Source organism: Streptococcus marmotae, assembly GCF_001623565.1.
In the GTDB taxonomy this organism is placed as follows: Bacteria; Bacillota; Bacilli; order Lactobacillales; family Streptococcaceae; genus Streptococcus; species Streptococcus marmotae.
Genome location: NZ_CP015196.1, coordinates 1,829,556 through 1,887,226 on the forward strand (window position 1 = coordinate 1,829,556; position 57,671 = coordinate 1,887,226).

Sequence of the window (57,671 nt, forward strand, 5' to 3'; positions counted from 1 at the left end):
CAGAGAGTCAAAGTTAGGGATACGACTATAGAGGAAGCCTACCCCTTTTGGACCATGAAACTTATGGGCAGCAGCAGAGAGAAAATCGATTCCTAGTTGTTCCGGTGAAATGGCGACTTTTCCAATTGCTTGGACAGCATCTACATGAAAAATAGCTTGATGTTGAGAAAGGATTTCGCCGATTTCTTTGATCGGTAGCAACAGTCCAGTCTCATTGTTGGCATACATGGCACTAACTAAAATAGTGTCTGGGCGCAGAGCTTCCTGCACCTGCTGGGCGGAAATTCTTTGATTGATAGGCTGAATATAGGTTACCTCAAAGCCAAACCGCTCCTGCAAATACTCCATGGTATGAAGGACAGCATGGTGCTCGATAGCGGTTGTAATGAGGTGTTTTCCCTTATGCTGATTTGCCAGTGCATAACCTTGGATAGCTAGGGTATCAGCTTCTGACCCCCCTGAGGTAAAAATGATCTGTTCCGGTTTGGCGTCTAGGATGTGAGCAATATCTGTTCGAGCTTGGCGGAGGATTGCGTTTGCTTTTCGTCCTGCCCAATGAATACTAGAGGAGTTACCATAGTATTCTGTTGCAATATCCATGAAGGTTTGAAGGGCAACTTTCGACAAGGAAGTGGTCGCTGCATTGTCTAAATAAATCAAGGAAATCTCCTAGTTTTCAGTATTTGGATTTGTAAAATCGAAGAGAGGACTGACTGGACGTCGTTCGTGAATGCGGATAATGGCGTCTGCAATCAATTCACTAGCGGTAATAAAAGCAATATTTTTTGGTAATTGTTCTTTGCTTACAACAGAATCTGTGACGAGTACTTCCTTGATTGGGGCTTGATCTAAGAGTTCTGCTGCAGTACCTGCAAATAACCCGTGACTTGCAACTGCATAAATCTCCGTTGCTCCGCCTTCTTGTACAATTCGAGCTGCTTCTGAGAAGGTACGACCAGTGTTTAAGATATCATCAATCAAGATAGCTGCTTTTCCAGCAACATCTCCGATAATATACCCTTCTGAACGATCGGCATCGTCTTGGGCATAGTCGATAATAGCAATTGAAGAATTGAGGTATTCTGCTAAGCTGCGAGCACGCTTGATACCAGAATTTTTAGGACTCACAATCACAACATCTTCACCACACAGCCCTTTTTCCATATAATGCTCTGCAAATAGTGGGACAGTAAAGAGATTGTCGACTGGAATATCAAAGAAACCTTGTACCTGAACAGCATGTAAATCAAGTGACAAGACACGATCCACACCTGCTTTGACCAGCATATTCGCAACGAGTTTTGCTGTAATTGGTTCACGAGGAGCAGCTGTACGATCCTGACGAGCATAGCCAAAATAAGGCATAACGACTGTAACAGAATGAGCACTTGCACGCTTACATGCATCCACCATAATCAATAATTCCCAAAGATGATTATTGACAGGATAGCTAGTTGATTGGATGATATAAACATCCACCCCACGGACACTTTCTTCGATATTGACTTGAATTTCTCCGTCTGAGAATTGTCGAGTTGACATTTTCCCAAGTGGAATTCCGGATGCTTCAGCAATTTTTTCAGCAATTGCACGGTTGGAATTCAAAGAAAATAGTTTAATTTGTTTATCACCATACGGTTGAACCATGATCAGAAATACTCCTTTTATTCGATAGTTCTATTTTATCAGAAAATCCCAAAATTTTCAGTAAAGAAATAGATCAGCTTGAAGAAAAAGTCTTTTTATTGCCACCATCCTCATGTGCTTTCGGACATCAGCGACTTCCTTCGGAGTAAAATAATCCAGTGGATTATTTTAGTCCGAGCCCAGAAACAAAGGAGCGAGGATAATCGATTTCAACGAAATCACGACTTTTGTCTCACTCCCACTTTTAGCACGGCGGAGGTGGCGGTATTGTGCTCGCTACGCTCGCAAATTTTCTAACCTTAAAACTACAGAAAATTAAATATTATTGTAATGTTTTTCTGAATTGTGAGGTTTGTCTACATTCTGATAGATTTCTTTTGAATTCGTTGGTTTATGAACTCAAGGCTTGCTCATCAGACAGGCAGCTGTCCGAGCAACCTTGCTTTTAGCGTATTTAAAGGCAATTTGTCGCTGTTTCAGATACTCCTCAAAAGCCATTTTCCCTTGACTAGCATCCTCTACCTCGACTTCTAATTCATAGTCTGTCTGCTCAGCATAGCTATTTTCATCAAGAGCCATCAGCCCAATAGGAGTCACTTTTTCATAGCGTCTTGTCGTCAAATCTCCCCAAACAATCAACTCTTCAAGGGCAATTCCAGTTTGTGTGATGAGGTCCAAGATATCCCCTTCAGGTAGCTCTACCTTTTGAATCAGTTGATGAGCGTGTTCAAGTAGCAAGGCTTGGTTGTATTCCTGATTGCCGATGTCTTGTGGAATTTTAAGAGTCAATTCTGCTCGGTCTTCTAAGGTGCGAATTCGTAGGGAATAGTGGTGTTGACGTAGGCTAAAATCTGCTGTGTCAATATAATAGTTGGTTTGAAGGACAGGAGCAACATCTGTAAATTCTGTCTGTAATTGTTGAAATTCGGCTGCCGTCAGGAGCGTTTTGTATTCAATTTCTAAATGATTTTTTTTCATAGGATAAAACCTTTTCGTATGGTATAATAGTTCTTGTGTTATTCTATTACAAAAACTAGTATTTGACAAGAAAGGAGCAGGTATGGAAATGAATTGGGAAGCCTTCCTAGACCCTTATATTCAGGCGGTTGGGGAATTAAAAATTAAACTGCGCGGTGTTCGTAAACAATATAGAAAAGCAAATAAGCATTCACCGATTGAATTTGTGACAGGACGTGTGAAGCCGATTGAATCCATCAAGGAAAAGATGGCTCTACGCCATATTCAGCTTGAAAATTTGGCACAGGACATGCAAGACATCGCAGGATTACGAATCATGGTGCAATTTGTTGATGACGTAGAAGAAGTACTTGACATCCTACGGAAGCGAAAAGATATGCGAGTGGTCTATGAACGCGATTATATCAATAATATGAAATCATCAGGCTACCGTTCCTACCACGTGGTGATTGAGTATCCAGTTGATACGATAAATGGAAATGAAACAGTACTAGCTGAGATTCAAATTCGCACCTTGTCCATGAATTTTTGGGCAACGATTGAACATTCCTTAAACTATAAGTATAAGGGGAATTTTCCAGAAGAAATTAGGCAACGCTTGGAAATTACAGCTAAGATTGCTTATCAATTAGATGAGGAGATGCGCAAAATCCGCGATGACATTCAAGAAGCTCAGGCCTTATTTGACCCGGCCTACCGCAAGTTGAATGACGGAGTTGGAAACAGCGACGATACAGATGAAGAATACAGATAGAAAAAAAATCGCCCTGCTCAGCAGTAAAAACCCAAAGAGCCAAGCTGTGATGAATGAGTTGTGGACCAAATTAAAAGAAGCCCAATTTATTTTAACACCTAAAAATCCAGATATTGTTATTTCAATTGGGGGAGATGGGATGCTCTTATCTGCTTTTCATAAGTACGAGGCAATGATGGATCGTGTTCGCTTTGTCGGCATTCATACAGGGCACCTTGGTTTTTATACGGATTATCGCGATTTTGAAGTTGATAAACTGATTGATAATTTAAAATTAGACACAGGAGCTCGTGTTTCCTATCCGATTTTAACTGTACGAATTAAGCTGATGAATGGTCGAGATATTGTCATGCGGGCCTTGAATGAAGCGACTATTAAACGTTTATCAAAAACTATGGTTGCAGATGTTTTTATCAATAAAGTGCCTTTTGAGCGTTTCCGTGGTGATGGTATTTCGGTGTCAACTCCCACTGGTTCAACAGCCTACAATAAATCTTTAGGAGGAGCTATTTTGCACCCGACCATTGAAGCATTGCAGATTGCAGAAGTTGCCAGTCTGAACAATCGCGTCTATCGGACCTTGGGTTCTTCCATTGTTGTTCCTAAAAAGGACAAGATTATGATTGAGCCAAAACATGATGATCGCTATTCGGTATCGATTGACAATCGGACCTTTGTTTATGATAATATTGATCGGATTGAATACCAGATTGACAATAGCAAAATTCATTTTCTAGCTACTCCGAGCCACACTAGCTTTTGGAATCGTGTCAAAGATGCCTTTATTGGTGAGGTAGAGTAATGCGCTTTGAATTCATTGTGGATCAACATGTAAAAATTAAGACATTTTTGAAAAAACATGATGTTTCAAAAGGACTATTAGCTAAAATCAAGTTCGAGGGTGGCGCAATTATTGTTAATGGAAAACCGCAGAATGCGACCTATTTACTGGATATTGGTGATCATTTGAGTATCGATATTCCTAGCGAAGAAGATGTGACGGGAAGTTTGGAGCCAATTTCTCATCCCTTAGATATTGTCTATGAAGACGAGCATTTTATGGTTATCAATAAACCAGCCGGATTTGCATCTATCCCAAGTATTCTGCATTCGTCAACCATTGCCAATTTTGTCAAGGGATATTATTTAGAACAAGGATATGAAAATAAACAGGTGCATATCGTCACACGTCTCGACCGTGATACATCAGGTCTCATGCTCTTTGCTAAACACGGCTATGCACATGCAAGACTAGATAAACAATTACAGGAAAAATTGATTCAAAAGCGTTATTTTGCCTTGGTTTATGGTAGCGGTCCATTAGAAGAAAAAGGGGAGATTATCGCCCCTATTGGCCGCCCAGAAGATAGCATTATCACACGTTGTGTGATGCCGACTGGAAAGTATGCGCATACGTCCTATGAAGTCGTTCAGTCTTGGGGAGATATCCACTTAGTTGATATTCAGTTGCATACTGGAAGAACGCATCAGATCCGCGTTCATTTTGCGCATATTGGCTTTCCTTTATTGGGAGACGACCTGTATGGTGGCAGTATGGAGCATGGGATAGAGCGGCAAGCATTACACTGTCATCGCATCGGATTTTTTAATCCGTTTTCAGAAAAAGAATTAATTTGTGAAAGCGATTTGACAAATGACTTTAAAAGCGTTATCATGAATTTGCAAAATAAAAATTAGAAAGACACATAGCCTTTTGTTTGGATTTATTACTGGGTAACATGACGCAGGCATAACTAGAGTTAAGCAAGACGTGTTAATGATGTAATAAAGAAAATGAAAAGGGCTATAAAGGTTAAGAAAATGGGAATTCGTTCACTATTTGGTTGTTTGCGTGAAAAAATTGTTGGAAAGCAAGTTAAAATTGTTTTTCCAGAAGGAAATGATGAGCGCGTGGTACGTGCAGCTGCACGGTTGAAATTTGAAGGATTGGTAGAACCAATTATTCTTGGAAATCCCGAAGAGGTAAGCACTTTACTGGCTGATATCGGTTTTGCAGATCCTCAATGCACTGTTATCAATCCGGAAGAGTATGCAGATTTCGAAGCGATGAAAGAGGCATTTGTAGAAGTTCGTAAGGGCAAGGCTACACTAGAAGATGCAGATAAGTTGTTACGAGATGTCAATTACTTTGGTGTCATGCTGGTGAAAATGGGCTTGGCAGATGGAATGGTATCTGGTGCGATTCATTCAACTGCTGATACAGTACGTCCAGCACTTCAAATCATCAAAACAAAGCCAGGTATTTCTCGTACATCAGGTGTCTTCTTGATGAACCGTGAAAATACCAGTGAGCGTTATGTCTTTGCTGATTGTGCAATCAATATTGACCCAACTGCTCAGGAATTAGCAGAAATTGCTGTCAATACAGCAGAAACAGCAGCTATTTTCGATATTGATCCTAAGGTTGCTATGCTCAGCTTCTCTACAAAAGGTAGCGGTAAAGCTCCACAAGTGGATAAGGTGGTTGAAGCAACGCGCATTGCGAAAGAGTTAGCACCGGATTTGGCTCTGGATGGAGAATTGCAATTTGATGCAGCTTTTGTGCCAGCTACAGCAGCGATTAAAGCTCCAGATAGTGATGTAGCAGGTCAAGCAAATGTCTTTGTTTTCCCAGACTTACAAGCAGGAAATATTGGCTATAAAATTGCACAACGCTTGGGAATGTTTGATGCAATTGGTCCAATCTTGCAAGGTTTGAACATGCCAGTAAATGATTTGTCTCGCGGATCAAGTGCGGATGATATTTATAAATTGGCTATTATTACGGCTGCCCAGGCATTGGAAAATGAAAAGTAAGATGAAGCCATTTATGAAGTATGTAAGAGGCTATGTGAAGGAAGCAATTTTAGCTCCCTTGTTTAAGCTCTTAGAAGCCTGCTTTGAGTTAGCAGTTCCTCTTATTATTGCTTTTATTATTGATACAGTTATTCCTCATAGCAATCACAGTCAGTTGATTGCTATGATTTTGTTATTGGTCCTTTTAGCAGTTATCGGTGTGATTGTGGCTGTTATTGCCCAATATTATTCCGCTAAAGCAGCAGTAGGCTACACCAAGGAATTGACAGAGGATTTGTACAAGAAAGTTCTTTCTTTACCTAAAGCGAGTCGTGATTTGCTATCAAGTGATAGTTTACTTACACGATTATCGAGTGATACCTTACAGATTCAAACAGGAATCAATATCTTTTTACGCCTTTTCCTAAGAGCTCCAATTATTGTGTTTGGTTCCTTGATTATGGCTTTTTCTATCAGTCCGAGCTTGTCAGTTTATTTTCTGATGATGATTGCTCTCTTGTTCTTAATCGTATCGTTTGTTTCGGTTATGGCAAGCAAGTTTTATGCTTTAATGCGCAGTAGTTTGGATCAGTTGGTTGGGCAAGTTAGAGAGACACTTACGGGAATACGAGTAATTCGTGCTTTTGGACAAATCTTACGCGAAATCACCGTTTTTCAGCAGTTAAACCAGACCTATACTCGGGAACAGCTGACAGCCGGTTTTTGGTCGTCTTTTCTCTCACCAGCAACTTTTTTCGTTGTAAATGGAACCTTGCTTGTTTTGATTGTCCAAGGAAGGTTGGCAGTTGGTCAGGGATTGTTAAATCAAGGAAAATTTGTGGCCTTAATCAATTATTTATCACAAATTTTGGTGGAATTAGTCAAAATGGTCATGGTCATTTCAACGCTAAATCAGAGTTTTATTAGCGCTGACCGGATAAACGAGGTATTTGAACAAGAATCAGAGGATATTGAACAACCTTTTTCTTATTCGAGTATTTCAACAGATTGGATTCTTGTTGCCCAAGATTTATCCTTTGCCTATCCGAAAGCAGCAGAAAATGCCTTGACAGCCCTTTCTTTTCGTGCGAAAAAGGGAGAATTTTTGGGAATAATAGGGGGAACGGGTTCAGGAAAGTCTACTTTGGTTGATCTGTTGTTGCACCTCTACCCAGTTGAGCATCAGCATCTTTCTCTCTTTAAATCAGATGGGCACTCGCCAGTTAACTTGAAAGAATGGCGAGAACAGTTTGCTTTGGTAGGACAACAAGCCCAACTCTTTAGTGGAACCATTCGTTCGAATCTCTTGCTGGGCAAGCAGTCTGCCTCTGAGGATGACCTATGGAAGGTCTTAGAAATGGCACAGGCCAAGGAGTTTGTACTTGAAAAGGGTGGTTTGGAAGCAAGCGTCGAAGCATTTGGACGCAACTTTTCCGGAGGCCAACGCCAGCGTCTGACCATTGCGCGGGCTCTTCTTCAACAAGCTCCTATTTTGGTGTTAGATGATGCAACATCAGCCTTGGACTATTTGACAGAAAGAAGATTATTGGATGCCATCAGTCATTTACCGGACAGATTGCTGATTATGATTTCTCAGCGGACAAACAGCCTAGCACAGGCAGATCAGATTTTGGTCTTAGATCAGGGAAGACAGGTTGGTTTAGGTCGCCATGAGGACTTATTGGCAACTTGTGCCATCTATCAAGAAATCGACCAGTCTCAACATGGTCAGGAGGTGTCTCATGGGGTCTAATAGTAGTTTGAGACAACTTGTGTCTCGTATGTTACGGCAACCTCTTCATCTTTCGTTGATTGTACTTGGTAGTCTCGTTCAAGTAATCTTATCGGTCTACCTACCTGTTTTAATCGGTCAAGCTGTTGATGCTGTTTTCATCAAGGGGAATTCAGCTTTCTTTAGCGATTTGCTGTTTAGCATGATTTTTGTGATTCTAACCAATACGCTTGTTCAATTCTGTCTGCCACTTTTCATTAATCAATTGATTTTTCGTTTGATAAATGAATTGCGTCAAGAGGTGTATGAAAAAATGCATTCCCTGCCTTTAGCCTATCTTGATCGGCAGAGTATCGGAGATATGGTTGCTCGTATTTCGAGCGATAGTGAGCAATTAACCAATGGATTGACTATGATTTTCAGTCAATTTTTGCTTGGAATGATGACGATTTTCATGACGATTTTTAGTATGGCAAGGCTAGATCGAACCCTGATGATTCTGGTCGTTGTGCTGACTCCGTTGTCTCTATTTGTTGCTCGCTTTATTGCCCAAAAAAGCTATGGCTATTACCAGAAACAAACAGAGTCTCGTGGACAGCAGACCAAGTTGTTAGAAGAAAGCATTCGTCAGTTATCCTTGATTCAGTCCTTTAATGCCCAAGAGCAGTTTATGACACGGTTTGGGCATTCCAATCAGGCTTATGCCCGCTATTCGCAAGCAGCGATTTTTGCTTCTGCAACCAGTAATCCCACAACGCGTTTTATCAATGCTCTGATCTATGCTTTATTGGCTGGACTGGGTGCGCTTCGAATTATGACAGGAAATTTTACGGTAGGAGAGCTAACAACCTTTTTAAGTTACGCTAGTCAGTATACGAAGCCCTTTAATGATATTTCTTCTGTCTTATCCGAATTGCAGAGTGCCTTGGTCTGTGCGGAGCGACTCTTTGAGATTGTCAATCAAGAATCTCTACAGGATGAAAAGAAGCCCCCACTCCTAGAAGAAGCGGTAGCTGGTCAGATTCAATTTAAAGAGGTCGATTTTTCCTATCAGCCTGACCAGCCTTTGATTGAAGGCTTAAATATAACTGTCCCTGCTGGTGCTAGAGTTGCTATCGTAGGGCCTACTGGTGCAGGTAAGTCAACTGTCATCAATCTCTTGATGCGCTTCTATGAGGTGAATAAGGGGCAGATTTTATTGGATCAGGTGCCTATTTCACACTATAGCCGTGAAGAATTTAGACGGCAGATTGGCATGGTGTTGCAGGAAACGTGGATTAAGTCAGCAACGATTCATGAAAATATTGCCTATGGTTATCCCGAGGTGACACGTGATGAAGTAGTAGCAGCAGCTAAGGCTGCGAATGCGGATTTCTTTATTCGTCAGCTACCTCAAGGTTACGATACGGAATTAACTGACGGCGGAGCTTCCCTTTCCCAAGGACAGCGACAGCTGTTATCCATTGCTCGCGTCTTTGTTCACTTGCCTAAAATTTTGATTTTAGATGAAGCGACATCCTCTATCGATACGCGGACAGAAATTCTCGTGCAACAGGCCTTTGAACGCTTGATGCAGGGTAGAACGAGTTTTATCATTGCCCATCGCCTATCGACCATTCAGTCGGCTGACCTGATTCTCGTTATGGTAGCTGGAAAAATCGTAGAGCAAGGAAATCACAAGCAGCTCATGCAGGCCAAAGGATTTTACTATCATATGCAAATGAGTCAAGAAGAGGGGGAGAAAAATTTGTAGACTAATTTTAAAATTTAAGAGTCAGATAGACCGCTTAATCAATATAAGGAGTGAAATTCAGCCGTGAGGTTGAAAACTCCATTTTGTCAATGGCTAGGCTGTCAGTGCCTACTTTCTTGACGATTGATGTAAAAATAGAGGTTCATGAGGTTGGAGAGATGACTCCTACCTCATTTTTATAGACTTTGCTCATGTAGAGTAGGATACATCCATTTTCTCAAGCCTAGCTTTTGGAGAGAGTGGGAATGTTTGTGGTATACTGGTCTTATGATTGATTTGAAGAAATACGGCATTGAAATGTGGCCACAAGAAAAGATAGTAGCCTTTCGCAAGGCCTTACTGGACTGGTATGATGAAAATAAGCGAGACCTGCCTTGGCGGCGTACTAGAGATCCCTATGCTATTTGGGTGTCAGAAATTATGCTACAGCAAACACGTGTTGATACGGTCAGGCCTTATTATGAACGCTTTTTATATCACTTGCCGACTATACAGGATTTGGCATCTGCACCTGAAGAAGTTATTTTGAAACTTTGGGAAGGTTTGGGCTACTATTCACGAGTGCGCAATATGCAACAGGCTGCCCAGCAAATGGTGTCAGATTTTGAAGGCAGATTTCCTACCACATATGCAGACATTGCGAGTTTAAAAGGAATTGGTCCATATACTGCTGGAGCTATTGCCAGTATTGCCTTTGGCTTACCAGAACCAGCTGTGGATGGGAATGTCATGCGGGTTTTGAGTCGCTTGTTTGAGGTAGACCATGACATTGGGGTGCCTGCAAACCGCAAGATTTTTCAGGCCATGATGGAAGAATTGATTGATCCAGAACGACCAGGGGACTTTAATCAGGCTCTGATGGATTTGGGGTCTGATATCGAATCTCCTACCAATCCTAGACCTGAAGAAAGTCCAGTTAAGGATTTCAGTGCGGCCTATCTCAACGGTACCATGGACAAATATCCGATTAAGGCACCTAAGAAAAAGCCAATTCCAGTCACCTATCAAGCCTTTATTATTCGCAATGAGAAAAATGAATTTTTGTTAGAGAAAAATCAAGGGACTAACTTATTGGCAGGATTTTGGTCTTTTCCTTTAGTGGAGAAAGATGAGGCAATTCCTCCGCAGCTCTCTCTTTTTGAAGTTGCAGAAGCTAGTCCGCAAGTAGATGTTAAACAGGAATTTCATAAAATCTACCCATTAGAAGTGGAGTGGCAGTCCGAAAGATTTGCACCTGTGCAACATATCTTTAGTCATCGCAAGTGGCAGATTGAATTACTAGAAGGAATCGCAATAGCAGGCTTTCTTCCAAAGAATCGGGAACTCCAGTGGATTTCAGTTGAGGATTTTCATCGCTATCCCTTTGCTAAACCACAGCAAAAAATGTGGGATAGTTACTTGGCTGGAAAACAAAGCTTGACCTAAATCATTGCAAAAAAATTTATATTAGAGCATATAAATACTTGAAAAATACCCTATAATATGATATTTTATAAATAGAAAGCGTTTTCCTTTGCATGAAAATTATCTTCTGCGAGAATATCAGATGGTTTACTTGATAATATGATGACTTAATGTCTAGTTTGATTCATTTAGGTAGGAGTATTTAGTATGAAAACGAAAAAAATTTTAATGATGTTAGCTTTTATTTCTCTATCTCTATTGATGAATATGAATGAAGTTCGTGCAGAAGAGATGATTGATCAGTATATTGATACAAATGCTCCCGGTGCGATCGCCATCCACTTAGGAAAATTTGTTAATAATCCAAAAACATCAATCATATTTAGAAATAGGTGATACTGATGAGGAAAATTAATGTTCAATTCATCATTATGCTCTATCTACTTGTGATGGCTTCTGCATGTTTGCTAGGTTGCTCGTCTATCAAAAAAGACAGATTTTCCCTATCGTCTGATGCAGACTTTTATATCGTTGGCTATAAGGGAGTGAAGGGCTACCGTGTTCAGGATCAAAAGTGGGAACAGGTATCAGATGCTAGGGTAGACATCGTGAGAGGTCAAATCAATAATGTAGTTCAAAGGGCTAATCTTGCGAACAGATACCTAGTCTTTTCTGAAGAAGGCCCTCCTCATGGTGTAATTGGTCGCATTATTTCCCTCGATTTTCAGACAGGTGAGATTGTATTTCATAAGACTAACGACTACGCCTTTTCTTCATCGGGTGTTTCTCCTAATTATTATTATTCCTCAGAAGCTACTACCGATGAAACATCTTTCGCATCTTTTGATAGCAATACAAGGAAGAGGAGTAAGTATATATTTGAAGAACCTATGATTGGGGAAATTTTTCAGTTGATGGGGATAAGATTTATCTTGCTGCTACAAATGTTCGTAGCGATGAGGATGGAAATTATTCTACTTATCTCTATACTTTTTCTGTCAAAAATGACGGTGAAAATCAATTTGAGAGTAAAAGGTTACTGCCAGAGGATGAGGAAAAGACTTATTTTTATTCAAGTAGTATCGCAAAGGGACCAGATGTCTATATTGCCGTTCCGGCATATAGGCTAAAGGCTACCAAGGAAAGACGATATAATGAGAGTGGTCTCTTTCATTATAATGCAGAGACGGGACAAGAGGACTGGATTGATTTACCAGAAATTTATCCCATAGAGTTGTTTGACCTGGGGCGTGATTATTGCGCTATTGTACATAGGACTGTGGCGCCACGATTCGGTTTTAGTCTTTTTAAGTTTCAAGATAAGACTTCTGAGTTTATTGATGTAGGTCAATTTGGCTTGGCGCTTGATAATGAAGGTACTATCAGAGACATTCAGCAATTCAATGAGCATTCTGTGTTGGTCTTGGTCGATAATACTTTGGTGCTTTATGATTTTGTATCGAAACAACTTCTTTTTCAAGAAGATCTTGCAACGGATGGTGACCATCCTTTCCATATCTGGGTGAGGCGGGATAAGTAATTTTTACGCCTGAAATAAAGGAGGAACTATGAAATTTCTTTCTGGAGGATATAAATAGTTGAAAACGCTTTACAAAAATGATATGATAGGGGTGTGAAGAGGGGGTAGGATTAATAGGCTTACAATGTCTTCTTTGACTAGAAGACGTAAGAGGAAAAGTTCACCATGTTTTAACTATACACAGATTGGGTCTCCTTCTCAATCTCGCATTGCACAAATCAAGCTGCCCTATATTGATTACATGTGGTATGTATAAAGAATAATGAACGAACTGTAGTATTCGGTTTGTAATCGAAATAGATAAGTGTAGGTAGGTATGAATTTGTTAGGGTAGCTAGCTGAAACATATAATACATTATCTTATTTTTCCAAAATAATCACTTCCTTACTGGTGGACTTTTCCTGATTTTAAAGGTATAGCAAAAAGAGGCGACTGCCTCTTTTTTGTGTTATTTTTTTACAAATGCATTGATTTCTGCTTCAATAGCAGCGATTTTTGCTTCTGCATCAGCCATATCCGTTCCAACAGTTGCAATGTAGAACTTGATTTTTGGCTCTGTTCCAGACGGACGAACTGCAAACCAAGAATCATCTGTTAAGGTGTATTTCAAGACATTGCTTGGCGGAGTTGTCAATGCTGAGACGTTACCTTCCTTATCAGTAGCTGTTTGTTTTTGGAAATCTTCTAAGAGGGCAATGGCTGTCTTGTTAAATTCTGTTGGAGCATTGCCACGGAATTTGTCCATAATCTTCTTGATTTCCGCTTTTCCGTCAACACCTGAGAGGGTGACAGAAATAGTTTTTTCTGCATAGTAGCCATATTCTTCAAAAATTTGGTTAATGCCATCTGCCAAGGTCAAGCCTTTAGAGCGATAGTAGGCGGCGATTTCAGCAACAATTAGAACGGCTTGAATAGCATCTTTGTCACGCACAAATGGCTTGATAAGGTAGCCGAAGCTTTCCTCAAAACCAAATAGATAGGTATGGTTGTGTTTTTCTTCAAATTCTTGAATCTTTTCTGCGATAAATTTGAAACCAGTCAAGACATTGAACATAGTTGCGCCGTAGCTTTCTGCAATTTTGGTCACGAGTTCAGTTGACACAATTGATTTGGCTAGAGCTGCATTTGCTGGAAGGGTGCCAGCTTGTTTGTGGGCTTCCAAGATATATTTGGCAATGAGGGCTCCGATTTGGTTACCAGAAAGGTTGCGGTAGCTACCGTCTGCTTGGCGAATTTCAACTCCGAGGCGGTCAGCATCTGGATCTGTTGCGACCAAGACATCTGCATCAACTTGACGGCCTAATTCTTCAGCAAGGGCAAAGGCAGATTGACTTTCTGGATTCGGTGATTTGACGGTTGAGAAGTTTGGATCAGGATTTGCTTGACTTTCTACGACTTGGACAGATTCAAAACCTGCTTGGGCAAGGGCACGACGAGCCAGCATCTCACCTGTACCATGTAGCGGTGTAAAGACAATCTTCATATCGCGACCATATTCGTTGATGAGGTCTTGGTTGATATTGACATCTTTGATTTCTTTGAGGTACTCGCTATCGACTGCTTCACCGATAACTTCGATGAGATTGCGTTCTTTGGCAGCTTCCAAATCAGCTACAGCAATGGCAAATGGATCTGTGATATCGCGAATATAGTCTGTAAGAGCATCTGCATCTGCAGGTGGCATTTGACCGCCATCTTCACCGTATACTTTATAACCGTTGTATGGAGCAGGGTTGTGACTCGCCGTAATCATGATTCCAGCAACTGTTTGGAGATGACGGACTGCAAATGATAGTTCTGGTGTCGGCCGTAATTCTTCAAAAACATAGGCCTTGATGCCATGTTCAGCAAGGACACGAGCTGCGTCAAAGGCAAATTCTTGAGAAAAGTGGCGAGAGTCATAGGCAATGGCAACACCTCTATCTTTGGCTTCTTGACCTTTTGATTCGATAAGGCGTGCCAAACCTTCTGTTGCTTGGCGTACGACATAAATGTTGATACGGTTGGTACCAGCTCCAATCAATCCACGCATACCAGCTGTTCCAAACTCAAGAGACGTATAAAAAGCATCTTCTTTGGTCTTTTCATCCATATTGCGCAAGTCTTCCTGTAGATAGTCAGGAAGCTCTGTATAGTTGAGCCAGGTTTGATATTGTTCTTGATAGGTCATTGTCAGTCTCCTTTTATAAGTATTCTATTAAACGCTTTCATTATATCATTTTTGAAAAGAAAAAGCACGCTTTCACGTGATTTTCTGATTATTTTTTCGCTTTTTGCAGAGTTGGTACAATAGCTGCTGTCAGAAAGGCTGCAATCAGCATTTCTGCAATCGAATTTGTCCCAATAATAGTTGCTAACATTGCTTGGATATTTCCATTATAGACAGATGAGAAGAGGAAAAAGATACTTCCAAGAACAAAGACAGTATTAGTTAATGAGCCGATAGCTCCAGAAATGAGAAGGCCTAGTCGCTTTTGTGATAAGCGATAGATAAAGTATGGCGTTACCCCAATCAATATACGTGGAAGGATAGCGACAACCAAAGAATACCATTGCCCATTGGCAACAAAAGGAGAAAAAAGATAGCTGGTAGGTAAGAGCATAATCGTGTTATGGACCACACTCAAGATGCCCATCATTCCTCCTAAGGTTGCCCCAATTTTAGGACCATATAAAATGGAGGCTACAATGACTGGGATGTGGACAATCGTTGGTTTGATGGGGACTGGCAAGAGATTAAAAATGACAGAGCTGAGAATGTCAATCACAATCATTGTGGCAAAGAAAATAGCTAGGATTGCAACTTGAGTAGATTTAGTTCGTCTCATGGAGGGTATTACTCACTTTCTCTAAAATAACATCACTATCTGCAAGGGCACCAACTCCGACATCACCACAAGCAAGTAAGGATTCTCTCGGTAAAATTTCTTCAAAGCCATATGTCTGCAACCGTTTAAGATTTTCTTGGGTAGCAGGGTTGAGGTACATATTTGTATTCATAGCTGGCGCAATCAACTTGGGTGTGGTGCTAGGTAAGGCTAAGGCAACAGCAGTGACAATGTTGTCAGCAAAGCCATAGGAAAGCTTGGCAATCGTCTGTGCAGAAGCAGGTGCTACCAGAAAGACATCTGTTTGTTTGGCGATATCAATGTGCTTGATAGAGCTAGGATTTTCCTCCACCATCACATCTGTATGAACGAGATTTTTGGACAAAGACTGTAAAGTTAATGGCGTAATGAATTGGGTAGCAGCTCTTGTCATTAGGACAGTGACCGAGTGGCCTAACTTTCCTAGTTGACTAGTCAAGTCTGCAGCTTTATAAGCAGATATAGAACCTGTAACGGCTAGGGTAATACGAGCCATATTATCTCCTTTTTTCCAATAGTTTTTCTATGATTAAATCAGCAATTTCTTCCTTAGTTTGGGCGGGGTAGGCATGTGTTTCGTCGACCAGATAGGCACCGTGTCTAGTCGGACTAATATCTGCTAAATCGTTGGCTAAGATGTAGTCTGCTTGATTTTTCATGAGGCTGGCACGGGCCACTTGAAAGAGTTCTTCCTTGGCAACATTGACTAAGAGTTTAAAGCCAATCAGCTGAATCTCAGGATTCCATTTTTTAATCACGGAGATCACCTTTGGTGTTTTTTTGAGAAAGAGGACTTGGTAGTCATCCTTTGATGAAATTTTTCCTTCAACATTGGTTTTCTCAAGTAAACTTTCGATCGGTTGTGTATTTTTCACTTGGTCAAGACCGGTCATATAAACAGGGCTATAATCAGAGACTGCCATGCTATGGATGAGGACATCGTGAGTTGGTACAAGCTCTTCTAAGATCTGAGCAAGGCTAGCCACATCTGTAATCTCTACAATGGTTAAGTTGTCTGTTGGGCTAGGTTTTACGGCTGTTTTAGTGGTGACAAGGGTTACTTCCAATCCAGTTTTCAAGCATTTTTCTGCAATGATTTTTCCTAGATTTCCTGTCGCGTGGTTAGTAATAGAGCGGACACGGTCAATCGCTTCACTTGTTCCGCCAGAAGTAATCAAGATTTTCATGTTTTTATTGTACTATAAAATTTACGCTAGGTAAAGCGTTTGAAATGGTAGCGCTATAAGAAGATTTAAAGGATTTTTTTAGCTATTCTGAATGGTATAAAATGGCCTTTCTTTAAAAGTGCAAAAACCGAATATTTATCGTAATATGGTAATAAAATGTGCGTTTTAGTTGAAATTCTGCTATACTATTTTCATTAACTAGATGGGAGTTACTATGAAAACAGATATTGAAATTGCACAAGGTGTGGAGTTACAGCCGATTGTTGATGTGGTTGAAAAGGTCGGGATTAGCTATGATGACTTGGAACTATACGGGAAATACAAGGCTAAATTATCCTTTGAAAAAATAGAAGCTGTCAAAGAAAATGAGCTTGGGAAACTGATTTTGGTAACAGCCATTAATCCAACGCCCGCAGGAGAAGGGAAGTCGACTGTGACAATCGGTCTAGCAGATGCACTTTCTAAGATTGGTCAGAAAACGATGATTGCACTTCGTGAGCCGTCGCTCGGTCCTGTCATGGGAGTAAAAGGCGGAGCTGCTGGTGGTGGCTATGCACAGGTCTTGCCGATGGAGGATATTAACCTGCATTTTACAGGGGATATGCATGCGATTACCACCGCTAATAATGCTCTTTCTGCCCTGATTGACAACCATATTCATCAAGGAAATAGTTTGGGTCTTGATCAGCGTAGAATTATCTGGAAACGCGTGGTAGACTTGAATGATCGAGCACTTCGTAAGGTAACAGTCGGTCTGGGCGGTCCCTTGAACGGCATTCCACGTGAGGATGGATTTGATATTACGGTTGCCTCTGAAATCATGGCTATTCTTTGCTTGGCAACGGATTTAAAGGATTTGAAAGAGCGATTGGCGAATATTGTCATTGGTTACCGATTTGACCGCAGTCCAGTCTATGTTCGAGATTTGAAGGTTGAGGGTGCGCTCACCTTGATTTTGAAAGAAGCTCTAAAACCCAATCTTGTGCAGACGATTTATGGTACGCCTGCCTTTGTGCACGGAGGTCCCTTTGCCAATATTGCACATGGTTGCAATTCTGTTTTAGCGACTTCAACAGCGCTTCGTTTGGCAGATATTGTGGTAACAGAAGCAGGATTTGGGGCAGACCTTGGAGCAGAGAAGTTCCTTGACATTAAAACACCCAATCTCCCTAAAGCCCCTGATGCGGTTGTGATTGTGGCAACTCTCAGAGCACTTAAGATGCATGGCGGTGTAGCAAAAGAACATCTTTCAGAAGAAAATGTAGCAGCGGTGGAGGCGGGCTTTGCCAATCTCAAACGCCATGTTGAAAATATTCAAAAATATGGGGTTCCAGCAGTTGTTGCCATTAACGAATTTGTCACAGATACCCCAGCAGAAATTGCAATTTTGAAAAAACTCTGCGCAGAAATAGGTGTGCCAGTCGAACTCGCCAGCGTCTGGGCAGATGGTGCAGCAGGTGGTGTGGACTTGGCTGAAACTCTCATTAACACGCTTGAAGCACAACCTGCCCAGTATAAACGCCTTTATCAGGCAGAGGATAGCTTGGAAACAAAAATTACGAAGATTGTGACAGAGATTTATGGCGGTAAGGGGCTTGTCTTTGAAAAGAAAGCCCGCACGCAATTGGGTGAATTTGCTAAGCACGGCTGGGACAAGTTGCCTGTTTGTATGGCCAAAACCCAGTATAGTTTTTCAGATGATCCGACTGCTCTTGGTGCCCCTGAAAACTTTGACATCACGATTCGTGAATTCGTACCAAAACTGGGAGCAGGCTTCATTGTCGCTCTGACAGGAGATGTCATGACCATGCCAGGTCTACCGAAACTGCCTGCGGCTCTGAACATGGACGTGGCAGAAGACGGAACTGCAATTGGCCTCTTTTAAAAGCCGTCACCAATCACATTTTATCGTAAAACTGGGGATTTTCTCCAGTTTTTTGGTATAATACTTTAGATAAAGGAGGAAATAAAAACATGAAAAAGAAATGGTTGAAAATAGCTCTTGTACTCAGCTTATCGGTCGGTGTATTGGCAGGCTGTCAGTCTATTCAGAACTGGTGGAAAAATACCAAGGCAGAGTGGATTGGACTAGATATGACAGTACGGACCTATGATGAAAATTCACAACTGATTGATCAAATGTCTGGGAAATCCTTATCCATTGCTCGAAATGAAGAGTTTGATTCGGTGGATAGTGAAGGAAATTCAAAGGGAGATAGTTCCGTTTTGAAAATCACCTTGGGCAAATATGAAATTGATCACGTGGGATCATCCTTGATTGCAGTAGAAGATGGCTTAGAAGATATTTTCTTGAAATACCAAAAGAATGCGACCGCAGACGATCAACAAGCAGCAGTTCCAATTCTCAATCGTATGGTTTCGAAATTTAAAAACGACTTTACTGGAAAAGCAAAAGTTATTTTGATTCGTTCACAAAATGGGACACCGCTTGCGACCTATGCAGGAAATAAGGTTTCTTTATACGCTTCTGATGCACCAAAGACTTCAGAACTGTTGATTGACGGCAAACGCTTGATTATTTACCGCTGTGACTACACCATTTATGATAGGGAGTTGTTGGAGAGATGAGGCAAATCTATGCTTATGAAACAGAAAACGATTGGTTAGCAATTCAGCCAGTAACAGAAGTATTGATTGAAAAAGCTCAGGAATACCAAGATTACCTTGCGAATCATTTTGCCTTAAAAGAACCAGCTTTGTTTGTCGTTTGGACCAAGGCAGACTTTGCCAATCTGGTGTTTGGCAACCATGACTTACCTGCCTATAACAATGGGACGCGGATAGTGATGTGTCCTGATAAGAAAGAGTGGAAAATCTTGTTTTTAAAGGCTTTTAAAGCGTATGAGTTGCCCCTACAATTAAGTCGGTATTACCAGTCGTTGCCAGACTATCAGATGCTACAGATATTTTTGCACGAAATCACTCACGATAGCGATCTCTTTGGTTCGGAATATGGTGATACGAGAGAAGATCTCTGGTTTGAGGAGGGGATGTGCGAGTACCTATCTTATCGCTATCTATTAAAAGAAGATGAATTGACAGAATTACGGGCTTTATTACAACAACAGGTAGATTTCTTTAGCCCCATTTTTGGAAGATTCGAGCGATGTGAGCCTATATGACTGGTTGATGAAAGAAGGAAAAACATGTTAGTGATTCGTACTGCACAAGCAATCGATGCGGCAGCTATTCGAGCGATTTATGAACCTTATGTAGAGAAAACAGCCATTACCTTTGATTTGGAGGTACCTAGCAAAGAGGATTTCCAACGGAAAATAGAGCAGATAAACGAGCGTTTTCCCTTTCTCCTTGCTGAAGATGACGGGCAGGTCATGGGTTATGCCTATGCTTCGACTTACTACGATAAAGCCGCTTACGATTGGACAGCAGAATTAACGATTTATCTAGACGAGGAAAAGCGTGGTTCAGGACTAGGAAGCGCTTTGTATGATGCCTTGGAAAGCGAATTGATCCAACGCGGTTTTAAGAACTTTGTAGCCTGCATTTCTCTGCCAAATGAGGCTAGTATTGCCTTTCATAAGAACCGTGGGTATGAGCAGGTGGCGCATTTTAAAAAGGTTGGTTACAAATTTGATAAATGGCACGATATTGTTTGGTTACAAAAAAGTTTATTGGAGGAATAAGGATGCGGGTAGAAGAACTTCAAGACCAATTGAAGGCAGTTGCGTCTGTCGAAGAGGCAGAGAAAATGGCGGCCTACCTTCGCAACCAATTTCCTTTTTTGGGGGTGAGAGCTAGCTTACGCAGGAAAATCAGCAAGGAATTTTTTAAGCCTTATCAGAAGAATCCTATTGATTGGAACTTTGTCGAGCAGGCCTGGGCTAATCCCTACCGTGAAATCCATTATACAGCAATTGATTACCTGGCTATGAATAAAGGAAAGTTGACGCCTGAGGATTTGCCTCGCTTGAAAACCTTGATTACAACGCATTCATGGTGGGACTCAGTCGATGGATTGGATAAAATTGCGGGGGAGATTGCTTTTTCTTATCCCAAGGCCAAATCTGTTTTACTGGACTGGAGTGTTTCTGATAATATCTGGTTGCGCAGGGTTGCGATTGACCACCAACTATTGCGCAAGCAAAATACAGATACGGAGTTGTTAGAGCAAATAGTGGTCAATAACCTCGGTCAAACAGAGTTTTTCATCAATAAAGCGATTGGCTGGAGTTTACGCGATTATTCCAAAGTCAATCCAGCTTGGGTGAGGGACTTTATTGCCAAATATGAAGAGAAAATGGCACCTCTCAGCATTCGTGAAGCAAGTAAGTATATATAAAACAGCAATATCTGCTATATTATTGGTAGCCCAAAAAAGATTCGCCAGAAAATTGAAAAAGATGCAGGAGATGTGGTGGAAGTCCTCATTCAGCTACTGGTATAGCTGATAGAGACTGCTATTCATGAACAAAAGAAAGAAAAATTTGCATTAGCGATAAAATCTGCTATAATAGAACCATGCGATGAGCCGAATGTGGCAGTAACCACTTTCACGCTAGGGAGGTCAAAACGCAGGAGCGGACCTTGATAAGTTGTGTGAACCTGCTTATCACACGAAAGTGCCCCTGACCAGGAGAAATCCTGGTCTTTTTGTTTCTGCCTTTTCATCTTTTTATCGTAAACATCTTTTCATTTACTGAAAAAAAGTGTATAATAGCAAGCGTAGATAAATTTTTAGAAAATTCGAAAAAAGAGGTAGTTTATGGGATATACAGTAGCTGTTGTTGGTGCAACTGGTGCAGTTGGTGCACAGATGATTCAGATGTTGGAAGAGTCAACCTTGCCGATTGACAAGGTACGGTATTTGGCATCTGCTCGTTCAGCTGGTAAGGTCTTGCAGTTCAAAGGACAAGATGTGACGATTGAAGAGACAACAGAAGATGCCTTTGAAGGTGTCGATATTGCCCTTTTCTCAGCAGGCGGTTCTACATCAGCTAAGTACGCACCCTATGCCGTAAAAGCCGGAGCGGTTGTGGTGGACAATACCTCGTATTTCCGTCAAAATCCTGATGTGCCATTAGTAGTACCAGAAGTCAATGCGCATGCATTAGATGCTCATAAAGGAATTATTGCTTGTCCAAACTGCTCTACCATTCAAATGATGGTAGCCTTAGAACCTGTTCGTCAAAAATGGGGCTTGGACCGCATTATCGTATCAACCTACCAAGCTGTTTCTGGAGCTGGTATGGGAGCGATTTTAGAAACACAGGCCCAACTTCGTGCAGTTTTAAATGATGGCGTAGCACCAAAAGATGTAGAAGCGAATATCTTACCTTCTGGTGGTGATAAGAAGCATTATCCAATCGGATTTAACGCTCTTCCACAAATCGATGTCTTTACAGACAATGATTACACCTACGAAGAGATGAAAATGACCAACGAGACCAAGAAAATTATGGAAGATGATAGCATTGCGGTTTCTGCGACTTGTGTGCGTATTCCAGTTTTATCGGCTCATTCAGAATCTGTTTATATTGAAACAAAAGAAGTAGCACCGATTGAGGAAGTCAAAGCAGCAATTGCAGCCTTTCCAGGTGCTGTATTAGAAGATGATGTCGCTCATCAGATTTACCCACAAGCCATCAATGCTGTTGGAAAACGTGAGACTTTTGTCGGTCGTATCCGTAAAGATTTGGATGCTGAAAAAGGAATTCATATGTGGGTTGTTTCAGATAATTTATTGAAGGGAGCGGCGTGGAACTCTGTTCAAATCGCTGAAACCCTACATGAACGTGGATTGGTTCGTCCAACGGAAGAAATTGTTTTTGAATTAAAATAAATCAAATTTATCACTTAGGAGGAAAGCAATGTCTTTAGAAGAATTGAGAAAAGCACGCATTATTACGGCGCTTGTGACGCCTTTTCATGAGGATGGGAGTATCAACTTTAAGGCATTGCCTAAGTTGATTGAGCATTTACTTGCACACCATACGGAAGGGTTGATTTTAGCTGGTACGACAGGAGAAAGTCCGACCTTAACCCATGAGGAAGAGTTGGAGTTGTTCGCAGAAGTACAGCGAATTGTTGCGGGTCGTGTGCCCTTGATTGCGGGAATTGGAACCAACGATACACGGGATTCGATTGAGTTTGCACGTGAGGTTGCAGAATTTGGAGGTTTTGCTGCAGGGCTTGCAGTAACTCCCTACTATAACAAGCCAACGCAAGAAGGGCTGTATCAGCATTACAAGGCTATTGCAGATGCTAGTAGTTTGCCCATCATGGTCTATAATGTCCCAGGGCGTACAGTAGCAGGTTTGACTGTAGAAACTTCTCTACGCTTGGCTCAACATCCAAACATTATCGCGATTAAGGATTGTACAGGAGTAGCTACGATTTCCCATTTAGTTGAGAATGCCCCTGAAGACTTCTTGGTCTATACTGGTGAAGATGGGGAGGCTTTCCATGCCAAGGCTCTAGGAGCACAAGGTGTGATTAGCGTAGCAGCTCATACCAATGGAGATGATTTTTATGCCATGTTTGATGCCTTGGATAAGGGAAATGTAGCAGAGGCAGCAAGCATTCAGCGGAAATTATTGCCGAAAGTGGATGCTCTTTTCTCAACGACTAGTCCAGCTCCCCTAAAAGCTGTTCTCAATCATCAAGGATTTGAAGTAGGGCCACTTCGTTTGCCGCTGGTTTCTTGTACAAAAGAAGAAGCAAAGGCAATTATCGCTGTTATGGAAAAATAGAAAATAGGAAACTCTGAAATGACCATTTTAGAGTTTTTCTTCTTTCGATTGACTTAGGGTAAGCACCAGCGTATATACTAGAAATGAGGTGAGTAGATGAATATTAAGAAGGCAAGTGAATTGTCTGGCTTGTCGAGCGATACCATTCGCTATTATGAGAAAATTGGCTTAATTCCACCGATTCGGCGGACAAGTGCGGGTGTTCGTGATTTTAGCGAACAAGACTTGGCTGCTCTGGAATTTGTTCGTTGTTTTCGGAGTGCAGGGGTTTCGGTTGAGCGGTTGATTGAGTATATCAGCCTGTGTCAAGATGGGGAAGATGAGCATGTAGAGGAACGCCGTGCGATTTTAGTCGACGAGCGTGAGAAATTGCAGAAGAAAGCGGATGAGTTATTAGCAGCGATCAGCAGATTGGACTATAAGATTAAACACTATAAGGCAATTATGCTGGAGAAGGCGAAATAATTTGCGGAAGTGAGCAGTTGGCAATCTCTGAACAACGATTTTATCACTTGTTCATGGTATAATGGAAACTCCATTGTGTAAACAGAAAGGAAAAGAATGTCGATTATAAAAAATCTCTGGTGGTTTTTTAAAGAGGAAAAACGGCGCTATGTCATTGGGATTGCTTCCCTGAGCTTGGTCGCTGTTTTAAATTTGATTCCGCCAAAAATTATGGGGCATGTTATCGATGCCATTACACGGAAAAGTTTGACAGGAAGTGAACTTCTGCTTCAGCTTTTCTACCTAATTCTTGCAGCCTTTGCTATGTATGGCTTGCGCTATGTATGGCGGATGTATATTTTAGGGACTTCCTACCGCTTGGGTCAGCTTATTCGTTACCGTTTGTTTGATCATTTCACTAAAATGTCCCCTTCCTTTTATCAGAAACATCGGACAGGGGATTTAATGGCCCATGCCACCAATGATATTAACTCCTTGACTCGATTGGCTGGAGGGGGTGTCATGTCAGCGGTTGACGCTTCAATTACAGCTTTGGTAACTCTAGTGACGATGTTTTTTACCATTTCTTGGCAAATGACCTTGATTGCCGTACTTCCCTTGCCCTTTATGGCTTTAGCGACAAGCAAACTTGGTCGAAAGACTCATGAAGCAACCAAGGGTTCTCAAGCGGCTTTTTCGGAATTAAACAACAAGGTGCAAGAAAGTGTGGCTGGTATCAAGGTGACCAAGTCTTTTGGTTATCAAGAGGATGAAATCACCGCTTTTCAAGAAATCAATGAAATGGCCTTCGTAAAAAATATGCGTACCATGAGCTATGATGTGCTTTTTGATCCTCTAGTGCTCTTGTTCATCGGAGGTTCCTATGTCTTGACGCTTGCGGTTGGAGCTCTCATGATTGCCCAAGGGCAGGTAACGATTGGCGATTTGGTAACCTTTGTAACCTATTTGGATATGCTGGTTTGGCCCTTGATGGCAATTGGTTTTCTATTTAATATTGCTCAGCGGGGGCATGTTTCCTACGATCGAATTCAAAAACTCTTAGATCAAGAATCGGACATTCAAAATCCAGAACATCCTGTTGAGAGGATCGCAAATGGTCGTCTGGTCTATGATGTGGACCAATTCAGCTACGAAGATGACCAAACCTTATCGGATATTCACTTCGTTTTGGAAAAAGGACAGACCTTGGGCTTAGTGGGGCAAACGGGTTCTGGGAAGTCAACCTTGATTAAATTGTTATTACGGGAGCAAGATGTTAATCAGGGAAAGATTACCTTAAATGGTCACGATTTGCGTGATTATCGTTTGTCTGACCTTCGAAGTTTAATTGGTTATGTACCGCAAGATCAATTCTTATTTGCGACGACGATTTTAGAAAATGTCCGTTTTGGCAATCCTTCTCTTTCGCTAGCAGAAGTCGAAGCGGCAACCAAACTCTCCCAAGTGTATGAGGATATTGTCGCCATGCCCGACGGTTTTTCTACCCTGATTGGTGAAAAAGGTGTGTCTTTATCAGGCGGTCAAAAGCAGCGACTTGCCATGAGTCGGGCCATGATTTTAGACCCAGATATTTTGATTTTAGACGATTCGTTATCAGCTGTTGATGCTAAAACGGAACATGCCATTATCGAAAATCTTAAAGAAACTAGACAGGCTAAAACGACGATTATCTCAGCTCATCGCTTGTCAGCCGTTGTCCATGCAGATTTGATTTTGGTGATGCAAAATGGACAGATTATTGAGAGTGGTCGTCATGAGGATTTACTGAATCAAGGTGGTTGGTATGCCCAGACCTATGCTTCTCAGCAGTTAGAAATGGAGGAGATTTGATATGAAAAAGCCAAATCAATGGATGGTTTTGAAACGACTCTTGTCCTATCTGAAGCCCTATAAGTGGCTAACAACTTTGGCTTTGGGTTTACTGTTATTGACAACGGTTGTGAAAAATAGTATTCCTCTGATTGCCTCTCATTTTATTGACCATTATTTAAGTAATGTTAATCAAACTGCGGTCTTACTCTTGGTAGGCTATTACATGATGTATGTCTTGCAGACAGTGATTCAATATTTTGGCAATCTCTTTTTTGCGAAGGTCTCTTATAGTATTGTCCGTGATATTCGCAGGGATGCGTTTTCGAATATGGAGCGCTTGGGGATGTCTTATTTTGACCGCACGCCTGCTGGCTCGATTGTCTCACGGATTACCAATGATACAGAAGCCATTTCGGAGATGTTTTCTGGGATTTTATCGAGTTTTATTTCAGCTATTTTTATTTTTAGCGTCACCCTTTATACCATGCTGATGCTGGATATTCGTCTGACTGCTTTAGTGGCACTCTTGCTTCCCCTCATTTTTCTTTTGGTCAATCTCTATCGGAAAAAATCCGTTGCCGTTATTACAAAGACCAGAAGTCTTTTGAGTGACATCAACAGTAAATTGGCTGAAAGTATTGAAGGGATTCGGATTGTTCAAGCCTTTGGTCAGGAAGAACGCTTGAAGGCTGAGTTTGAGGCAATCAATCAAGAGCATGTTGTCTATGCCAATCGTTCGATGGCCTTGGATAGTTTGTTTTTTGCGACCTGCTATGTCGTTGTTGAAACTCCTAGCTTATGCGCTCTTGATGGCCTATTTTGGCTTTCACGGCTTAGAGGTAGGCATTTCAGCTGGGCTCATGTATGCCTTTATCCAGTATGTCAATCGCCTGTTTGATCCTTTGATTGAGGTGACACAGAATTTTTCGACCTTGCAAACCTCTATGGTTTCGGCAGGGCGTGTCTTTGACTTAATTGATGAAAGGAATTTTGAGCCGAAGCAAGAAAATAGTTCTGCTCAGATTAAACAAGGAATCATCGAATTTCGTGATGTATCTTTTTCTTATGATGGTAAGCGACAGATTTTGGATGGTATTTCCTTTCAAGTGAAGGAAGGGGAGACGATTGCCTTTGTTGGTGCTACGGGTTCTGGAAAATCTTCCATTATCAATGTCCTCATGCGTTTTTATGAATTTCAGTCTGGTCAGGTCTTGATTGATGGTCAGGACATTCGCCAATTTTCACAGACTGAATTGCGCAAGAAGATTGGGCTGGTCTTGCAAGATCCCTTCCTCTATCATGGAACGATTGAGTCCAATATCAAAATGCACCAAGAGCTTTCCGACGAAGAAGTACAATTTGCGGCAGAATTTGTTGATGCAGATCAATTTATCCAGAAATTACCTGGTAAATACCAAGCCCCTGTTACAGAGCGCGGTAGTAGTTTTTCTACTGGTCAACGGCAATTGCTAGCCTTTGCTCGGACAGTTGCAAGTAAGCCAAAGATTTTGATTTTGGATGAAGCAACAGCCAACATTGACTCGGAAACAGAGCAGATTGTTCAACATTCGCTGGAGAAAATGCGGAAAGGTCGAACAACGATTGCGATCGCCCACCGCTTGTCCACTATCCAAGATGCCAACTGTATCTATGTGTTGGATAAGGGTAAGATTATCGAAAGTGGTAGACATGAGGAACTACTGGCAAAAGCTGGTGCCTATCATAAGATGTATCAATTACAGGCAGGAATGCTGGAGCAATCTTAGAACCTGTATTCACAATTCAGCACTTCTATCTAAGGCTAGTTTTAAGCTACTCATCGTTCGTTTTTTTCCAAATACAGTCCGTATTCCTTCAAAAAACAACCTTGATTAGCGAAAAAAGCACTTCACTTGTGTATACAGGTTCTTAAAATATACCATTTCTATCCAAAAAAACGAATGCTTCCTCGAAATCTCATCGGTTTCTGGAAACATTCGTTTTTTTATAGAGTAGTACAAACCAGACAGTCCTCGTTTTTTGATTTCCAATCTCAGGTATCAATCGTCTCTTCCCTGGCTGTTGATATGCGTTAAACTGTTAATACTCGTCAAAAATCAAAGTCTGACGTCGTTAACTCACCTTGCTGAACTTCAGTTCTAGCTACGATTTCGTTGCCTAGTCAGATTTTGATTTTTATACGTAATCTTCCAGATTACATTATTTTGTGAGTGAGCGAGGCATGCTCATCGTGGTTTGTCTCACTCCCAGACGATTGATGTATTGTAACCCTTTTCATCATTTGTGATATAATAAGGAAAATGGAGGAAATGGTATGAAAATCATAATCGTAGGTGCATCTTTTGCAGGAATGAGTGCTGCCTTGGAATGTCATCAATTGTATCCAGATGCTGATATTTTATTAATTGATAAGGAAGAAGTGGTCGGTTACTTTCCAAATGTCTTAAATTGGCAGTTGAAGGGAGAAATGAAGGCAGCTGCAGAAGCACAAAGTGGATTGGTGAATCAGATTAAGCAAACGACAATTGATTTTCGCTTGGGAGCAGAACTGGTTCAGCTAGATGCAGAAGACCAGTCCATTATCATTCGACAGGCAAAAACTAGGACAACAGAAGTTTATGATGCCCTTATTTTAGCTATGGGGGCAAGACAAGTATGGGACTTTCCAGATAAAGGCTTGGGAGAGCGGATCTTGTCTTCCAAGTATTTTTCAGATGCCCAAGAAAGCTGGCAAAAAATCGAAAAAGCCCAGTCTGTCATCATCATTGGCGGAGGGCAAATTGGCTTAGAAAGTGTAGAAGCCTTGAGTCAGTTGCCGCTGTCTGTTACACTTTTTGAAGCTGAAACTTCTCCCTTAGCCAAATATGTCGATGAGGAATTGATGCTGGACATTGAAGCTGAATTAAGAAAGCGTCATGTGAAACTTCATGTAGGAGAAACAGTCGAAACAATCTGCTTAACAGAGGATGGGAGCAAGGTTCGTGTTGAAACCCTAAAAGGTCAGTACGAAGCGGATTACCTACTCTTGGCAACGAATTTCCAACCCAATACAGATTTGGTTTCTGATGTTTTAGACTGCAATCCGGATCAGACCATTCAAGTAGATGAGTATTTACAAACGAGTCAGCCTCATATTTTTGCGATTGGCGACTTGATTCAGTTGCCATTTGCCTTTTTTGGTCAGGCTTATCTTCCTCTGATTAACCATGCGATGTTAACTGGTCGACTGGTGGCCTATAATTTAGTGTCTCCCAAGCGCCCTCTAAAAGAAGTTCAACGCATTGTTTCCAGTCATCTTTTTGGCTACAATATGACAAGTGTTGGTTTGACAGAAAGGCAAGCTCAACTTTGGACAGACGTGGATTCCGTCCTCATAAAAGCTCCCTATAGTCAATGGGAGACAGAAGAATTAACCTTCAAATTGATTGTCCAACGCTCGGATGGTCGACTGTTAGGCGGTCAACTCCTGTCGACTTCTCGTCACATTCAGCAGATGAATACCTTGGCCTTGGCTATTTCAAATGGGATGACAGCTCAGGACATGGTCGAGCAAAGTTGGCTCTGTTTGCCACGTTATACCAATCTGGTTCCGATTGTCATCGAAGCCTGTCAACGCTACCTTCACCAAAAAGAGGAGGTGAGTCATGCAGATTGAGGATCTTCTGGAAAAACGAGAGAGAGCCATTTATTTTCTGGTTCAGCGCTTGCGCAGTAGTCGATCCAGTTTACCATTAAAAGAAGTAAGCCAAGCCCTCCAGTTATCACGGCCAACCTTGATTCGCTATATCGAATCCTTTGTAGCAGAAACGCATGATGAACACCTAGGAGTATCGTTGAAAGTTCAAGAGGAAGAAGTTGTCTATACCCGCTCCAACCAGTTAGTGTACGAGAACTGGCTTGCTCATCTTTGTCAATTTAGCACCAAGTACCAGATTTTACTCTATATTTTTGATCGTGAGGAATTTTCCATTCAAGCTCTAGCCCAGCATTTACTCATGAGTGAGGCGAGTTTGAATCGGCAATTGGCTGCACTGAATCATCTTTTACAGGATTTTCAAATCAGTATTCGTAATGGAAGACTAAAAGGAAGCGAATTGCAAATTCGGTATTTTTACTATCAATTATTCTTACAGACCAAGGTGTTAAATGAGGTAAAACATCATTCTCTCTTTGCTCCTGCTTTTCGTTTTCTTCCCCTTTTTGAGCGGTTCTATGATTCGCACTTCAATTTCTTTCAAACCTTGCAACTGACTTTATGGCTAGGAATTTCACAGAGACGAGGGAGATTGCAGGAAGTTGATTTTAAGGAGACTATTCAGCTGATGACACCTTATATGGAGCAGAAATGGTACAAAGAATTACGCCAATTTTCCCTAACCCTCTCTCAATACCAATCGTCTACGATGCGAGAAGGAGAGGTGATGTCCCTTTTTGCTTTCTTGTTTAGTCAGTCGATTTTAGCGCCGCAGAAGATTGAGAGAATGCTGGCATTTGGTGGTCCGATTCGGGAGGCAACAACTTGGTCTTATCATACTATTCGTCAAGAGTTGGGGCAACATTTTCCAATTGATGAAAAAATTCTCTACTATCTCAATCAGTTATTAGGCAGTTTGTATTTTTTCAAAGGATGTCTAAAAGAGCAGGTTTGGACGACAAAGCAGGAAGAATATGTGGCTAGGGCTTCTGACTTTTTGTCCGAGGTTCTTGAGCGATTTTATCAACCGCAATTTCCAACAATTACCTTTCAAAGTAAAGAGAAAGTGTATCCATTGGCCTCTCTGTTTTCCTATCTCAACCAAGTACGACCGGTTCTTGTTCGTATCGGTTTTCTTTCCTATCAATCGCCTATTTTAGCAGAGCCAATTTTATTTCAGCTCCAAAAAGAATTTGAACGCAAGTATGCTGTAGTGATTGAGCCTGTTGTAGAAGATAAAGCATATGACCTAGTGGTTTCAGATGGTCAAGAATGCGCAGTATCGTCTATTTATTATTTTCACCAGGGCTTGTACGAGCAAGACCTGATTACCCTGAAGGAAATGATTCAGACGATTCAACTGAGCAAAGAAAAGGTTGCAGGAAGTCGCATAGAAGAGCCTAACTTTCCAATGGAGAGGCGATAGAAGCTGAAATGAGGAAGGTTTAATCGCCTATATGATTTGTCGTATCAAAAATTTTTACGAAATAAAATTTTTTGATAGGGTTTTTGGTAGAAAATAAGATACAATAGGAGTAGAGAGAAAACGGAAGCGTTTTCAAAAAAGTAAAAACGGAGGTCTCCTATGACACAAGAAAAATACATTATGGCCATTGACCAAGGTACGACAAGCTCGCGTGCCATTATCTTCAATAAAAAGGGAGAAAAAGTTGGTAGCTACCAGAAGGAATTTCCGCAAATTTTTCCAAAGCCAGGTTGGGTAGAGCATAATGCCAATCAAATTTGGAACTCAGTCCAGTCTGTCATTGCTGGTGCCTTTATCGAAAGTGGTATCAATCCTGCTCAAATCGAAGGGATTGGAATCACCAACCAACGTGAAACAACCGTTGTATGGGATAAGGAAACTGGTCTTCCTATTTATAATGCCATTGTCTGGCAATCTCGTCAGACAGCTCATCTTGCTGATCAATTAAAACATGACGGCTACTCTGACATGATTCACAAAAAGACAGGTCTTGTTATCGATGCCTATTTCTCAGCAACCAAGGTTCGTTGGATTTTAGATCAGGTTCCTGGCGCACAAGAACGAGCTGAAAAGGGCGAGTTGCTCTTTGGAACAATTGATACTTGGCTTGTTTGGAAATTGACAAACGGTCGTTGCCATGTCACAGATTACTCCAATGCAGCGCGTACCATGCTTTACAACATCAAGGAACTCAAATGGGATGATGAAATTCTTGCCCTCTTGAACATTCCAAAAGCTATCTTGCCAGAAGTCAAGTCTAACTCAGAAATTTATGGTAAGACAGCTCCATTCCATTTTTATGGGGCAGAAGTTCCGATTTCAGGTATGGCAGGTGACCAGCAAGCAGCCCTCTTTGGACAATTGGCCTTTGAACCTGGTATGGTAAAAAATACCTATGGTACAGGTTCCTTCATTGTCATGAATACAGGCGAAGAGATGCAGCTATCTGAAAATAGCCTCTTGACAACTATCGGATACGGAATCAATGGAAAAGTCTACTATGCCTTAGAAGGTTCAGTCTTTATCGCAGGTAGTGCTGTTCAATGGTTGCGTGACGGTATGCGCATGGTCAAAGAATCTCCTGAATCTGAAGAATTAGCGCGCAAGTCTACCAGCAATGATGAAGTCTATGTAGTACCAGCTTTCACAGGTCTTGGAGCACCTTATTGGAATTCAGATGCACGAGGCTCTGTCTTTGGTTTGACACGTGGAACAACAAAAGAAGATTTTGTCAAAGCAACGCTCCAATCCATTGCCTACCAAGTTCGTGATGTCATTGATGTGATGCAAATTGACTCTGGTATGCCAATTTCTGTCTTGAAAGTGGACGGTGGTGCAGCGATGAACAGTCTCCTCATGCAGTTCCAAGCAGATATTTTGGGCATTGAAATTGCACGGGCTAAAAACTTGGAAACAACAGCCCTTGGCGCAGCCTTTCTTGCAGGTCTAGCAGTTGGCTTCTGGAAAGATTTGGAGGAATTAAAGACTCTGAATGCCGTTGGTCAATCCTTCCAGCCAGCCATGAACGATGCGCGGAAAGAACAATTGTACAAAGGTTGGAAGAAAGCTGTTGCGGCAACTCAATTGTTTGCTGAAATAGATGAAGAAGAATAGAAAAGAGAGTACAAAATGGAATTTTCAAAAGAAACAAGACGATTAGCCATTGAAAAAATGCAGGATAGACAGCTTGATCTGCTGGTTATCGGAGGCGGCATAACTGGTGCAGGTGTCGCTCTTCAAGCAGCGGCAAGTGGAATGGAGACAGCCTTAATCGAAATGCAAGATTTCGCTGAAGGGACCAGTAGCCGTTCGACAAAATTGGTTCATGGTGGCTTGCGTTACTTGAAACAATTTGATGTGGAAGTTGTCTCGGATACGGTATCAGAACGTGCAGTTGTGCAACAAATTGCCCCTCACATTCCAAAACCAGACCCAATGCTTCTTCCCGTCTATGATGAAGAAGGTTCCACTTTTAGTATGTTCCGCCTAAAAGTTGCGATGGACTTGTATGACCTCCTAGCAGGGGTGAACAATACAGACTTGGCGAACAAAGTCTTGACCAAAGAAGAGGTGTTAGAGCGTGAGCCTCACTTGAAACAAGAAGGCCTTGTTGGTGGTGGTGTTTACCTTGACTTCCGCAATAACGATGCCCGTCTAGTTATTGAAAATATCAAACGTGCAGCTAAAGATGGAGCTTTGATTGCGAGCCGTGTCAAAGCAGAGCGCTTTATTAAGGATGAGAATGATAAGGTCGTAGGAATTGTAGCTCGTGACCTTTTGACAGATACCAGCTTTGAAATTCGTGCCCGACTCGTTATCAATACAACTGGTCCATGGAGTGATGAAGTCCGCAATCTCGGTGATGAAGGTAGTGGTGTATTCCAGATGAGACCGACAAAAGGAGTGCATTTAGTTGTAGATAGTGCTCGCCTATCCGTTCCTCAACCAACCTACTTTGATACAGGAGAGGCAGACGGTCGTATGGTCTTTGTCCTTCCTCGTGAAAACAAGACCTACTTTGGAACAACGGATACAGATTACACAGGAGATTTGGCAAATCCAACGGTAACCCAAGAAGATGTTGACTACTTGCTTACCATTGTCAATAATCGTTTCCCAGAAGCAAACTTAACCATTGACGATATTGAAAGTGGTTGGGCAGGACTCCGTCCATTATTGTCTGGAAATGGTGCTTCAGACTACAATGGTGGAAACAATGGTAAATTGAGTGATGATAGTTTTAACACCCTGATTGATACGGTCAAAGCCTATCTTAATCATGAAAAATCACGCGATGATGTCGAACACGATTTGACACAACTAGAAGGCAGCGTATCTGAAAAGATCTTGGATCCGTCAGCAGTTTCTCGTGGCTCATCGCTTGACCGTGATGATAATGGTTTGTTGACCCTTGCAGGTGGAAAAATTACGGACTTCCGTAAAATGGCTGAAGGAGCACTTGAAAAAGTGGCAGAAATCCTTGAAACAGAGTACGGTCGCAAATTTAGGTTGATTAATTCAAAAACCTATCCTGTCTCAGGCGGAGAATTAAATCCAGCTAATGTAGCAGAAGAAATTGAACACTTGGCACAATTAGGTGTGAAAAAAGGCTTGCACTACGATGATGCGCTCTATCTTGCGAATTTATATGGTTCAAATGCACCGAAAGTCTTTGCCTTGAACCATAAAGTAGAAGCAGTTAGCCAGCTCAATCAGCGTGATTTATTGTCACTACATTATGCCATGAAAGAAGAAATGACCTTGACAGCTGTTGACTATCTTCTCCGTCGGACAAATTATATGCTCTTTATGCGGGAGCAGTTGGATAGCATTGTCGATGATGTCCTTCTTGAAATGGCAGCCTACTACGACTGGTCTGAGGAAGAAAAAGTAGCACAACGGGCCTTATTGGATGAAACTTTGGTCAAGAATGACTTGGCTTACTTGAAAAATTAGGAAACTTTAATAAATAAACATAGAAAAGGAGCTATATTATGGCAAAAGAATTATTAGGTGAAGTGATCGGGACAGCCTTACTGATCTTATTGGGGAATGGTGTTGTTGCAGGTGTGGTACTCGATAAGAGTAAGAGTAAAGATGCTGGTTGGATTGTGATTACAATTGGTTGGGGGCTTGCAGTTGCAATGGCAGCCTTTGTGAGTGGTGTATTAGGCCCTGCTCACTTGAACCCTGCTGTATCGATTGCAATGGCTTATGCAGGAAATCTTCCTTGGAGTTCAGTCCTTCCTTATATCGGTGCACAATTTATCGGAGCCTTTATCGGAAGTATCTTGGTGTACTTGATGTACAAGGATCATTATGATGCTACAGAAGATACTGGAGCAGTGCTTGCGACTTTCTCTACAGGCCCTGCAATCCGCAACACTGTAAACAATACAATCAGTGAAGCAATCGGTACTTTCGTTCTCGTACTTGGTTTGCTTGCTTTTGGTAATTACGATATGCCAGCCGGTCTTGGTACCTTGACTGTTGGAGCTTTGATTGTTTCCCTCGGAGTATCTCTTGGTGGTCCAACAGGATATGCCTTAAATCCAGCGCGTGACCTCGGACCTCGTATCATGCACGCTATTCTCCCATTGAAGCACAAGGGCGATTCAGATTGGGGCTATGCACTTGTACCAGTTATTGGCCCAATCATCGGAGGTTTACTCGCAGCTATCTTTTATGGATTAGCGTTCTAAAAATACAAATAGCAGTTATTCCTATGCTAAACTTTCTATCCAATAGCATCAAGTGAACAAGCCTATCACATTTTGTGGTAGGTTTGTTTTTTATACTATACTAAAAATAAAAACCATGATAGAGCAAATTCAATCTCAGTTACTTGCTCGTGTTTATGCTATTGGTTCAGATGCAATCAGAGTGTGCTTTATTCTGAAGCAGATTTTAGTAGGAAATGTCAGCTTGTAGACGAAAAAATTGATTAAAATTGTTCTAAATAGTAGACCTTTTGAAACGTACACTTATAAGGGAAAAGCGTACAAGATAGATTTCTTTCTTTTGAATCCTTAAATAGCTCTAAAAGTCCGATTTTACTGACTTTTTGCCTGTGTAGAGAACTCATTGTGAATATAATATCATTTTTATTTCAAAAAGCCTGCTTTTTGAAATAATGCCTTGTATCTAGTTGAATTCTACAATAGAAAGGAGAAAAAGATGTTTTTTAGAAAAAAAGATCGTTTTTCAATTCGGAAATTTAAGGTAGGAGTGGGTTCTGTTTTCCTAGGCTCAGTCCTTTTGGGTGCCCCAACTGTATATGCTGAGGAAACAGCGGTTGCTGTAAATTCAGATACAGAAGCAGTTGCAGCCACTACAGAACAGCCAGAGACAGCAACTGGAGCAAGCGAAACTCCAGCAACTATTGAAGAAAAGGTAGCTAAAGAAGTTTCAGCTAAACCAGAAGAAAATGCGGCTGCTGCTGTTGAAGAAAAAGCGGAGACTGGTAAAGCAGCAGAAGTCTTGACTGAAGAAGTAAAACCAGAAAGTGTAGAGGTTCCATCAGTGGATTTAAGCGCTGAAAAAGCCACAGTAGTGAGCCGTATCAATGGTTATGAAAATTTGTCAGAAGAGCTAAAAGCAAGCTTTATCACATGGGTCAACGAAGTGACAGATGCTACAGCTCTCGAAGCCCTTGCTGACGAAGTAAGACGTGCCAACCGTCCAAAAGCACCAAGCAGAGAAGAAGCCTTTCCAAATCAAGGACAGTCTTTTAACAATCTAGGAACATCAGGCTTCCGTGAGACAGGAGTTACAACTCCTACCTCTCCGCTACTAGAAAATGCTGAGAAGATTCAAGCAGATAATCAGCCTAAAATTCAAAATGATTATAGTGTTACAGATCCAAAAACACCTAAGTACCTTGATCCAGTAGCAGGACGTTATACCTATGCCAATATAGGCTACAAAGAAAACCCAAATTTGAAGTATATCCTATCTATTGATAGTGAAGCTCCAGCAACTGGAAATAAGCCTCCTCATGTCTATGTAACTCCTGTTGATGCGGACGGAAAACCATTAGCAGAAGCATTTGTCGCAGATACGAATCAACAAGGATCTTCGAGCCCTTTTTCTGAGATTGATCCTAAAAACCCCACTGTCTCGGTGGGGAAAGATGGACAGATTACAATTTCTCCTGAAAAAGCAAGTGATAAAAGCCATAAAATTGGGATTGAGGAGAACTTATTAGCGACAAATCGGACATCTGTTGTGCATCTAGATGAATCAGTTATCGGTGCGCCTGTTTATGATGAACAAGTGACCAAGTATGTAGAATATAAAACAAATAAACCATTGTTATCTGATTATACGCAATCTGGGTGGAGCGGGTTCAATTATACAACCGAACCATTTGATATTCCAGGATATAAATTAGTCTCTAAAAATGAGAATAAAGATGGGATTGTAACAGAGACGCCAACAATTCTTGCAGGGGATACTACTTATAAAAGATTGGTAGCACCATTAGGAAAAGGTCCGATGACCATTTACCGTAAGGTTGTTTTCGATACAAATACTGGTCATGGTACTGCGACTATCTATGTAAGTCCAAAGAACGCTGATGACCCAGCAGATGCAGCGACACTACCAAGTGCAGAGGAGTTCTTTGCCAATATCAAAAAATACACAACTTTTGATCATAAATATTATGTATCAGAAGCAGACCTAAACGATCCTGAATCGACCTATAATTTATATATCAATGAGGAGGCTAGCCAGAGATTTGCTAAAGATCCGAGCAAGTCACTTGATGAGCATAAGAAGGAAATAATTGCTTCGTATTTTGCAACAACGACTTCATCTGATCGTGAGGCTTTCTACCATGCACCGATTGCTAAGAAAACAGCTTCTGCATTTAAGGAAGAAGGTTTTGAAAACGGCGAATATCTAGTGCATTCAGCTGTGAATGGTCGTCCGTTTGAGTTCGCTGGAGGTCCAAACGATCGTATACCTTTCTATGAACCATTGATCAATGCTCCAGGAAATGTGACTGGTATTGCGACTATCCGTAATGGTTGGAGACAATCGGATAGCGTTATTTACGAGTATGCGAAAATTGAAAAAGTTGAGGCAGAGTACTTCGTAGAAAATACAGATACTCACTTGTATCCAGAACTAGCGGATTATGACAAAGAAAATCCTACGAAAAAATTAGTCGCTGAAGACATTGACGGCAAGGACTATTCAGATAAGGATGTTCCACCAACTTTGACAGACAAAGATGGTATTGTTTATGAATTAGTCGTTAAAGAAGGCAAGCCTGTCTTGAAAGATGGTTCAGCACCACAAGAGGGAATCATTGCCTATGGTGGCGGACAAGTCATCCAGTATCAATATGCTGCTAAAAAAGGTGGCGAAGTAGCTGCTCAGTATTATGTAGAAGGCACAACAACTCGTCTGTACCCAGAAGACAATACAGATAAGAGCGATACGGTTGTCAAAGCGAAAGACACACCTGTTGGAACGAAGTACGAAGATACCCCGCCAACAACCTTGAAGGATAAAGACGGTGTTGTTTATGAATTGGTGACAAATCCTGACGGAACACCAAAAGTCAAGACAGAATCAGCTCCAACGACAGGTACGGTTACTGAAGAAAAACAAGTCATTCAGTATGAATATGCTGCTAAAAAAGGTAGTCAAGTTACAGTAGAATATGTGGATACTGAAGGAAAACCTATCCATAAACCTGCAGAAGTAAAACCTAAAGATACGCCAGTTGGAACTTCGTATGATTCAGAGCCACAAAGAGAAAATACTATCAAAGACCCTGAAACTGGTAAGACCTATAAACTAGTGACCAAAGAAGGTAACTATCCAGTCGGAGATGTTGCCAAGGATGGGCACCTAGTAACCTCAAAACTTGGTACAGAAGGTGTTGATGAGCCAACTGGTCAAGTAGGTGAAACACCAAAAGTGATTACCTATGTCTATGAAGAAGTCAAAGGTGATGTCGTTGTCCTTTACCGTGTCAATGGTACAGGCGAAGCTATCACAGGTGTCGGAAGCAATGGCGTGACGATTGGAAATGTCTCAACAGCAGATACTCAAGATAAGCAAGATGATGCGGATCGTACAGAGTGGGTAGGTGCTGTAATTGATACGCCTGCATCTTCAACAGGTTCAGACTATACAACGACTGATAATCGTCCAGATAAGATTACGACAAAAGACGGCAAAGTCTACAAACGCATCGAAAAAGTTGCTGGAGCTGAGGATGGTAAAGTTGTTGAGGGGACGACACGTATTGTCTACTATTATGAACTCCAAAAAGGTAATGTCGATGTAACCTATGTAGATACGGATGGAAAACCAATTGCACCAGCTAAAGAGGTTGCAAAAGAAGCCGATACAGGTACAAATTACAATACTAAAACGGACGAATTAAAACCATCAACCATTACGACTGCTGACGGTAAGACTTATGAGCTCGTACCGGCAGGTGAATATGGAGTAGGTGACGTTGATAAGGATGGCCACTTGGTAAGCTCTGCACCAGTTGGCGGTAAGGTCAAAGATGAAAATCAAACAGTTATCTATGTCTACAAAGAAGTCAAAGGTGATGTCGTTGTTCATTATACAGACAAAGACGGCAATCCAATTTCTAAAGATGTGACAGATACACCAGAAACATCAACCGGTAAAGACTACGATACGAAAGACAACCGTCCGGAAGAAATCAAAACTCCAGATGGTAAGACCTACAAACGTGTTCCAAACTTGACGAAAGGTGAGGAAGACGGTAAAGTCACACCAGGTACAACCGAAGTGACTTATGTCTACGAAGAAGTCAAAGGTGATGTCCTTGTCCACTATGTAGACGAATCTGGCAATCCAATCGCTAAAGATGAGACAGATACACCGTTAACATCAACTGGTACAGTGTATGAAACCTTCGATCATAAACCAATCACCATCACAACAGCTGACGGCAAGACTTATGAGCTTGTACCAAGTAAGACTATCGGAGCTGAAAAAGGTAAGGTCGTTGAAGGTAGAACTGAAATTACTTATGTCTACAAAGAAGTTCCACCAACAGATACTCCAGAAAGATATATACCTTATATTCCAAAAGATCCTAAGAATCCAGTAGATCCAAATGATCCTCATGATCCAACGATCCCAGAGACAGGCGGAAAAATTCCAGAAGTACCGTACGATGAGACACCAGAAGATCCGAGTGATGATCCACGATTGCCAGAAGTTCCAGACTACATACCAGTAGATCCAAGCGATCCAACAAAACCATTACCAAAGGATCCAAATGGCGGCTATATTCCACCAACTCCAGTAGATCCGAAAAAACCAACTCCAGTACCATATCTTCCAGCAGGTACAGTAACTGTTCACTATGTGAATGAAGAAGGTAAAGTGATTCAAAATCCAACAATTGATACACCAAAATCGCTAGTTGGAACGGATTACAATACCAATGAAAATGGTAGAGAAATTCCGAAAGAAATTACTGGTAAGGATGGTCTAGTCTATGAACTGGTGAAGGTGAAAGAAGGCGATAAGGAAATTGGTAAGGTTGTCAAAGGAAACACAGATGTTACCTATATTTATAAGTTGAAAGAAGGCGACCTTGAAGTCAACTATGTGGATGAAGCTGGCAATCCAGTAGCACCACAAGAAAACAGTAAAGGCAAACCGAACGATCCATATACAACAACTCCAAAAGAGATTGAAGGCTATGAATTGGTACGCGTAGAAGGTGACGAACCAAGCGGTCGCTACACAAATGGCCATAAGAAAGTAACCTACGTGTACAAGAAGAAACCAACTACACCAGTACCTCCAGTAAGACCAGTTCCGCCGGTAACGCCACCAACAACACCGGTTCCACCAGTAACACCTCCAACAACTCCAGTACCACCAACTCCAGGTAAACCAGTTGAGCCAAGTAAACCGGTAGAACCAAGCAAACCAGCTGAGCCAGCAACACCAGCCGCTCCAAGCACTCCTGCTCAACCAGTAGAACCAGCGAAAGCGGAATTACCAAACACAGGTGATACTGCAGGAAATGTTGCATTTGCATACGGCGTTACCGCATTAGGAGTTGCGGCCTTACTTGGATTGGGCAAGAAAAAATCAGAGGATGAGAGCTAGTAATTCCAAAAACTAGAATTTCAATCATTTTTCGCACTGTTAGGAAGTACAGATGACGATGGCTCTGAGGGCGCATAATGCAGAAAATGAAAGGAGGAAAATAGCAAAAGTTGAAAGCTCAGGAATCTAGTTTGTGGTACGATAGTAGAACATTTACCTGTAAAAGATGTGTTCGAAAAGTCACGACCATTCAGGGGGAATTTGACCGTCGGTCTGTATTTTGCAGTGCTACTTGCAGTAGACGTTACTGGCGACATCCTGATAGACGACGTCAAACGAGTGAATGTGTCTCATGATTTTTGGAGAGAAGACAATTATCTAGTGTTATTAAGGGAACAAGCCTATCACATTTGTGGTAGGTTTGTTTTTCTATACTACACTAAAATAATTAGTTGTAGATGAATTGAGTATTCGAAAATCAGATTTATGAAAGATATTGTAGCAATAAAAGTACAGAATATTCTAAAAATAATTATTATAAAGAAGCTTATCTATTGTTTATCTATGTTTTTAAAAAAGCGTTTACAAACATTCAATTGAATGTTAAAATAAGATTGAAAAAAATATCACAAACTAAGGAGGTAGGAAATGCATAAAAAATATATTGTCGTCGGTGGTGTTGCGGGAGGAGCTTCTGTAGCAGCTCGTCTCCGTCGAATCGATGAACAGGTTCCGATTCAAATCTATGACAAAGGATACGATGTCTCCTTTTCCAATTGCTGTCTGCCCAACTACTTTAGTGGAGAAGTTGCAGAGATCGAAAACTTGATTTTTTATAATCCAATGAGTTTGAAGCAGACTTATAACCTAGACGTTAAAGTCCGTCATGAAGTTATCAAAATCCTTTCAGATCAGCACAAGGTCGTAGTGAAAAATCTAGAAACTGGTGAGGAGTTTGAAGACAGCTATGATGCCTTGATTCTATCACCCGGAGCAAAAGCAATCTTGCCACGCTCTATTAAGGGAAATGATAGCCCGCATGTGTTTAGCTTGAAAAATGTTTCCGATGTGCGTTCTATTGACCAGCATTTAACGGTTGAACAAGCAGAAGAAATTGTTGTTGTCGGTGGTGGTTTTATTGGTGTAGAAGTAGCAGAGTGCTTTAAAAAGACTGGGAAAACAGTCCATCTAGTAGAAGCAAGCTCACAAATCATGACACCTTTTGACGAGGATATGGTCCAGATGTTACACAAGGAGCTTCTAGACAATGGTGTTGATCTTATCTTGGAAGATGCGGTAGAAGAAATTACAAAAGACACTGTCCGTCTTGCTAGCGGTAAAACTTTACCTGCTCAAGCAGTTATTATGGCAATTGGTGTGGCTCCAGATGTTGATTTTGCCGTTGAATCTGGTATTCAGTTGGGTGAAACAGGAGCGATTGCGGTTGATGCGACCTACCAGACCAATTTACCAGATGTCTATGCGATTGGAGATGCGATTGAAGTGACCAATCGTCAGACAGGCAAGAAAATGCGCTTGCCGTTAGCGGGACCTGCCCAAAAGCAAGCACGAAATCTAGCAGATGCCCTAGCTGGTCAACCACAAGCAAATCGTGGAGTAATTGGTTCATCTTGTATCCGTGTTTTCGGCTTAAATGCAGCAGCTACTGGTCTCAATGAAAAGAGTTGCCAAGCTCAAGGTATTGATTATCGTGTTGCCCTCGTGATTCCAAATGACCGTGTTGGCTTAATGCCAGAGGCTTCGCCAATGCACTTCAAACTCGTTTATGAATACCCAACTGGTAAGGTACTCGGCGCCCAAGCTATTAGTAAGGGAAATCCAGTCAAGAATATTAATGTCATTGCGACCATTATCAGTATGGGTGGTTACTTGGAAGATTTGAAAGACTTGGAATTGTGTTATGCGCCTGCCTTTTCTACAGCGAAAGATGTCGTGAATTTTGCAGGGATTGTCGGCTTGAACTATTTACATGGTGCTTACGAACAAGTACCTGTTACAAGTGTCCGCAGCTTGGTTGAAAATGGAGAATTTATCCTTGATGTCCGTGGCAAAGCAGCTTTTGAAGCCTCACATATCAAGGGCGCTGTGAATATTCCTTTGGATGAAATTCGCGAGCGCTTAGATGAAATTCCAAAAGATAGACCAGTCTACATTCATTGCCGCACTTCTTGGAATAGTTACTATGCCATCTGTGCTTTAAAAGGCTACGGATACGACAATATCATCAATATCCAAGGTTCTTTCCTGATGTTGAGCTATTATGAGTACTTTAAAGATCAGACGACGGGTCGTGAGCCGATTGTCACAGGCTATAATTTTAATTAGCTATGTCTAAAGGATTGTCAAAATTAGATGTAAGTGCCCTCGTGATTGGCGCTGTGATTGGATGGGGGTCTTTCTACTTACCGGGAAATAAATTTTTACCAGAAGCAGGAGTAATCAATACGGCTATTGGATTTTTAGTCGGTGGTATTTTAATCTATGCCATTCAAGTAGCCTATCATACGATGATGTTTCGACATCATGAGCAGGGAGGAGAATTTTCCTATACGCTGGTTCATCTCGGAAAGAAACATGGATTTGTCGTTGGTTGGGCACTTAGCTTTTGTTACCTAACACTGATTTCCTTAAATGCAACAGCCGTTGTCTTGGTGCTTAGAGAAATCTTGGGGACTGTTTCCTATGGCTATCTCTACACGATTGCAGGCTATCCTGTTTACCTATCAGAGATTGGCATAGGGATGGGCATTATCTATTTCTTTTACTGGATTAACAAGCGCGGTTTAGTCCTGTCGATGACCTTTCAAAAAATCTTGATTCTCTGTTTGGTTGCGACGGTTGTTATCTTGAGTATATGGATGTTTTTCCATGGAAATAAGCAGCAGTTCTACGCGTCTTATGTCGCACATTATCAGCTTGATTGGGCAGCTATTATCAGAGTGGTCGCCATTATCCCCTTCTTATTTGTTGGCTTTGATATTGTCCCTCAGGTGATGACGGATTTAGGCTTTTCCATCAAGGCGGCGACCAAGGTGACCCTGCTTGCGACAATGGTCGGTGTCTTGATTTATAACTTGTTAAATCTGATGACGGCTCTGGCCTATTCACCTACTCAGGCCAAACACCTAGCCTGGGCAAGTGGCAGTGCAGTCTTGACCTATGCAGGCTGGTTAGGCTTTGGAGCTCTTTGTATCGCCTTGTTTGCAGCAGTTGTGGGCGGAATTAACGGCTTTCTAATCGCAAGTAGTCGGGTGGTGTCCTCGCTTGCTCTTTATGAGTTGCTGCCGAGTCGCTATGCACAACAAAATCGACACCAAGTAGCGGAGCAGGCCTTGAAATTTGTATCGCTGATTGCAGCTTTGCTCTTATTTTTAGGGCGCGAGGTCATCTTGTATATTGTCGATTTATCAAGTCTCATGGCGGCAGTCACCTATGCCTATGTTTGCTTTATCAGCGCTAAACTGGCTAAAAGTCCAGTTGATAAACGATTGAGCCAGTTAGGTGTTGTTATTAGTTTCTTCTTTATCGGATTACTTCTAGTACCAGGTTCTCCTAGTCAACTAGGCGGTATTTCGATGGGGATTTTAGTTGGTTGGATATTGCTAGGTTTCTTATACTTTAGAGTGACTAGCAATCGGAAATAAAAAATTTAGGAGAATAAAAATGAAAAATATTGAGCGTATTACAGGGATAGTGGGGATCGTTGCTATCCTGTTATTTGGGCACTATTATCTGTCATCAGACATGCTGTTTTTCCGCTTGGTCATCGGTGCTGGTTTAGGTTATACCTTGAGTAGAGGGTATACAGGCTTTGCAGGAAGTGTTAATCGTGCGTATCGAACAGGTTCTACACGTCTGATGCGGACGATGATGATGATGTTCTTTATTACCTGTCTGCTCAGCGCAGCTTTCTTATTCAATGTGGATGCTTCCACTTATGATTTATGGGTCAATCCAATTAACTGGGGCTTGTTGCTAGGAGGTATTCTCTTTGGTTTTGGGATGACTTTCTCATCTTGTTGTGCTTCAGGTGTATTGACCGATTTGGTGACAGCCCTTCCTAGAGGACTATTAACCTTGATTTTCTTCTGTTTGGGTGTCTTTATCGGCTTTCCTATTCAAAATAGCGCTTCTTGGATTCAAAAATCTTGGGTAACAAGTGAAACTGGTGAAAAACTCTACGGTGGAGTCTACTTGCCTGACCTTTTCAAATTTGATGGCTTAGATGGGTACTTAGGCGCTCTTGTTCTAACTGGTATCTTGTGTCTTCTTGTTATCTGGATGGCACATCGCTACGAAGCTCGTCGGAAGCAAGATGGGACTTATTCTGGCCATTTCGGTGAAAAAATCCAAGATATGGAAGTAAATGAAGTAGCAACTGAAGCACCTATAACTGTAGGAGATTGGTATGATCGTCTATTTGTAAAAGCTTGGTCTTTACGTACAGCAGCAGTTGTATTAGCGATTCTTTTTACCCTATTGATGGGGATTACCAAGGCTGGTTGGGGTGCTAGCACACCTTACGGTCTATGGTTTGGACAAGTTTTACTCTTGTTTGGTGTTGATGCGTCCAGTCTTGCAAGCTTTACCTTGATGCCAGAAAAAGCCTTTACCACACCATTTTTAAACCATCCAATCAGTGTTCAAAACTTGGGAATTGTGTTTGGTACAATCATCTTCTTGCTAACCTCAGGTACCTTTACAAAAGTCTGCAAATCAGAATTACGGATTACAAAGAAACAAGCTTTCTTCTACATTTTAGGTGGTTTCCTGATGGGTTTTGGGACACGTCTGGCCAATGGATGTAATGTCGGAGCACTCTTTACACCGATTGCAAATTTCTCCCTATCTGGTTGGATATTTCTCATCTTCCTCGTGAGCGGTGGTATTTTGGGAAATATGGCTGCCAAAAAATGGAACGTATAGATAATTTGACTCTTACTTCTGCAAGGAAGTGAGAGTTTTTTTCAATCAGATAGCAAAAGATATGGTATAATCAATACTGTATAATAAATGGAAGAGAAAAGAGTAAGAGTTGTGTTAGATGACAGACAGTATATGGATCAGGTATTCAAAGAATATGTACGCATCGGGAAAGCCTTATCTAGCGAAAAACGTTTAGAACTATTACATCGCCTCATTCATGGGCCTAAATCCGTTGAGCAGCTCGCTAAGATGACAGATATGACGATTGCGAATACCTCTAGGCACTTGCAAGTGTTAAAAGAGGCTAGTCTAGTGACATTAAAAAAAGATGGGAAATACGTTTGGTACAGCGTTTCATCAGAAATGGTAGAACGATTATTGCAAGATATTCACCAGATTAGTGAGGAGCAATCACCGATGCTGGGATTTATCGAACAGCAATTTATAGCGAGTGACGACCAGATAAAGACCATTGATTTAGCGGAAGCAAAAAATAAGGTCTTTGCTCGTCAGGCTCAGCTAGTGGATTTACGGTCCGAGGTGGAGTTTGAACTGGATCATGTTGAGGGGGCAGTCAATATTCCTTATGCTGTTTTGGAAGATAATTTAGAAAAATTGAATAAGGATAAGACTATTATCTTATATTGCAGAGGGATGTTTTGCACCTATGCGAACCAAGCTGCAGCTGTTTTAAATCGGAGTGGATATGAAGCTTATAGTGTTAACGGCACGCATTTTGACTGGAAGCGTGATGGTCAGTAGGCTGAAATAGCTACAAAGACTGCACAAAATCTAGTTTAGAATAGTCGCATTGTTCAGCCTTCTATTTCATTAAAATATAAAAAACTGTCTCAGCTGAAAAACTGAGGCAGTTCTTGTTTTTAGACTAATTCTTCTAATTTATCAACCAAGGAACCTACATAGGCAATCGTCTCTTTCAACGGTTTGTCAGTTGACACATCCACACCAGCATGTTGAGCCAATTCTTGAGCAGACAAGCTAGCACCTAATGAAAGGGTTTCAAGCCATTTTTCGACAACTGCTTCTGGATTTTCCTCAAGCTGTTTGGCCATGGCTGTACCAATCGTGAGACCTGCTGAGTAGGTATACGGATAGAGGCCAATGTAGTAATGTGGCTGGCGCATCCAGATGAGCCCTGCATCTTCTCCGATTTCAAAGTCGTCGCCCCAGAAGGCCTTGATCACATCTAATTTAATTTGGCAGAGAATATCACCATTGAGGTATTCATCATTGTCCAAACGAGTGTAAACTTCTCGTTGGAATGCTGCTTCCAATAGGTGAGTGACCATGTTGTGGAAATAGGTACGGCTAATCAACTCGCTGATGAGGTAGGCTTGGAAATCTGGATCTTGATTTTGTTTCAAGAGGGTATTGCAAGTCAAGACTTCATTTGCAGTAGAAGGAGCTTCGATAAAGTAGAGTGACGGATCATAGTTCAGAATACTTTGCTTTTTCGCTAATTGGAAATGACCTGCGTGCCCTAGTTCATGTGCAAGTACCAAGACCTCATTCATCAAGCCTGTCCAAGATAGGAGGATGTAAGAAGGTCCATCGTAAAGGGTTGCACAATAGCCACCAGTTGCTTTGCCTTCATTTTGAGCAAAGTCAATCCAGCGCTCATCAAAGGCCTGTTCAATCATCTTGACATAGTCCTCACCCAAGATACCGAGACAGTCAATCAAGAATTGTTTGGATTCTTCTGGCGTAATCCGTTGGTTGAAATCTGAAGGAAGACTGATTTTTAAGTCTGCATGGGTAATTTTTTCAAGTCCATGTGCTTTGGCAACTAATTTGACATAGCGGCGCATGTGGGGTGCTAATTCGTTCATAATCACGTCAATTTGACGGTCAAATAAATCCCGCGAAACATTTTGACTGAACAATAGATAATCAATCGTTGAATCAAAACCACGTAATTTCGCTTCAATTTGTTCATTTTTGATGTGTGAGAGATAATCAGCAGCCGTTGTATTCTTATACTTACGAAGGGTAGAGTAAAAGCCTTCAGCTGCCTTGCGACGAAGCTCCGTATCATGACTAATTTCATAATCATTTTCAAAAAGCACATAGCTATTGCCGTATGTTTGACCATTTACCTCGATATCGTCAAAGGTCATATCTTCAAATTTTGTGGTCTCATAATTACGGTAAGGTTGGCCAAATGTTGGAGCAAAATTCGCTAACAATTCTTCTTGCAATGGGTGTAATTGATGCGGTTTTTGTCGTAAAATATCGTTGATAAAACTAGTCCATTGTGGTTGAGCAGCGCTTACTTCCTGTAACAATGCTTCATCCAGTAGGGCAAGTTGGGTAGGTAAAAATGCGATTTTTGGAAAAGTTGAAGCAATGGTTACTTGGTATTCATTGGCAAGCGAAGCCAGTTCAGGATTCATCTTGTCGACATCAAGATTTAAAAAGGCATAGTGGCTTAAATTACTATCGATAGCACGAAGCGTTTCATATTCTTTAAGGGCCTTGATAATCACTTCAAGAGAAGTCAAGTTGTCTTTGTAGGCTTTTTCAAATTGTTCAACTTGCGTTTTGTAAGCAGCAAGACCCTCTTGGTAAGCCTGATGAGAAGGATACATTAGGGAAGTATCCCAAGTTAACTGCACGTCAATTTCTTGACGTTTTGGCATGGCATTTGTCATTTCATTTCTCCTTTTTTTATATTGAAAATATTATACCATATTTAGGAAAAAAACTTGACAAATTTCCATAATACTTGGATAATAGGAGTAGATAAGGGTTTGAAAACCGTAAGAAAGGAGCTTTTTATGCAAGTCATTAAACGTAGTGGGGAAGTCGTTGACTTTGATCCAGAAAAAATTTACCAAGCGATTATAAAAGCTGCTCGTACTGTCTATGTCATCGATGATACTTGGCGCCAAAATTTGGCTCAAGTCACTAAAAAAGTCGTTCTAGATTTGGAAGAAGCTCATACAGAGCGTCCAACCATCAGCATGGTACAATCACAAGTTGAACACCGTTTGATTGATGCAGGCTATATTACTATTGCAGAGCACTATATTTCTTACCGCCTCCAGCGGGACCTTGAACGCAATGGTTACGGAGACCGTATCAATGTACATCTGCGCTTTGAACAAGTACGATAATCAAGAAAGCTATCTATCGATGGCTTTTTATTTTTTACAAATTGAGCAAAAGACTTGCCAAGTTGATTTTCTTATGGTAAACTTGTTCTTGTAATTGATACAACAACAAAAAGGAGAACGTCATGACAAAAGAATACGACAAAAAATTTTCGGTATCTATTTTACTTTGGATGAGAGAGGACAAGCCTCGGAAAGAGGGAATGGACTATTGGTCTGGGCCACATTCACAGATTATTGCTGCCTCACCAGGGCTGTCAGAATACCGCCAACAACATCTTAGTGAAACCCAGCATAGTTTTTGGCCAAGTACAGCTGGTCTTGAAACAAGTATTTCACCTGACCGTCGAATAGATGGCATTGCAGAAGTCACCTTTGACAATCTGTTGTCACCAGTTGCAGGTCGTCATCAAACAGCCTTAGCTTTTAAAGATGAAGTAAATGTCTTTCGTCGAACACTGATGCACATGGGTTTTCCCTTTTCATCCAGATGGTTTAAAACAGCTGAGCAGTCAGGTAGTCAGCTACGAGATGTCCTTTACATCCGTCGAAAAGAAGGGGTTAGCAGTGCTTCCTTTAAAAAATTTATCAACGACAGTTTAGCTCCTGAAATTTCAAAAGTAGCTGGAGTAACGGAAACACGCTCGCAAGTCTACATGCCTTGGAATGAGGCAACTTGGGATACACCAAATGTTGCGCATGACAATCCCAAAGCAGAACACTTACACGCCTCCATTATCATTGGTTTTAGAAATCAGGAAGCCAGAGAAGAATTTTACAAGACAGTTGCTCCTACACTAAACAATCAACTGATTTCCTATGCCTCAGCAGTTCATGCCTATCAAATTGATCAGACCTTGACCTATGTTGAAAATGGGCAGAAGAGATCCCTGTAGTTAATTTTCAGGAATTTTCTTGATAGATTACTCAATATTTTTGAAAAAATTGAGCAAAAGACTTGCCAAGTTGATTTCCTTATGTTAAACTTGTTCTTGTAACAAATACAAGAACAGAAAGGAGGAACTATGGATACAAAATTTTCTGTTGCACTCCATATTTTAACCATGATTAGTGAAAGTAAGGAAGTCTTGAGTTCGCAGGCCTTGGCTGTGAGCGTTGGAACCAATGCAAGCTATATCCGTAAGGTCATTGCGCTCTTGAAAAACGCAGGGCTAATTACGTCCCAGCAAGGTCGCTCAGGCTATCAGCTAAGCAAGAACCCTAAGGAAATATCCTTATTGGAGATTTATTTGGCTACTCAGGAAGTAGACCATATCCGTCTTTTTCAAATTCATCAACATGCCAATCAAGACTGTCCAGTTGGTCAGCATATCGAGGGTGCAATGATTCCGATTTTTGCCAGTGTTGAAAAACAACTAGAAGAAGACTTGGCGCATCAAACCTTAGATAATGTGATTGAGAACCTTTACCAAACAGCTAAGAAAAGCCGTATCTGACCTGTGTGTCAGATTTTCTTAGACATCAGCTATACCTGTAATTGATACAAATACAAATAAAAAGAATAGAAAAGAGAAACACATGAAAGCAGCACAACACACAACGTATGATAAAAAGAACATTACACTAACCGTAACTGACATTGCCAAACCGTCGATTACTAGCAACCAAGTTCTCATCAAGGTGACAGCAGCAGGAGTCAATCCGCTCGATAACATGATTTCACGGGGAGAAGTCAAGATGATTGTTCCTTATGAACTTCCACAAACAGCTGGAAATGAAGTGGTTGGCTTGGTAGAAGAAGTAGGAGCTCATGTGACGAAATTTGCAGTTGGAGACCGTGTTTTTGGTCGTCTTCCTCTCGATAACATCGGTGCTTTTGCGGAATACATAGCGGTTGATGCTCAAGCCTTGGCTAAGGTACCAGATTATTTGACAGATGTGGAAGCAGCTGCGGTTCCGCTCACAGCATTGACCATTATGCAGGCCTTGGATTTGATGAAGGCACAGGCAGGTAAGACTATTTTCATCTCTGGAGGCACAGGGGGTGTTGGTGGTATGGCTATTCCAATCGCGAAAGCCAAAGGCTTAACCGTCATCACTAATGGCGATGGAGCAAATGGGGAGCGCGTTTTGGCTCTAGGGGCAGATCGTTTCATTGACTACCAGAAAGAAGATTATACCAAGACGGTAAAAGATGTGGATTACGTTTTGGACACACTTGGCGGGGCAGAGACTGAAAAGCAAATGTCAATTATGAAAAAAGGTGGGCACTTGGTCTCCCTTCGAGCGATGCCAAATGGGGACTTTGCCAAACGCATGAATTTACCAAAATGGAAGCAAATTTTATTACAACAAGCTGGACGTAAGTTTGATAAAATGGCAAACAAGTACGGTGTTCACTATTATTTCATCTTTGTTGAAAGCAATGGGGAACAGCTACAAGAAGTCGCAGATCTTTTCAGCAAATTGCAAATTAAACCGTCTATCGACACGGTCTATCCATTTGAGGAGGTAAATGCAGCACTCGATAAGGTCGCTAATGGTCGTTCACGCGGAAAAACAGTCCTTAGTTTTTAGAAAGGATAGGAGAATTACATGTCTTACATCACTACAAAAAATCAATACGTGACAGTCGCAGGCCAGCAGATTGCCTATCGTGAGCTTGGGAAAGGAAAGTCAGCTCTTCCCTTGGTCATGTTAGTGCATTTGGCAGCGACTTTGGATAATTGGGATCCCAAGTTACTGGATCTACTAGCTGAAAAACAGCATGTCATCGTAGTAGACCTTCCTGGTGTTGGAGCCAGTCAAGGAAAAGTGGCCCCGACTATACCAGGAATGGCAGAACAAGCAATTGAAATCTTCAAGGCATTAGGCCATGAGCGGATTAACCTTCTTGGTCTATCTATGGGAGGTATGATTGCACAAGAAATTGTTCGCATCAAAGGTGGCATGGTCAATCGCTTAATCCTAGCTGGAACAGGTCCCCGTGGTGGACTTGAGATGGATAGGGTGACGGGCAAGACCTTTCGTTACATGCTAAAAGCAGGAATTGAGCGCATTGATCCCAAACGCTATATCTTCTATAATCATGATGAAGAAGGAAAAATCGAAGCCAATAAGGTGTTAGGGCGTATGGGCATGAGAAGGGCTGAACATACAGACAAGGATATGAATATTCCTGGTTTCTTGACCCAATTAAAGGCGATTAAGCGCTGGGGAAAGGCTGCTAAAGACGATATGCGCTATATTACCCAGCCTACACTGATTGTCAATGGGGAAAAGGATATGCAGGTTCCGACAGAAAATTCGTATGCCATGCATGAGAAGGTTGCAGGAAGTAAGTTAATTATTTATCCTAAGGCGGGGCACGGTTCTATCTTCCAATATGCAGATGAATTTTCCAAAGAATTGCTAGCATTTTTGGAGGCTTAGGATGTCTAAAACCATTTTAATCACAGGTTCTACGGATGGAATTGGAAAGCATTTGGCTCTGAAATTAGCCAGTGAAGGACATGAAGTCATTCTCCACGGCCGAAATAGTGAAAAGCTACGTGTAGCCCTCAGTGATATTCAACTAAAAACTGGGAATAAAAACATTCACGGCTACCTAGCTGACTTTTCAAAGCTAGCAGATGTTTATCGTTTTAGTGAGGAGATTCGCAGAGATTTTGACAAGATTGATGTCTTGTTCAATAATGCGGGAGCCTACTTTGGTGACGCCCGTGTGGCAACGGCAGAAAATATCGAGATGACCTTTATGCTGTCTGTCCAAGTTCCCTATATCTTGACGACAGAGTTGCTGCCTTTGTTGGAACAAGCAGAGGCAGGTAGGGTCGTCCATACCTCTTCCTTTATGCACCATTTTGCCCAAAGCAAGGGCTTGGATTTTGGCTTAGAGAAGAGTTACTCCGCAGCCATGGCCTATAACAATGCCAAACTCTATACCATTTGGTTGGCGATTGCTCAGGCAGAAGCCCTAGAAAAGCAAGGGTCATCGGTTACGGTCAATGCCTATCATCCAGGCCTGATTGCGACCAATTTGGGAAATGACGGAGTCAAACGAAACCTTAAAAGTCGTATCCTGACTAGTTTGATGAAACCATTTTCTAAGGACTTAGACCAAGGGATTGAAACAGGTTACTACCTCACCCTCTCTCCTGAAGTTGCTACCGTATCAGGACGTTACTTTTCAGAAAAGAAGGTAGCCAAGGTTAGTCTGAAAGGCTATGATAGAGATAGAGGACAGGCACTTTTGAATTATTGTCGGGAAAAGCTCACCCTTTTTGAGGAGAATTGAGATGACTAAGACTATTTTAATCACAGGTTCGACGGACGGTATTGGTAGACATTTGGCTCTGACCTTGGCAAGAGCAGGACACGAGGTTATTCTTCATGGGCGTAACAAAGAAAAACTGCAAGAAACCTTGATGAGCCTTCAACAGGAAACTGGTAGCAACCTTCTACATGCTTATCGGGCTGATTTTTCTAAAATAGAGGAAGTCAAGCAGTTTAACAAAGCTATCCAGAGGGACTTTAAAAAGCTAGATATTCTCATCAATAATGCTGGGATATTTTCAGGTTCCAAACGGCAGGCTAATGAGGAGAATGTCGAACTGACTTTTATGGTGTCCGTCTTGGCTCCCTATATGATTATAAAGGATTTACAGACTTTGTTAGCAAGAACGGAAGCGGGTCGTATCATCAACACTTCTTCCTATATGCACCACTTTGCAGACACGACAGACTTAGATTTTGGTTTTGAGCGGGTGTACAGTCCCAAGTTAGCTTACAATAATTCTAAACTATATATCATTTGGCTTAGCCGTTATTTTGCGGAACAGTTTGCTGATCAGAAACTGCCTATCACGGTCAATTCCTACCACCCAGGCTTAATTGCCACTAAGATGGTGACGGGGGGTGAACCAATCATAACCAAACAAGCTAACGCTAGTCAGTTAACAGAGGCTAAGAATCAGCCTAAAAGTGTGGAAGAAGGCATCAAAACCGGCTACTATTTAGCCCTATCAGCTGAAGTTGCTGACCAATCGGGATTTTACTTTGATGATTGTCAGGTCAAACCAGTCACCGATCAGAGCTTTTCAACAGTCAGTTTGCAAAAGCTGCTTACCTACTGTGAAGACAAAATTTCTGTTTTTAAGGAGGCAAATCATGGATAAACTCCTGTTGGAACCTCTCCAACTTCCAAATGGTCAGGTCTTAGAGAGCCGCTTTTTCAAATCAGCTATGAGTGAAACCATGGCTGACAAGCAACAAGCTCCCTCGGATGACTTGATTGCTCTATACGATTACTGGGCCAAGCAGGGTATGGGCGTCCTAGTGACAGGTAATGTCATGGTGGATGGTCGCTATCTGGGAGAACCGGGCAATGTGGTCCTTGATTCAGACGCTCATTTGAATCAATTTCGAAAATGGGCAGCCGTTGGACAAAAAACCGGTGTCCCTATCTGGCTCCAACTTAATCACCCTGGCAAACAGATGTATCGCTCCATCAATCAAGAGCCTATTGCACCGAGTGCTATTCCGATTTCAGGCGGTTCAGCGTCTGCCTTTCGTCCGCCCAGAGAGATGACCGTTTTCGAGATTAAGGAAGCCAGGGATAAATTTATTGCGGCTGGAGTTCGTGCAAAAGCTGCTGGATTTACAGGGGTACAGTTGCATGCTGCCCATGGCTACTTAATCAATCAATTCCTCTCGCCAGCTGATAATCAGCGGACAGACCTTTATGGAGGAAGTCTGGACAATCGCCTACGGTTTCTTGTTGAAATTTACCAAGGGCTTCGTGAAAAAGTGGGACCTGATTTTACCATTGCACTGAAACTGAATGCCTCTGATTTTAAAGAAGAAGGCTTTGGTTTCGAGGATTGTAAGTATGTGGTAAAACGTATGGCTGACCTGGGCATTGACCTGATTGAAGTTTCAGGTGGTAATTATGAAACTCCTGTCTTCGGTGGTGAATATGAGAGTGGTGCTGGCTTTGTCACCTATGCGGTAGCCTTAGCAGACCTTACTTCAGTTCCCATTGTGTCAACAGGTGGCTTTCGTAAGGTCACTCAAATGGAAGAGGCAATTGAAGAAGGTGTAGCCATGATTGGTCTTGCACGGCCTTTTGTCCTGCGACCAAGTCTGGTCAATGACTATCGAGAAGACAGTGATTTTCAGCTGTCAACACCACGCCTGACAACAGGTCTTTCAAAATTGGATCAGGCACTGGGTCCTATTATCGGTGTTAGTTATTACGAAGCGCAGATGAAGCGTTTGGCCAAGGGAAGAAGTGTCAAAATCAGTCAAAATGCCTGGCCTTATCTTCTTCAGACAGTCAAAGTCCATGGCCTGTCTGCACTGAAACCGAGACGAAAATAGCATAGACTAGTTAAGATTTGAGAGTCAATCTCAGATCTTTTTTCTGGCTCTTTGTTAAGTGTAGTGGGTAGATGTCAGCTAACATCTAGAGAGGACCAAGTTGGTCTTCTCTTTTTTGATATTGATGGCAATCAAAATCCGCTTTTTGAAGTTTTCAAAGTTCCGAAATCCAAAGGCATTACGCTTGATGACTTTGATAAGATTATTGGTAGCTTCCAATTTAGCGTTGGAATAAGGCAATTCCAAGGCGTTTAAAACCTTGTCCTTATCCTTTAGAAACGTCTTAAATACCGTCTGGAAAATAGGGTTAACAGTGGCTATTTCTTGCTCAATTAGGTCAAAGAAATGATCTGAATTCTTCTCTTGGAAATGGAATAAAAGAAGTTGATAGAGTTCATAATGTTGTCGTAACTCATCTGAGTAGGATAGGAGCTTGTCTAAGATTTCCTTATTGGTCAAATGCATGCGAAAGGTTGGGCGATAAAACCGCTTGTCACTGAGTTTACGGCTATCTTGTTGTACCAGTTTCCAGTAGCGTTTGAGCGTCTTGTATTCATGCGATTTGCGGTCAAAAGCATTCATGATTTGGGTACGGACACGGTTCATAGCACGAGCTAAATGTTGCACAACGTGGAAACGATCCAGCACGATTTTGGCATGTGGGAGTGAAACAGTCTGGGAATAGACTGTTTCAGCCTGAGCTTAGAAATTGGAGAGCGAAGGGTTTAGCTAATTTGTAGTAAGGGCTAAACATGTCCATAGTGATGAATTTAACGCGGTTTCTGACCTGTCTAGGGTATCGTAGGAAGTGATTTCGGATGACCGCCTGCGTTCTTCCATCAAGGATAGCGATGATGTTATTTTTGTCTTTCATTTTGAGAAAATTTGTGATAAGATTTAGTTGTTCCATATGAGTCTTTCTAAATGATAGTTTTGTCGCTTTTCATTATAGGTCATATGGAACTTTTTTTCCACATTGAAAAAGGCTCTATAATCTCTGCGGCGGGCGTACCCACTACAGATATTATAGAGCCTGATTTTAACAAAGAAAGCTATTTTCTTGGTTTATGTAAAAAAATGAAAATAAATCGACCATTTTCTATGTTTTTCCTATTCTTTTTCTATCTTTTTTCAGTACCCCATTTCTTCTAGACAAGTGAATGAGATAATAGAACAATGAAAAAAGGAGGGAATGATGTAATGAAATATGGGTATATTCGTGTATCAACACGAGAGCAAAATATTGATCGTCAACTGACGGCGATGCGTCAAGAAGGGATTAAGGAGGAGTTTTTGTTTATCGATCAGTCTTCTGGTAAGAATTTTAATCGAAAAGGATACAAAAGAATGCTAAAGCGCCTCGAAAAGGGGGATGAAATCGTGATTAAATCAATTGATCGCTTAGGCCGTAATTATGATGAAATTATCAAACAATGGAATTACCTTGTAAAAGAAAAAAATATTGACATTATGGTATTGGACTTTCCATTACTGAATACAAATCTGAAAATTGATAATATTACAGGAAAGTTTATCTCAGACTTATGCCTCCAAGTTTTGTCCTATGTAGCACAAGTTGAGCGTGAAAATATAAAGCAAAGACAATTGGAAGGGATAATAGAAGCCAAGAAAAAAGGGGTGAAGTTTGGACGTCCGATAAAAAGACGCCCACCAAATTTTGATCACATTATGAAACAGCTAGAGGCGTCTGAAATAACGCTTCAGATAGCATCCGAAAAATTAGGCATTTCCAAGTCGACTTGTTATCGCTGGATGAGAGCGAGAAAGTCTGATGTGATAGCGCAAATAGGAAAAACAAATACAAAATGTAAAGAAAAATAGAAGATCTCAGGGAGCATCTTCTATTTTTTTATAAAAAACATGTCAAAAACTAGGGGTTTTGAAAAAGAAAATTCTCTGTATATTTACATGAAAATAAAATAATGTAGACATACAAAAAGCCTGTTAAATAAGGAAACATATTAACCCCATCATATCTTGTTAAGATTATAACATAGAATGTTCAAAAATCCTAGGTTTTGAAAAAGAGAACATCTTGTTAAATGAAGAGATAAGATAAACTCGATATCTAAAATTTTAAAATTGTGGAGGGATAAACATTCTAATTTTAACTTCAAGAGTTAAAAGATAACATCGTACTATTTGTGGGTAATTAAAAATGTACCTAAATTTTTATTTGGAGGAAAAGATGTTTAAAAGAAAAAAAGACCGTTTTTCAATTCGGAAATTTAAAATTGGAGTTGGCTCTGTATTTTTAGGGTCACTTCTATTGGTAGCACCACAGGTGTATGCTGATACTGGTGAAGTAGTAGAGGGAACTCCTGCTTCAGAAAATACGACACTAGAATTGCCAACTAATAAAGAAGAAATCAATACGGAAAAGCTTGAAGATGTCAGTCCTTCTTCTACGACAACATCTGTCCGTGATAAAGTAGCGGTAGATAAAAAAGTCTTGCTTGATGAAGTTGCAGAATTTGAGAAGATTAAAGACACAGACCAATATGTTCATGCTACTAATAAAGATAGCTATGATCAAGAATTGTCTCGGGCACAGGCTATTTTGGAAAAAGAAGAAGCTCCCCAAGAAGAGATCAATCAAGTTGCTGCTAGCCTAGCTCAAGCTCGTCAAGCCTTAGACGGAGTTGCTCCGGTAGAGGAAGTAGAACGTGTCGCAGCAACGATTTATAAAGTAGCCTATACTGATCAAGAGTCTGGTAAGGAAGTTTACTCTGCTAGCCATTCGGTTGCTGAAAAGACAACCTTGCCAATCGATCAGCCAAAAGAGTTTCATGTGACGGTGGATGCTAAGACAG

General features: G+C 41.3%; 47 protein-coding genes and 2 pseudogenes (2 of these 49 cut by a window edge). 40 read left to right on the plus strand and 9 right to left on the minus strand.

From position 1 onward, the window contains the following. From A4H00_RS09060 to A4H00_RS09070, 3 genes are all read right to left on the minus strand, one after another. Window positions 1–660: the 5' portion of a cysteine desulfurase family protein gene (locus A4H00_RS09060; protein WP_067089906.1), read on the minus strand. It extends 462 nt beyond the left edge of the window; only the first 660 of its 1,122 coding nucleotides appear in the window; the start codon lies at window positions 658–660; its stop codon lies beyond the left edge, outside the window. Between the two features lie 9 nt (window positions 661–669). Beyond that, entirely contained in the window at window positions 670–1,647 is a 978-nt protein-coding gene (locus A4H00_RS09065; protein WP_067089910.1) for a ribose-phosphate diphosphokinase, read from the minus strand. Window positions 1,648–2,046: 399 nt separating this feature from the next. Next, window positions 2,047–2,625, minus strand: a complete 579-nt coding sequence (locus A4H00_RS09070) for a CYTH domain-containing protein (protein ID WP_067089913.1) — start codon at window positions 2,623–2,625, stop codon at window positions 2,047–2,049. An 82-nt stretch (window positions 2,626–2,707) separates the two neighbouring features. On the opposite strand from A4H00_RS09070, the gene yjbM reads away from it, so the two are divergent. The 10 genes from yjbM to A4H00_RS09120 all read left to right on the plus strand — a co-directional run bounded on the left by yjbM (window position 2,708) and on the right by A4H00_RS09120 (window position 12,604). Then, window positions 2,708–3,379 carry a GTP diphosphokinase gene (gene yjbM / locus A4H00_RS09075; RefSeq protein WP_067089916.1) on the plus strand — a complete coding sequence of 224 codons (672 nt, stop codon included), beginning with the start codon at window positions 2,708–2,710 and terminating at the stop codon, window positions 3,377–3,379. Continuing rightward, a complete protein-coding gene (locus tag A4H00_RS09080) occupies window positions 3,363–4,181 on the plus strand; it encodes an NAD kinase (protein WP_067089919.1) in 819 nt (272 codons plus the stop codon). Before yjbM ends, A4H00_RS09080 begins: the two co-directional genes overlap by 17 nt. Continuing rightward, on the plus strand, window positions 4,181–5,077 hold the full coding sequence (locus A4H00_RS09085) for an RluA family pseudouridine synthase (protein ID WP_067089922.1): 897 nt from the start codon (window positions 4,181–4,183) through the stop codon (window positions 5,075–5,077). Before A4H00_RS09080 ends, A4H00_RS09085 begins: the two co-directional genes overlap by 1 nt. A gap of 123 nt (window positions 5,078–5,200) precedes the next feature. Then, window positions 5,201–6,196, plus strand: coding sequence for a phosphate acetyltransferase (gene pta / locus A4H00_RS09090; protein WP_067089925.1), 996 nt, complete (start codon window positions 5,201–5,203; stop codon window positions 6,194–6,196). A 1-nt stretch (window position 6,197) separates the two neighbouring features. After that, on the plus strand, window positions 6,198–7,928 hold the full coding sequence (locus tag A4H00_RS09095; protein WP_067089928.1) for an ABC transporter ATP-binding protein: 1,731 nt from the start codon (window positions 6,198–6,200) through the stop codon (window positions 7,926–7,928). Continuing rightward, window positions 7,918–9,660 carry an ABC transporter ATP-binding protein gene (locus A4H00_RS09100; RefSeq protein WP_067089932.1) on the plus strand — a complete coding sequence of 581 codons (1,743 nt, stop codon included), beginning with the start codon at window positions 7,918–7,920 and terminating at the stop codon, window positions 9,658–9,660. Before A4H00_RS09095 ends, A4H00_RS09100 begins: the two co-directional genes overlap by 11 nt. A 267-nt stretch (window positions 9,661–9,927) precedes the next feature. Continuing rightward, window positions 9,928–11,085: an A/G-specific adenine glycosylase gene (mutY, locus tag A4H00_RS09105; protein WP_067089936.1), complete on the plus strand. Its 1,158-nt coding sequence runs from the start codon at window positions 9,928–9,930 to the stop codon at window positions 11,083–11,085. 186 nt (window positions 11,086–11,271) lie between these two features. Next, window positions 11,272–11,460, plus strand: coding sequence for a hypothetical protein (locus A4H00_RS09110; RefSeq protein ID WP_067089939.1), 189 nt, complete (start codon window positions 11,272–11,274; stop codon window positions 11,458–11,460). A 5-nt stretch (window positions 11,461–11,465) separates the two neighbouring features. After that, the gene (locus A4H00_RS09115) at window positions 11,466–12,194 is read left to right on the plus strand and encodes a hypothetical protein (RefSeq protein WP_067089942.1); all 729 of its coding nucleotides are present in this window, start codon (window positions 11,466–11,468) and stop codon (window positions 12,192–12,194) included. A gap of 149 nt (window positions 12,195–12,343) precedes the next feature. Continuing rightward, window positions 12,344–12,604, plus strand: a complete 261-nt coding sequence (locus A4H00_RS09120; protein WP_157771000.1) for a hypothetical protein — start codon at window positions 12,344–12,346, stop codon at window positions 12,602–12,604. A 449-nt stretch (window positions 12,605–13,053) separates the two neighbouring features. Here A4H00_RS09120 and A4H00_RS09125 read toward each other — a convergent pair whose 3' ends face one another. The 4 genes from A4H00_RS09125 to A4H00_RS09140 form a co-directional block, all read right to left on the minus strand. Continuing rightward, entirely contained in the window at window positions 13,054–14,775 is a 1,722-nt protein-coding gene (locus tag A4H00_RS09125; protein WP_067089948.1) for a phospho-sugar mutase, read from the minus strand. Between the two features lie 88 nt (window positions 14,776–14,863). Continuing rightward, the gene (locus A4H00_RS09130; protein WP_067089951.1) at window positions 14,864–15,433 is read right to left on the minus strand and encodes an ECF transporter S component; all 570 of its coding nucleotides are present in this window, start codon (window positions 15,431–15,433) and stop codon (window positions 14,864–14,866) included. After that, the gene (coaC, locus tag A4H00_RS09135; protein WP_067089954.1) at window positions 15,420–15,968 is read right to left on the minus strand and encodes a phosphopantothenoylcysteine decarboxylase; all 549 of its coding nucleotides are present in this window, start codon (window positions 15,966–15,968) and stop codon (window positions 15,420–15,422) included. The genes A4H00_RS09130 and coaC overlap by 14 nt, the downstream gene beginning before the upstream one ends. A 1-nt stretch (window position 15,969) precedes the next feature. Further along, window positions 15,970–16,659, minus strand: coding sequence for a phosphopantothenate--cysteine ligase (locus tag A4H00_RS09140; RefSeq protein WP_067089957.1), 690 nt, complete (start codon window positions 16,657–16,659; stop codon window positions 15,970–15,972). A 214-nt stretch (window positions 16,660–16,873) separates the two neighbouring features. Between A4H00_RS09140 and A4H00_RS09145 the strand changes: the two genes are divergently transcribed. The 20 genes and pseudogenes from A4H00_RS09145 (at window position 16,874) to A4H00_RS09240 (ending at window position 46,123) form a co-directional block, all read left to right on the plus strand. Continuing rightward, a complete protein-coding gene (locus A4H00_RS09145; RefSeq protein ID WP_067089960.1) occupies window positions 16,874–18,544 on the plus strand; it encodes a formate--tetrahydrofolate ligase in 1,671 nt (556 codons plus the stop codon). Window positions 18,545–18,633: 89 nt separating this feature from the next. Next, complete coding sequence (locus A4H00_RS09150; protein ID WP_067089964.1) at window positions 18,634–19,248, plus strand: DUF5052 family protein; 615 nt, start codon at window positions 18,634–18,636, stop codon at window positions 19,246–19,248. Beyond that, window positions 19,245–19,802 carry a hypothetical protein gene (locus tag A4H00_RS09155; RefSeq protein ID WP_067089967.1) on the plus strand — a complete coding sequence of 186 codons (558 nt, stop codon included), beginning with the start codon at window positions 19,245–19,247 and terminating at the stop codon, window positions 19,800–19,802. The genes A4H00_RS09150 and A4H00_RS09155 overlap by 4 nt, the downstream gene beginning before the upstream one ends. 24 nt (window positions 19,803–19,826) lie before the next feature. Then, window positions 19,827–20,324, plus strand: coding sequence for a GNAT family N-acetyltransferase (locus A4H00_RS09160; RefSeq protein ID WP_067089970.1), 498 nt, complete (start codon window positions 19,827–19,829; stop codon window positions 20,322–20,324). A gap of 2 nt (window positions 20,325–20,326) precedes the next feature. Next, window positions 20,327–20,980, plus strand: a complete 654-nt coding sequence (locus A4H00_RS09165) for a DNA alkylation repair protein (protein WP_067089974.1) — start codon at window positions 20,327–20,329, stop codon at window positions 20,978–20,980. 423 nt (window positions 20,981–21,403) lie between these two features. Then, a complete protein-coding gene (locus A4H00_RS09170) occupies window positions 21,404–22,480 on the plus strand; it encodes an aspartate-semialdehyde dehydrogenase (protein WP_067089977.1) in 1,077 nt (358 codons plus the stop codon). A 28-nt stretch (window positions 22,481–22,508) separates the two neighbouring features. Continuing rightward, on the plus strand, window positions 22,509–23,390 hold the full coding sequence (gene dapA / locus A4H00_RS09175) for a 4-hydroxy-tetrahydrodipicolinate synthase (protein ID WP_067089979.1): 882 nt from the start codon (window positions 22,509–22,511) through the stop codon (window positions 23,388–23,390). A 96-nt stretch (window positions 23,391–23,486) separates the two neighbouring features. Next, on the plus strand, window positions 23,487–23,855 hold the full coding sequence (gene nmlR, locus A4H00_RS09180; RefSeq protein ID WP_067089983.1) for a stress response transcriptional regulator NmlR: 369 nt from the start codon (window positions 23,487–23,489) through the stop codon (window positions 23,853–23,855). A gap of 96 nt (window positions 23,856–23,951) precedes the next feature. Then, entirely contained in the window at window positions 23,952–25,685 is a 1,734-nt protein-coding gene (locus tag A4H00_RS09185; protein WP_067089986.1) for an ABC transporter ATP-binding protein, read from the plus strand. Window position 25,686: 1 nt separating this feature from the next. Further along, window positions 25,687–27,433: pseudogene (locus tag A4H00_RS09190) on the plus strand (ABC transporter ATP-binding protein). A 548-nt stretch (window positions 27,434–27,981) separates the two neighbouring features. Beyond that, window positions 27,982–29,322, plus strand: a complete 1,341-nt coding sequence (locus tag A4H00_RS09195) for an FAD-dependent oxidoreductase (protein ID WP_067089989.1) — start codon at window positions 27,982–27,984, stop codon at window positions 29,320–29,322. Continuing rightward, window positions 29,312–30,787, plus strand: a complete 1,476-nt coding sequence (locus A4H00_RS09200; protein ID WP_067089992.1) for a helix-turn-helix domain-containing protein — start codon at window positions 29,312–29,314, stop codon at window positions 30,785–30,787. Before A4H00_RS09195 ends, A4H00_RS09200 begins: the two co-directional genes overlap by 11 nt. Window positions 30,788–30,946: 159 nt before the next feature. Next, window positions 30,947–32,461: a glycerol kinase GlpK gene (gene glpK / locus A4H00_RS09205; protein WP_067089995.1), complete on the plus strand. Its 1,515-nt coding sequence runs from the start codon at window positions 30,947–30,949 to the stop codon at window positions 32,459–32,461. Between the two features lie 15 nt (window positions 32,462–32,476). After that, window positions 32,477–34,303, plus strand: a complete 1,827-nt coding sequence (gene glpO / locus A4H00_RS09210) for a type 1 glycerol-3-phosphate oxidase (protein ID WP_067089999.1) — start codon at window positions 32,477–32,479, stop codon at window positions 34,301–34,303. 38 nt (window positions 34,304–34,341) lie between these two features. Next, window positions 34,342–35,049 (plus strand): MIP/aquaporin family protein, encoded by a 708-nt coding sequence (locus tag A4H00_RS09215; protein WP_067090002.1) that lies wholly within the window; start codon window positions 34,342–34,344, stop codon window positions 35,047–35,049. A 475-nt stretch (window positions 35,050–35,524) separates the two neighbouring features. After that, window positions 35,525–40,474 (plus strand): MucBP domain-containing protein, encoded by a 4,950-nt coding sequence (locus A4H00_RS09220; protein ID WP_067090006.1) that lies wholly within the window; start codon window positions 35,525–35,527, stop codon window positions 40,472–40,474. Window positions 40,475–41,062: 588 nt separating this feature from the next. After that, window positions 41,063–42,760, plus strand: a complete 1,698-nt coding sequence (locus tag A4H00_RS09225; RefSeq protein WP_067090010.1) for an FAD-dependent oxidoreductase — start codon at window positions 41,063–41,065, stop codon at window positions 42,758–42,760. 2 nt (window positions 42,761–42,762) lie between these two features. Further along, entirely contained in the window at window positions 42,763–44,079 is a 1,317-nt protein-coding gene (locus A4H00_RS09230; protein WP_067090014.1) for an APC family permease, read from the plus strand. A gap of 19 nt (window positions 44,080–44,098) precedes the next feature. Then, window positions 44,099–45,361, plus strand: a complete 1,263-nt coding sequence (locus A4H00_RS09235) for a YeeE/YedE family protein (protein WP_067090017.1) — start codon at window positions 44,099–44,101, stop codon at window positions 45,359–45,361. 87 nt (window positions 45,362–45,448) lie between these two features. Beyond that, the gene (locus tag A4H00_RS09240) at window positions 45,449–46,123 is read left to right on the plus strand and encodes an ArsR/SmtB family transcription factor (RefSeq protein ID WP_082815629.1); all 675 of its coding nucleotides are present in this window, start codon (window positions 45,449–45,451) and stop codon (window positions 46,121–46,123) included. A 119-nt stretch (window positions 46,124–46,242) separates the two neighbouring features. Here A4H00_RS09240 and pepF read toward each other — a convergent pair whose 3' ends face one another. Then, complete coding sequence (gene pepF, locus A4H00_RS09245) at window positions 46,243–48,033, minus strand: oligoendopeptidase F (protein ID WP_067090022.1); 1,791 nt, start codon at window positions 48,031–48,033, stop codon at window positions 46,243–46,245. A 126-nt stretch (window positions 48,034–48,159) separates the two neighbouring features. On the opposite strand from pepF, the gene A4H00_RS09250 reads away from it, so the two are divergent. The 8 genes from A4H00_RS09250 (at window position 48,160) to A4H00_RS09285 (ending at window position 54,837) form a co-directional block, all read left to right on the plus strand. Continuing rightward, entirely contained in the window at window positions 48,160–48,498 is a 339-nt protein-coding gene (locus A4H00_RS09250) for an ATP cone domain-containing protein (RefSeq protein WP_067090026.1), read from the plus strand. A gap of 122 nt (window positions 48,499–48,620) precedes the next feature. Further along, the gene (locus A4H00_RS09255) at window positions 48,621–49,391 is read left to right on the plus strand and encodes a hypothetical protein (RefSeq protein WP_067090030.1); all 771 of its coding nucleotides are present in this window, start codon (window positions 48,621–48,623) and stop codon (window positions 49,389–49,391) included. A 129-nt stretch (window positions 49,392–49,520) separates the two neighbouring features. Beyond that, complete coding sequence (locus A4H00_RS09260) at window positions 49,521–49,952, plus strand: Rrf2 family transcriptional regulator (protein WP_067090033.1); 432 nt, start codon at window positions 49,521–49,523, stop codon at window positions 49,950–49,952. Between the two features lie 82 nt (window positions 49,953–50,034). Next, entirely contained in the window at window positions 50,035–51,033 is a 999-nt protein-coding gene (locus A4H00_RS09265) for an NADP-dependent oxidoreductase (RefSeq protein WP_067090037.1), read from the plus strand. A gap of 18 nt (window positions 51,034–51,051) precedes the next feature. Further along, on the plus strand, window positions 51,052–51,888 hold the full coding sequence (locus tag A4H00_RS09270) for an alpha/beta fold hydrolase (RefSeq protein ID WP_067090041.1): 837 nt from the start codon (window positions 51,052–51,054) through the stop codon (window positions 51,886–51,888). Between the two features lies 1 nt (window position 51,889). Then, entirely contained in the window at window positions 51,890–52,753 is an 864-nt protein-coding gene (locus A4H00_RS09275; RefSeq protein WP_067090045.1) for an SDR family NAD(P)-dependent oxidoreductase, read from the plus strand. A 1-nt stretch (window position 52,754) separates the two neighbouring features. Continuing rightward, entirely contained in the window at window positions 52,755–53,633 is an 879-nt protein-coding gene (locus tag A4H00_RS09280; RefSeq protein ID WP_067090050.1) for an SDR family NAD(P)-dependent oxidoreductase, read from the plus strand. After that, window positions 53,626–54,837 (plus strand): NADH:flavin oxidoreductase/NADH oxidase family protein, encoded by a 1,212-nt coding sequence (locus tag A4H00_RS09285; protein ID WP_067090054.1) that lies wholly within the window; start codon window positions 53,626–53,628, stop codon window positions 54,835–54,837. The genes A4H00_RS09280 and A4H00_RS09285 overlap by 8 nt, the downstream gene beginning before the upstream one ends. Before the next feature lie 78 nt (window positions 54,838–54,915). On the opposite strand, the pseudogene A4H00_RS11520 reads toward A4H00_RS09285, so the two are convergent. Next, window positions 54,916–55,705, minus strand: a pseudogene (locus A4H00_RS11520) (transposase); the annotation flags it as partial. A gap of 332 nt (window positions 55,706–56,037) precedes the next feature. On the opposite strand from A4H00_RS11520, the gene A4H00_RS09305 reads away from it, so the two are divergent. Continuing rightward, window positions 56,038–56,679, plus strand: a complete 642-nt coding sequence (locus A4H00_RS09305; protein WP_067090067.1) for a recombinase family protein — start codon at window positions 56,038–56,040, stop codon at window positions 56,677–56,679. Window positions 56,680–57,046: 367 nt separating this feature from the next. Then, a protein-coding gene (locus tag A4H00_RS09310; protein WP_067090071.1) for a GEVED domain-containing protein crosses the window boundary here: on the plus strand, window positions 57,047–57,671 show its beginning. The gene runs 7,334 nt beyond the window's last position; 625 of the gene's 7,959 nt are visible here — the first part of the coding sequence; its start codon is at window positions 57,047–57,049; the stop codon falls past the right edge of the window.

Coding starts and splice junctions, on each gene's coding strand:
- yjbM (WP_067089916.1), top strand. CDS start 2,708: ATGGAAATGAATTGGGAAGCCTTCCTAGACCCTTATATTCAGGCGGTT.
- A4H00_RS09080 (WP_067089919.1), top strand. CDS start 3,363: ATGAAGAATACAGATAGAAAAAAAATCGCCCTGCTCAGCAGTAAAAAC.
- A4H00_RS09220 (WP_067090006.1), top strand. CDS start 35,525: ATGTTTTTTAGAAAAAAAGATCGTTTTTCAATTCGGAAATTTAAGGTA.
- pta (WP_067089925.1), top strand. CDS start 5,201: ATGGGAATTCGTTCACTATTTGGTTGTTTGCGTGAAAAAATTGTTGGA.
- A4H00_RS09150 (WP_067089964.1), top strand. CDS start 18,634: ATGAAAAAGAAATGGTTGAAAATAGCTCTTGTACTCAGCTTATCGGTC.
- A4H00_RS09110 (WP_067089939.1), top strand. CDS start 11,272: ATGAAAACGAAAAAAATTTTAATGATGTTAGCTTTTATTTCTCTATCT.
- A4H00_RS09235 (WP_067090017.1), top strand. CDS start 44,099: ATGAAAAATATTGAGCGTATTACAGGGATAGTGGGGATCGTTGCTATC.
- A4H00_RS09155 (WP_067089967.1), top strand. CDS start 19,245: ATGAGGCAAATCTATGCTTATGAAACAGAAAACGATTGGTTAGCAATT.
- A4H00_RS09165 (WP_067089974.1), top strand. CDS start 20,327: ATGCGGGTAGAAGAACTTCAAGACCAATTGAAGGCAGTTGCGTCTGTC.
- A4H00_RS09200 (WP_067089992.1), top strand. CDS start 29,312: ATGCAGATTGAGGATCTTCTGGAAAAACGAGAGAGAGCCATTTATTTT.
- A4H00_RS09285 (WP_067090054.1), top strand. CDS start 53,626: ATGGATAAACTCCTGTTGGAACCTCTCCAACTTCCAAATGGTCAGGTC.
- A4H00_RS09215 (WP_067090002.1), top strand. CDS start 34,342: ATGGCAAAAGAATTATTAGGTGAAGTGATCGGGACAGCCTTACTGATC.
- A4H00_RS09185 (WP_067089986.1), top strand. CDS start 23,952: ATGTCGATTATAAAAAATCTCTGGTGGTTTTTTAAAGAGGAAAAACGG.
- A4H00_RS09225 (WP_067090010.1), top strand. CDS start 41,063: ATGCATAAAAAATATATTGTCGTCGGTGGTGTTGCGGGAGGAGCTTCT.
- A4H00_RS09070 (WP_067089913.1), bottom strand. CDS start 2,625: ATGAAAAAAAATCATTTAGAAATTGAATACAAAACGCTCCTGACGGCA.
- A4H00_RS09260 (WP_067090033.1), top strand. CDS start 49,521: ATGGATACAAAATTTTCTGTTGCACTCCATATTTTAACCATGATTAGT.
- A4H00_RS09255 (WP_067090030.1), top strand. CDS start 48,621: ATGACAAAAGAATACGACAAAAAATTTTCGGTATCTATTTTACTTTGG.
- glpO (WP_067089999.1), top strand. CDS start 32,477: ATGGAATTTTCAAAAGAAACAAGACGATTAGCCATTGAAAAAATGCAG.
- nmlR (WP_067089983.1), top strand. CDS start 23,487: ATGAATATTAAGAAGGCAAGTGAATTGTCTGGCTTGTCGAGCGATACC.
- A4H00_RS09160 (WP_067089970.1), top strand. CDS start 19,827: ATGTTAGTGATTCGTACTGCACAAGCAATCGATGCGGCAGCTATTCGA.
- glpK (WP_067089995.1), top strand. CDS start 30,947: ATGACACAAGAAAAATACATTATGGCCATTGACCAAGGTACGACAAGC.
- A4H00_RS09230 (WP_067090014.1), top strand. CDS start 42,763: ATGTCTAAAGGATTGTCAAAATTAGATGTAAGTGCCCTCGTGATTGGC.
- A4H00_RS09240 (WP_082815629.1), top strand. CDS start 45,449: ATGGAAGAGAAAAGAGTAAGAGTTGTGTTAGATGACAGACAGTATATG.
- A4H00_RS09100 (WP_067089932.1), top strand. CDS start 7,918: ATGGGGTCTAATAGTAGTTTGAGACAACTTGTGTCTCGTATGTTACGG.
- pepF (WP_067090022.1), bottom strand. CDS start 48,033: ATGACAAATGCCATGCCAAAACGTCAAGAAATTGACGTGCAGTTAACT.
- A4H00_RS09095 (WP_067089928.1), top strand. CDS start 6,198: ATGAAGCCATTTATGAAGTATGTAAGAGGCTATGTGAAGGAAGCAATT.
- A4H00_RS09065 (WP_067089910.1), bottom strand. CDS start 1,647: ATGGTTCAACCGTATGGTGATAAACAAATTAAACTATTTTCTTTGAAT.
- A4H00_RS09270 (WP_067090041.1), top strand. CDS start 51,052: ATGTCTTACATCACTACAAAAAATCAATACGTGACAGTCGCAGGCCAG.
- A4H00_RS09115 (WP_067089942.1), top strand. CDS start 11,466: ATGAGGAAAATTAATGTTCAATTCATCATTATGCTCTATCTACTTGTG.
- A4H00_RS09085 (WP_067089922.1), top strand. CDS start 4,181: ATGCGCTTTGAATTCATTGTGGATCAACATGTAAAAATTAAGACATTT.
- A4H00_RS09170 (WP_067089977.1), top strand. CDS start 21,404: ATGGGATATACAGTAGCTGTTGTTGGTGCAACTGGTGCAGTTGGTGCA.
- coaC (WP_067089954.1), bottom strand. CDS start 15,968: ATGGCTCGTATTACCCTAGCCGTTACAGGTTCTATATCTGCTTATAAA.
- dapA (WP_067089979.1), top strand. CDS start 22,509: ATGTCTTTAGAAGAATTGAGAAAAGCACGCATTATTACGGCGCTTGTG.
- A4H00_RS09145 (WP_067089960.1), top strand. CDS start 16,874: ATGAAAACAGATATTGAAATTGCACAAGGTGTGGAGTTACAGCCGATT.
- A4H00_RS09250 (WP_067090026.1), top strand. CDS start 48,160: ATGCAAGTCATTAAACGTAGTGGGGAAGTCGTTGACTTTGATCCAGAA.
- A4H00_RS09125 (WP_067089948.1), bottom strand. CDS start 14,775: ATGACCTATCAAGAACAATATCAAACCTGGCTCAACTATACAGAGCTT.
- A4H00_RS09130 (WP_067089951.1), bottom strand. CDS start 15,433: ATGAGACGAACTAAATCTACTCAAGTTGCAATCCTAGCTATTTTCTTT.
- A4H00_RS09140 (WP_067089957.1), bottom strand. CDS start 16,659: ATGAAAATCTTGATTACTTCTGGCGGAACAAGTGAAGCGATTGACCGT.
- A4H00_RS09305 (WP_067090067.1), top strand. CDS start 56,038: ATGAAATATGGGTATATTCGTGTATCAACACGAGAGCAAAATATTGAT.
- A4H00_RS09265 (WP_067090037.1), top strand. CDS start 50,035: ATGAAAGCAGCACAACACACAACGTATGATAAAAAGAACATTACACTA.
- A4H00_RS09280 (WP_067090050.1), top strand. CDS start 52,755: ATGACTAAGACTATTTTAATCACAGGTTCGACGGACGGTATTGGTAGA.
- A4H00_RS09275 (WP_067090045.1), top strand. CDS start 51,890: ATGTCTAAAACCATTTTAATCACAGGTTCTACGGATGGAATTGGAAAG.
- mutY (WP_067089936.1), top strand. CDS start 9,928: ATGATTGATTTGAAGAAATACGGCATTGAAATGTGGCCACAAGAAAAG.
- A4H00_RS09195 (WP_067089989.1), top strand. CDS start 27,982: ATGAAAATCATAATCGTAGGTGCATCTTTTGCAGGAATGAGTGCTGCC.